Annotated in this window: 24 protein-coding genes, 4 tRNA genes and 17 rRNA genes (2 of these 45 only partly in view); 39 read left to right on the top strand and 6 right to left on the bottom strand. The window is 43.5% G+C overall.

Annotation, left to right across the window (positions count from 1 at the left end; genetic code table 11):
• From HWV01_RS22215 to rrf (HWV01_RS22145), 15 genes are all read left to right on the top strand, one after another.
• A 23S ribosomal RNA gene (locus HWV01_RS22215) occupies positions 1-2,422 on the top strand; it begins 472 nt to the left of the window's first position.
• Between the two features lie 137 nt (positions 2,423-2,559).
• A 5S ribosomal RNA gene (gene rrf / locus HWV01_RS22210) occupies positions 2,560-2,675 on the top strand.
• A 921-nt stretch (positions 2,676-3,596) separates the two neighbouring features.
• Positions 3,597-5,141, top strand: a 16S ribosomal RNA gene (locus HWV01_RS22205).
• Between the two features lie 291 nt (positions 5,142-5,432).
• Positions 5,433-8,326, top strand: a 23S ribosomal RNA gene (locus HWV01_RS22200).
• Between the two features lie 126 nt (positions 8,327-8,452).
• Positions 8,453-8,568: ribosomal RNA gene (gene rrf / locus HWV01_RS22195) — 5S ribosomal RNA — on the top strand.
• A gap of 920 nt (positions 8,569-9,488) precedes the next feature.
• Positions 9,489-11,033, top strand: a 16S ribosomal RNA gene (locus tag HWV01_RS22190).
• A 291-nt stretch (positions 11,034-11,324) separates the two neighbouring features.
• A 23S ribosomal RNA gene (locus HWV01_RS22185) occupies positions 11,325-14,218 on the top strand.
• A gap of 152 nt (positions 14,219-14,370) precedes the next feature.
• Positions 14,371-14,486 (top strand): 5S ribosomal RNA (gene rrf, locus HWV01_RS22180).
• Positions 14,487-15,408: 922 nt separating this feature from the next.
• Positions 15,409-16,953 (top strand): 16S ribosomal RNA (locus HWV01_RS22175).
• A 119-nt stretch (positions 16,954-17,072) separates the two neighbouring features.
• Positions 17,073-17,148, top strand: a tRNA-Glu gene (locus tag HWV01_RS22170).
• A gap of 220 nt (positions 17,149-17,368) precedes the next feature.
• Positions 17,369-20,262: ribosomal RNA gene (locus HWV01_RS22165) — 23S ribosomal RNA — on the top strand.
• Between the two features lie 137 nt (positions 20,263-20,399).
• A 5S ribosomal RNA gene (rrf, locus tag HWV01_RS22160) occupies positions 20,400-20,515 on the top strand.
• A gap of 921 nt (positions 20,516-21,436) precedes the next feature.
• Positions 21,437-22,981 (top strand): 16S ribosomal RNA (locus HWV01_RS22155).
• Positions 22,982-23,272: 291 nt separating this feature from the next.
• Positions 23,273-26,166 (top strand): 23S ribosomal RNA (locus HWV01_RS22150).
• Between the two features lie 153 nt (positions 26,167-26,319).
• Positions 26,320-26,435: ribosomal RNA gene (rrf, locus tag HWV01_RS22145) — 5S ribosomal RNA — on the top strand.
• The 16S, 23S and 5S rRNA genes sit together here with 1 tRNA gene alongside, the layout of an rRNA operon.
• A 206-nt stretch (positions 26,436-26,641) precedes the next feature.
• Here the strand turns inward: rrf (HWV01_RS22145) and pgi are convergent.
• The gene (pgi, locus tag HWV01_RS22140; RefSeq protein ID WP_211673515.1) at positions 26,642-28,279 is read right to left on the bottom strand and encodes a glucose-6-phosphate isomerase; all 1,638 of its coding nucleotides are present in this window, start codon (positions 28,277-28,279) and stop codon (positions 26,642-26,644) included.
• Between the two features lie 287 nt (positions 28,280-28,566).
• On the opposite strand from pgi, the gene HWV01_RS22135 reads away from it, so the two are divergent.
• The 5 genes from HWV01_RS22135 (at position 28,567) to leuA (ending at position 35,420) form a co-directional block, all read left to right on the top strand.
• Positions 28,567-30,975: a heavy metal translocating P-type ATPase gene (locus tag HWV01_RS22135; protein WP_211673514.1), complete on the top strand. Its 2,409-nt coding sequence runs from the start codon at positions 28,567-28,569 to the stop codon at positions 30,973-30,975.
• Positions 30,976-31,039: 64 nt separating this feature from the next.
• The gene (cueR, locus tag HWV01_RS22130; RefSeq protein ID WP_249185405.1) at positions 31,040-31,435 is read left to right on the top strand and encodes a Cu(I)-responsive transcriptional regulator; all 396 of its coding nucleotides are present in this window, start codon (positions 31,040-31,042) and stop codon (positions 31,433-31,435) included.
• Between the two features lie 77 nt (positions 31,436-31,512).
• The gene (locus HWV01_RS22125; RefSeq protein ID WP_211673513.1) at positions 31,513-32,157 is read left to right on the top strand and encodes a UPF0149 family protein; all 645 of its coding nucleotides are present in this window, start codon (positions 31,513-31,515) and stop codon (positions 32,155-32,157) included.
• A 211-nt stretch (positions 32,158-32,368) separates the two neighbouring features.
• Entirely contained in the window at positions 32,369-33,409 is a 1,041-nt protein-coding gene (locus HWV01_RS22120; RefSeq protein WP_211673512.1) for a GTP-binding protein, read from the top strand.
• 340 nt (positions 33,410-33,749) lie between these two features.
• A complete protein-coding gene (gene leuA / locus HWV01_RS22115; protein ID WP_211673511.1) occupies positions 33,750-35,420 on the top strand; it encodes a 2-isopropylmalate synthase in 1,671 nt (556 codons plus the stop codon).
• Between the two features lie 43 nt (positions 35,421-35,463).
• Here the strand turns inward: leuA and HWV01_RS22110 are convergent, their stop codons facing one another.
• The 3 genes from HWV01_RS22110 to HWV01_RS22100 all read right to left on the bottom strand — a co-directional run bounded on the left by HWV01_RS22110 (position 35,464) and on the right by HWV01_RS22100 (position 36,970).
• The gene (locus tag HWV01_RS22110; RefSeq protein ID WP_211673510.1) at positions 35,464-35,841 is read right to left on the bottom strand and encodes a hypothetical protein; all 378 of its coding nucleotides are present in this window, start codon (positions 35,839-35,841) and stop codon (positions 35,464-35,466) included.
• 181 nt (positions 35,842-36,022) lie between these two features.
• The gene (locus HWV01_RS22105) at positions 36,023-36,511 is read right to left on the bottom strand and encodes a hypothetical protein (protein ID WP_211673509.1); all 489 of its coding nucleotides are present in this window, start codon (positions 36,509-36,511) and stop codon (positions 36,023-36,025) included.
• A gap of 60 nt (positions 36,512-36,571) precedes the next feature.
• Positions 36,572-36,970: a hypothetical protein gene (locus tag HWV01_RS22100; RefSeq protein ID WP_211673508.1), complete on the bottom strand. Its 399-nt coding sequence runs from the start codon at positions 36,968-36,970 to the stop codon at positions 36,572-36,574.
• Positions 36,971-37,525: 555 nt separating this feature from the next.
• Here HWV01_RS22100 and HWV01_RS22095 point away from each other — a divergent pair.
• The 16 genes from HWV01_RS22095 (at position 37,526) to hemB (ending at position 51,988) form a co-directional block, all read left to right on the top strand.
• A 16S ribosomal RNA gene (locus HWV01_RS22095) occupies positions 37,526-39,070 on the top strand.
• 77 nt (positions 39,071-39,147) lie between these two features.
• Positions 39,148-39,224: transfer RNA gene (locus HWV01_RS22090), tRNA-Ile, on the top strand.
• A 24-nt stretch (positions 39,225-39,248) separates the two neighbouring features.
• Positions 39,249-39,324 (top strand) — tRNA-Ala (locus tag HWV01_RS22085).
• 220 nt (positions 39,325-39,544) lie between these two features.
• Positions 39,545-42,438, top strand: a 23S ribosomal RNA gene (locus tag HWV01_RS22080).
• A gap of 126 nt (positions 42,439-42,564) precedes the next feature.
• Positions 42,565-42,680 (top strand): 5S ribosomal RNA (gene rrf / locus HWV01_RS22075).
• A gap of 60 nt (positions 42,681-42,740) precedes the next feature.
• Positions 42,741-42,817: transfer RNA gene (locus HWV01_RS22070), tRNA-Asp, on the top strand.
• A 620-nt stretch (positions 42,818-43,437) separates the two neighbouring features.
• Complete coding sequence (gene ubiE / locus HWV01_RS22065; RefSeq protein ID WP_211673507.1) at positions 43,438-44,193, top strand: bifunctional demethylmenaquinone methyltransferase/2-methoxy-6-polyprenyl-1,4-benzoquinol methylase UbiE; 756 nt, start codon at positions 43,438-43,440, stop codon at positions 44,191-44,193.
• Between the two features lie 9 nt (positions 44,194-44,202).
• Positions 44,203-44,814 carry an SCP2 domain-containing protein gene (locus tag HWV01_RS22060; protein ID WP_211673506.1) on the top strand — a complete coding sequence of 204 codons (612 nt, stop codon included), beginning with the start codon at positions 44,203-44,205 and terminating at the stop codon, positions 44,812-44,814.
• Entirely contained in the window at positions 44,815-46,455 is a 1,641-nt protein-coding gene (gene ubiB / locus HWV01_RS22055) for a ubiquinone biosynthesis regulatory protein kinase UbiB (protein WP_211673505.1), read from the top strand.
• Between the two features lie 131 nt (positions 46,456-46,586).
• The gene (gene tatA, locus HWV01_RS22050; RefSeq protein WP_045108530.1) at positions 46,587-46,823 is read left to right on the top strand and encodes a twin-arginine translocase TatA/TatE family subunit; all 237 of its coding nucleotides are present in this window, start codon (positions 46,587-46,589) and stop codon (positions 46,821-46,823) included.
• 3 nt (positions 46,824-46,826) lie between these two features.
• Entirely contained in the window at positions 46,827-47,204 is a 378-nt protein-coding gene (tatB, locus tag HWV01_RS22045; protein WP_211673504.1) for a Sec-independent protein translocase protein TatB, read from the top strand.
• The gene (gene tatC / locus HWV01_RS22040) at positions 47,205-47,960 is read left to right on the top strand and encodes a twin-arginine translocase subunit TatC (protein ID WP_211673503.1); all 756 of its coding nucleotides are present in this window, start codon (positions 47,205-47,207) and stop codon (positions 47,958-47,960) included. It begins immediately after the preceding gene.
• Positions 47,938-48,741 (top strand): TatD family hydrolase, encoded by an 804-nt coding sequence (locus HWV01_RS22035; RefSeq protein WP_211673502.1) that lies wholly within the window; start codon positions 47,938-47,940, stop codon positions 48,739-48,741. Before tatC ends, HWV01_RS22035 begins: the two co-directional genes overlap by 23 nt.
• 118 nt (positions 48,742-48,859) lie before the next feature.
• The gene (locus tag HWV01_RS22030; RefSeq protein ID WP_211673501.1) at positions 48,860-50,308 is read left to right on the top strand and encodes a coniferyl aldehyde dehydrogenase; all 1,449 of its coding nucleotides are present in this window, start codon (positions 48,860-48,862) and stop codon (positions 50,306-50,308) included.
• Between the two features lies 1 nt (position 50,309).
• A complete protein-coding gene (locus HWV01_RS22025; RefSeq protein WP_211673500.1) occupies positions 50,310-50,900 on the top strand; it encodes a TetR/AcrR family transcriptional regulator in 591 nt (196 codons plus the stop codon).
• A gap of 71 nt (positions 50,901-50,971) precedes the next feature.
• The gene (gene hemB, locus HWV01_RS22020; protein WP_211673499.1) at positions 50,972-51,988 is read left to right on the top strand and encodes a porphobilinogen synthase; all 1,017 of its coding nucleotides are present in this window, start codon (positions 50,972-50,974) and stop codon (positions 51,986-51,988) included.
• Positions 51,989-52,048: 60 nt separating this feature from the next.
• On the opposite strand, the gene gppA is transcribed toward hemB, so the two are convergent.
• Both gppA and rhlB read right to left on the bottom strand, forming a co-directional pair.
• Positions 52,049-53,551, bottom strand: a complete 1,503-nt coding sequence (gene gppA / locus HWV01_RS22015; protein ID WP_211673498.1) for a guanosine-5'-triphosphate,3'-diphosphate diphosphatase — start codon at positions 53,549-53,551, stop codon at positions 52,049-52,051.
• A gap of 33 nt (positions 53,552-53,584) precedes the next feature.
• Entirely contained in the window at positions 53,585-54,880 is a 1,296-nt protein-coding gene (gene rhlB, locus HWV01_RS22010) for an ATP-dependent RNA helicase RhlB (protein WP_211673497.1), read from the bottom strand.
• Positions 54,881-54,989: 109 nt separating this feature from the next.
• Here rhlB and trxA point away from each other — a divergent pair, with 109 nt between their 5' ends.
• The 3 genes from trxA to ubiD form a co-directional block, all read left to right on the top strand.
• Complete coding sequence (gene trxA / locus HWV01_RS22005) at positions 54,990-55,316, top strand: thioredoxin TrxA (protein WP_045108539.1); 327 nt, start codon at positions 54,990-54,992, stop codon at positions 55,314-55,316.
• A gap of 274 nt (positions 55,317-55,590) precedes the next feature.
• Positions 55,591-56,856, top strand: a complete 1,266-nt coding sequence (gene rho, locus HWV01_RS22000) for a transcription termination factor Rho (RefSeq protein ID WP_211673496.1) — start codon at positions 55,591-55,593, stop codon at positions 56,854-56,856.
• 108 nt (positions 56,857-56,964) lie between these two features.
• Positions 56,965-57,671 carry the 5' end (the start) of a 4-hydroxy-3-polyprenylbenzoate decarboxylase gene (gene ubiD, locus HWV01_RS21995; RefSeq protein ID WP_211673495.1) on the top strand. Its footprint extends 760 nt past the window's final position, so only the first 707 of its 1,467 coding nucleotides appear in the window; it begins with the start codon at positions 56,965-56,967; the stop codon falls past the right edge of the window.

Raw genomic sequence — 57,671 nt, 5'->3', positions numbered from 1 at the left:
CCCCTGTGAGGGGAGTGAAATAGAACCTGAAACCGTATACGTACAAGCAGTGGGAGCAGACTTGTTCTGTGACTGCGTACCTTTTGTATAATGGGTCAACGACTTAATTTCAGTAGCAAGGTTAAGCGAATAGCGGAGCCGTAGGGAAACCGAGTGTTAACTGCGCGAATAGTTGCTGGGATTAGACCCGAAACCCGGTGATCTAGCCATGGGCAGGTTGAAGGTTGAGTAACATCAACTGGAGGACCGAACCGACTAATGTTGAAAAATTAGCGGATGACTTGTGGCTGGGGGTGAAAGGCCAATCAAACCGGGAGATAGCTGGTTCTCCTCGAAAGCTATTTAGGTAGCGCCTCGCGTCTAACTATTGGGGGTAGAGCACTGTTAAGGCTAGGGGGTCATCCCGACTTACCAACCCTTTGCAAACTCCGAATACCAATAAGTTCAATCGCGGGAGACACACGGCGGGTGCTAACGTCCGTCGTGGAAAGGGAAACAACCCAGACCGTCAGCTAAGGTCCCAAAGTGTATGTTAAGTGGGAAACGATGTGGAAAGGCTCAGACAGCCAGGAAGTTGGCTTAGAAGCAGCCATCTTTTAAAGAAAGCGTAATAGCTCACTGGTCGAGTCGGTCTGCGCGGAAGATTTAACGGGGCTAAACATACCACCGAAGCTACGGATGCAAAGACTTGTTCTTTGCATGGTAGAGGAGCGTTCTGTAAGCCGTCGAAGGTGAGTTGAGAAGCTTGCTGGAGGTATCAGAAGTGCGAATGTTGACATGAGTAACGATAATGGGGGTGAAAAACCTCCACGCCGAAAGACCAAGGGTTCCTGTCCAACGTTAATCGGGGCAGGGTGAGTCGACCCCTAAGGCGAGGCCGAAAGGCGTAGTCGATGGGAAACAGGTTAATATTCCTGTACTCACTTATATTGCGATGGGGTGACGGAGAAGGTTAGGCTAGCATGGCGATGGTTGTCCATGTTTAAGGTTGTAGGCTGTGTGCTTAGGTAAATCCGGGCGCACATTAAGGCTGAGAACTGATGACGAGTCTCTACGGAGATGAAGTAGTTGATACCCGGCTTCCAGGAAAAACCTCTAAGCTTCAGATATAAGAGAATCGTACCCCAAACCGACACAGGTGGTTAGGTAGAGAATACTAAGGCGCTTGAGAGAACTCGGGTGAAGGAACTAGGCAAAATGGTACCGTAACTTCGGGAGAAGGTACGCCAATGATGGTGAAGGACTTGCTCCGTAAGCTATTGTTGGTCGCAGAGAAATGGTGGCTGCAACTGTTTATTAAAAACACAGCACTGTGCAAAATCGAAAGATGACGTATACGGTGTGACGCCTGCCCGGTGCCGGAAGGTTAATTGATTGGGTTAGACTTAGGTCGAAGCTCATGATCGAAGCCCCGGTAAACGGCGGCCGTAACTATAACGGTCCTAAGGTAGCGAAATTCCTTGTCGGGTAAGTTCCGACCTGCACGAATGGCGTAATGATGGCCACGCTGTCTCCACCCGAGACTCAGTGAAATTGAAATCGCTGTTAAGATGCAGTGTACCCGCGGCTAGACGGAAAGACCCCGTGAACCTTTACTATAGCTTGGCACTGAACATTGAACCTACATGTGTAGGATAGGTGGGAGACGTTGAAGCATTGTCGCTAGATGATGTGGAGTCAACCTTGAAATACCACCCTTGTACGTTTGATGTTCTAACGTAGGCCCCTTATCGGGGTTGCGGACAGTGTCTGGTGGGTAGTTTGACTGGGGCGGTCTCCTCCCAAAGAGTAACGGAGGAGCACGAAGGTTGGCTAAACATGGTTGGACATCATGTGGTTAGTGCAAAGGCATAAGCCAGCTTAACTGCGAGACAGACACGTCGAGCAGGTACGAAAGTAGGTCTTAGTGATCCGGTGGTTCTGAATGGAAGGGCCATCGCTCAACGGATAAAAGGTACTCCGGGGATAACAGGCTGATACCGCCCAAGAGTTCATATCGACGGCGGTGTTTGGCACCTCGATGTCGGCTCATCACATCCTGGGGCTGAAGTTGGTCCCAAGGGTATGGCTGTTCGCCATTTAAAGTGGTACGCGAGCTGGGTTTAGAACGTCGTGAGACAGTTCGGTCCCTATCTGCCGTGGGCGTTTGAGAATTGAGAGGAGCTGCTCCTAGTACGAGAGGACCGGAGTGGACGAACCACTGGTGTTCGGGTTGTTATGCCAATAGCATTGCCCGGTAGCTAAGTTCGGAACTGATAACCGCTGAAAGCATCTAAGCGGGAAGCAGGCCTCGAGATGAGTTCTCACTGGAGCTTTAAGCTCCCTGAAGGGCCGTTGGAGACTACAACGTTGATAGGCAAGGTGTGTAAGTGCTGTGAGGCATTGAGCTAACTTGTACTAATTACCCGTGAGGCTTAACCATACAAATTAAAGTATGATTAATTGAAATATGACTTAAGAATAAACAGAACACTTTATGTTTTAAAGACTTCTTTATTTATAGCTTTTCAGATTTAAAAATGAAACGTAAGTTTCTATATAGAAAGCAAACCAGATTTGCTTGGTGACCATAGTGTTGCGGTACCACCTGATCCCATTCCGAACTCAGTAGTGAAACGTAATAACGCCGATGGTAGTGTGGGGCTTCCCCATGTGAGAGTAGGGCATCGCCAAGCGCCAAATTAGAGAGAGCCGATATCAGTAATGATATCGGCTTTTTTGTGTCTGTAATTTACAGCTGTGATGTGATTATTGCGCGTTTGAATTAAAAATACCGAGCTTAACCTGCTGCGTCGGTTGCTATAAACGTATTCCAACTAATAAAAAACCAGCCGATGGCTGGTTTTTGTGTATTTAAAGTCGGATTAATTAAAGTCAGCGATAATGTACAGGTGCTAGCTTGCAAAAATACGCAGTTCTCTTTCGCTGAACTGAATATCGGGTCTTATTATCGCGGAATATACACGTGTAATAATTTATTTATGCTAAAGCCGTTTTATTTTGGCTGTAAAATGGCGTAATTGGACGCTAAGGACTAGACTTAATATCCTTACTCGATAGTATTACCCTTAAAGTAAATCTGTAACGCAAGTTCAGGCCAATCATATTATGCTGTAATTATCACCGTTCGTATGAATCGTGATCGTTAATGCACGTGTTATTGCTGGTTTTTCCTGCATTAAATATTAAATCAATATAAGTGCATAAAATGGATTGCTAATGTGATCTAAATCCCTATAATGCATCCCACTGACACGGCAACAGCCGCTCAGTAAGGTGTTTAAAAAGAACTTAGGTTACTTTTTAAACGTCCTGAATAAAGCATAAATATGTGCTTGACTTCGAATCTGGTTTGCGTAGAATACGCAGCCTGACTAAGACGCAAAGCGTTGATGTCACTGCTCTTTAACAATTTATTCAAGCAATCTGTGTGAGCACTTGCAGAGATATAATGACCAAAAATTATATCAATGTAATTGTGAACATTAAATTAAATCGAAAGATTTGGTTTTATAAACAACAAACTTCGGTTTGTTGTTGAAGTACAGAATTCATTGAGCCGACTTAATCGCTTAGGCGATTAGTCAAAAAACTTTTAATTGAAGAGTTTGATCATGGCTCAGATTGAACGCTGGCGGTAGGCTTAACACATGCAAGTCGAGCGGAAACGAAGAATAGCTTGCTATTCTGGCGTCGAGCGGCGGACGGGTGAGTAATGCTTGGGAATCTGCCTAGTCGAGGGGGACAACAGTTGGAAACGACTGCTAATACCGCATACGACCTACGGGTGAAAGGGGGCCTCTTCTTGAAAGCTCTCGCGACTAGATGAGCCCAAGTGGGATTAGCTTGTTGGTGAGGTAAGAGCTCACCAAGGCGACGATCCCTAGCTGGTCTGAGAGGATGATCAGCCACACTGGAACTGAGACACGGTCCAGACTCCTACGGGAGGCAGCAGTGGGGAATATTGCACAATGGGGGAAACCCTGATGCAGCCATACCGCGTGTATGAAGAAGGCCTTAGGGTTGTAAAGTACTTTCAGCGAGGAGGAAAGGTAGTAGATTAATACTCTGCTACTGTGACGTTACTCGCAGAAGAAGCACCGGCTAACTCCGTGCCAGCAGCCGCGGTAATACGGAGGGTGCAAGCGTTAATCGGAATTACTGGGCGTAAAGCGCATGCAGGCGGTTTGTTAAGCGAGATGTGAAAGCCCCGGGCTCAACCTGGGAACTGCATTTCGAACTGGCAAACTAGAGTTCTTGAGAGGGTGGTAGAATTTCAGGTGTAGCGGTGAAATGCGTAGAGATCTGAAGGAATACCAGTGGCGAAGGCGGCCACCTGGCAAGTAACTGACGCTCAGATGCGAAAGCGTGGGTAGCAAACGGGATTAGATACCCCGGTAGTCCACGCCGTAAACGATGTCTACTCGGAGTTTGGTTCCTTGAGAACTGGGCTCTTAAGCTAACGCATTAAGTAGACCGCCTGGGGAGTACGGCCGCAAGGTTAAAACTCAAATGAATTGACGGGGGCCCGCACAAGCGGTGGAGCATGTGGTTTAATTCGATGCAACGCGAAGAACCTTACCTACTCTTGACATCCATAGAACTTTTCAGAGATGAATTGGTGCCTTCGGGAACTATGAGACAGGTGCTGCATGGCTGTCGTCAGCTCGTGTTGTGAAATGTTGGGTTAAGTCCCGCAACGAGCGCAACCCTTATCCTTATTTGCCAGCACGTAATGGTGGGAACTCTAAGGAGACTGCCGGTGATAAACCGGAGGAAGGTGGGGACGACGTCAAGTCATCATGGCCCTTACGAGTAGGGCTACACACGTGCTACAATGGCGCATACAAAGGGCTGCAAACCAGCAATGGTAAGCGAATCCCATAAAGTGCGTCGTAGTCCGGATTGGGGTCTGCAACTCGACCCCATGAAGTCGGAATCGCTAGTAATCGTGAATCAGAATGTCACGGTGAATACGTTCCCGGGCCTTGTACACACCGCCCGTCACACCATGGGAGTGGGCTGCACCAGAAGTCATTAGCTTAACCTTCGGGAGGGCGATGACCACGGTGTGGTTCATGACTGGGGTGAAGTCGTAACAAGGTAGCCCTAGGGGAACCTGGGGCTGGATCACCTCCTTACGTAAAGTTGTTAATTTTTGTAAGTGCCCACACAAATTGCTTGAATAGAAAGTTGAATAGTATGTCTTACTAATAGTAAGACGCTAGTAAGCAAAGATAAGCAATCGCTTGTTTATCTTTGCTTTTTAGCAAATTGCTCTTTAAAAATTTGGAAAGCTGAATAAATAAAGAAGTTCTTAAAACACGTTATTGCTTCGGCAATAACAATATAGTGTTCTTGAGTATTCTTGAGGCGAAAAAAACTAGATAATACCTAGTTATTTCAATTGTACGGTCGACTTTAGATTGTATGGTTAAGTGACTAAGCGTATACGGTGGATGCCTAGGCAGTCAGAGGCGATGAAGGACGTGTTAATCTGCGTTAAGCTGTGGGGAGTTGATAAAAAGCGTTAATCCACAGATTTCCGAATGGGGGAACCCACTCTACTTTGTAGAGTATCGTAACGTGAATACATAGCGTTACGAAGCGAACCGGGAGAACTGAAACATCTAAGTACCCCGAGGAAAAGAAATCAATAGAGATACCCTTAGTAGCGGCGAGCGAACGGGGTCTAGCCCTTAAGCAGTTTGGAAGTTAGTGGAAGATTCTGGAAAGTTTCACGATACAGGGTGATAGTCCCGTACATGAAAACGACCTTACTGTGAAATCGAGTAGGACGGCACACGTGATATGCTGTTTGAATATGGGAGGACCATCTTCCAAGGCTAAATACTACTGACTGACCGATAGTGAACCAGTACCGTGAGGGAAAGGCGAAAAGAACCCCTGTGAGGGGAGTGAAATAGAACCTGAAACCGTATACGTACAAGCAGTGGGAGCAGACTTGTTCTGTGACTGCGTACCTTTTGTATAATGGGTCAACGACTTAATTTCAGTAGCAAGGTTAAGCGAATAGCGGAGCCGTAGGGAAACCGAGTGTTAACTGCGCGAATAGTTGCTGGGATTAGACCCGAAACCCGGTGATCTAGCCATGGGCAGGTTGAAGGTTGAGTAACATCAACTGGAGGACCGAACCGACTAATGTTGAAAAATTAGCGGATGACTTGTGGCTGGGGGTGAAAGGCCAATCAAACCGGGAGATAGCTGGTTCTCCTCGAAAGCTATTTAGGTAGCGCCTCGCGTCTAACTATTGGGGGTAGAGCACTGTTAAGGCTAGGGGGTCATCCCGACTTACCAACCCTTTGCAAACTCCGAATACCAATAAGTTCAATCGCGGGAGACACACGGCGGGTGCTAACGTCCGTCGTGGAAAGGGAAACAACCCAGACCGTCAGCTAAGGTCCCAAAGTGTATGTTAAGTGGGAAACGATGTGGAAAGGCTCAGACAGCCAGGAAGTTGGCTTAGAAGCAGCCATCTTTTAAAGAAAGCGTAATAGCTCACTGGTCGAGTCGGTCTGCGCGGAAGATTTAACGGGGCTAAACATACCACCGAAGCTACGGATGCAAAGACTTGTTCTTTGCATGGTAGAGGAGCGTTCTGTAAGCCGTCGAAGGTGAGTTGAGAAGCTTGCTGGAGGTATCAGAAGTGCGAATGTTGACATGAGTAACGATAATGGGGGTGAAAAACCTCCACGCCGAAAGACCAAGGGTTCCTGTCCAACGTTAATCGGGGCAGGGTGAGTCGACCCCTAAGGCGAGGCCGAAAGGCGTAGTCGATGGGAAACAGGTTAATATTCCTGTACTCACTTATATTGCGATGGGGTGACGGAGAAGGTTAGGCTAGCATGGCGATGGTTGTCCATGTTTAAGGTTGTAGGCTGTGTGCTTAGGTAAATCCGGGCGCACATTAAGGCTGAGAACTGATGACGAGTCTCTACGGAGATGAAGTAGTTGATACCCGGCTTCCAGGAAAAACCTCTAAGCTTCAGATATAAGAGAATCGTACCCCAAACCGACACAGGTGGTTAGGTAGAGAATACTAAGGCGCTTGAGAGAACTCGGGTGAAGGAACTAGGCAAAATGGTACCGTAACTTCGGGAGAAGGTACGCCAATGATGGTGAAGGACTTGCTCCGTAAGCTATTGTTGGTCGCAGAGAAATGGTGGCTGCAACTGTTTATTAAAAACACAGCACTGTGCAAAATCGAAAGATGACGTATACGGTGTGACGCCTGCCCGGTGCCGGAAGGTTAATTGATTGGGTTAGACTTAGGTCGAAGCTCATGATCGAAGCCCCGGTAAACGGCGGCCGTAACTATAACGGTCCTAAGGTAGCGAAATTCCTTGTCGGGTAAGTTCCGACCTGCACGAATGGCGTAATGATGGCCACGCTGTCTCCACCCGAGACTCAGTGAAATTGAAATCGCTGTTAAGATGCAGTGTACCCGCGGCTAGACGGAAAGACCCCGTGAACCTTTACTATAGCTTGGCACTGAACATTGAACCTACATGTGTAGGATAGGTGGGAGACGTTGAAGCATTGTCGCTAGATGATGTGGAGTCAACCTTGAAATACCACCCTTGTACGTTTGATGTTCTAACGTAGGCCCCTTATCGGGGTTGCGGACAGTGTCTGGTGGGTAGTTTGACTGGGGCGGTCTCCTCCCAAAGAGTAACGGAGGAGCACGAAGGTTGGCTAAACATGGTTGGACATCATGTGGTTAGTGCAAAGGCATAAGCCAGCTTAACTGCGAGACAGACACGTCGAGCAGGTACGAAAGTAGGTCTTAGTGATCCGGTGGTTCTGAATGGAAGGGCCATCGCTCAACGGATAAAAGGTACTCCGGGGATAACAGGCTGATACCGCCCAAGAGTTCATATCGACGGCGGTGTTTGGCACCTCGATGTCGGCTCATCACATCCTGGGGCTGAAGTTGGTCCCAAGGGTATGGCTGTTCGCCATTTAAAGTGGTACGCGAGCTGGGTTTAGAACGTCGTGAGACAGTTCGGTCCCTATCTGCCGTGGGCGTTTGAGAATTGAGAGGAGCTGCTCCTAGTACGAGAGGACCGGAGTGGACGAACCACTGGTGTTCGGGTTGTTATGCCAATAGCATTGCCCGGTAGCTAAGTTCGGAACTGATAACCGCTGAAAGCATCTAAGCGGGAAGCAGGCCTCGAGATGAGTTCTCACTGGAGCTTTAAGCTCCCTGAAGGGCCGTTGGAGACTACAACGTTGATAGGCAAGGTGTGTAAGTGCTGTGAGGCATTGAGCTAACTTGTACTAATTACCCGTGAGGCTTAACCATACAAATTAAAGTATGATTAATTGAAATATCGACTTAAGAATAGACAGAACACTTTATGTTTTAAAGACTTCTTTATTTATAGCTTTTCAGATTTTAAAGATACAACTTGAAAGCAAACCAAATTTGCTTGGTGACCATAGTGTTGCGGTACCACCTGATCCCATTCCGAACTCAGTAGTGAAACGTAATAACGCCGATGGTAGTGTGGGGCTTCCCCATGTGAGAGTAGGGCATCGCCAAGCGCCAAATTAGAATTAGCCGATATCAGCAATGATATCGGCTTTTTTGTGTCTGTAATTTACAGCTGTGATGTGATTATTGCGCGTTTGAATTAAAAATACCGAGCTTAACCTGCTGCGTCGGTTGCTATAAATGTACTTCAGACAATAAAAAACCAGCCGTCGGCTGGTTTTTGTGTAACTGGCGTTCGATTAGTCAAAAGGAACGGCTCTTCGTAGTCATTCGCTTGTGAACACGCACCGTTATTTTTAGCTTGAGTGATGTTGGGCCTTATATTCACTGAATATAATCAGCAAAAAATTTATTTATGCTAAAGCCGTTTTATTTTGGTTGTAAAATGGCGTAATTGGACGCTCACGACTAGACTTAATATCCTTGCTCGATAGTTTTACCCTTAAAGTAAATCTGTAACGCAAGTTCAGGCCAATCATATTATGCTGTAATTATCACCGTTCGTATGAATCGTGATCGTTAATGCACGTGTTATTGCTGGTTTTTCCTGCATTAAATATTAAATCAATATAAGTGCATAAAATGGATTGCTAATGTGATCTAAATCCCTATAATGCATCCCACTGACACGGCAACAGCCGCTCAGTAAGGTGTTTAAAAAGAACTTAGGTTACTTTTTAAACGTCCTGAATAAAGCATAAATATGTGCTTGACTTCGAATCTGGTTTGCGTAGAATACGCAGCCTGACTAAGACGCAAAGCGTTGATGTCACTGCTCTTTAACAATTTATTCAAGCAATCTGTGTGAGCACTTGCAGAGATATAATGACCAAAAATTATATCAATGTAATTGTGAACATTAAATTAAATCGAAAGATTTGGTTTTATAAACAACAAACTTCGGTTTGTTGTTGAAGTACAGAATTCATTGAGCCGACTTAATCGCTTAGGCGATTAGTCAAAAAACTTTTAATTGAAGAGTTTGATCATGGCTCAGATTGAACGCTGGCGGTAGGCTTAACACATGCAAGTCGAGCGGAAACGAAGAATAGCTTGCTATTCTGGCGTCGAGCGGCGGACGGGTGAGTAATGCTTGGGAATCTGCCTAGTCGAGGGGGACAACAGTTGGAAACGACTGCTAATACCGCATACGACCTACGGGTGAAAGGGGGCCTCTTCTTGAAAGCTCTCGCGACTAGATGAGCCCAAGTGGGATTAGCTTGTTGGTGAGGTAAGAGCTCACCAAGGCGACGATCCCTAGCTGGTCTGAGAGGATGATCAGCCACACTGGAACTGAGACACGGTCCAGACTCCTACGGGAGGCAGCAGTGGGGAATATTGCACAATGGGGGAAACCCTGATGCAGCCATACCGCGTGTATGAAGAAGGCCTTAGGGTTGTAAAGTACTTTCAGCGAGGAGGAAAGGTAGTAGATTAATACTCTGCTACTGTGACGTTACTCGCAGAAGAAGCACCGGCTAACTCCGTGCCAGCAGCCGCGGTAATACGGAGGGTGCAAGCGTTAATCGGAATTACTGGGCGTAAAGCGCATGCAGGCGGTTTGTTAAGCGAGATGTGAAAGCCCCGGGCTCAACCTGGGAACTGCATTTCGAACTGGCAAACTAGAGTTCTTGAGAGGGTGGTAGAATTTCAGGTGTAGCGGTGAAATGCGTAGAGATCTGAAGGAATACCAGTGGCGAAGGCGGCCACCTGGCAAGTAACTGACGCTCAGATGCGAAAGCGTGGGTAGCAAACGGGATTAGATACCCCGGTAGTCCACGCCGTAAACGATGTCTACTCGGAGTTTGGTTCCTTGAGAACTGGGCTCTTAAGCTAACGCATTAAGTAGACCGCCTGGGGAGTACGGCCGCAAGGTTAAAACTCAAATGAATTGACGGGGGCCCGCACAAGCGGTGGAGCATGTGGTTTAATTCGATGCAACGCGAAGAACCTTACCTACTCTTGACATCCATAGAACTTTTCAGAGATGAATTGGTGCCTTCGGGAACTATGAGACAGGTGCTGCATGGCTGTCGTCAGCTCGTGTTGTGAAATGTTGGGTTAAGTCCCGCAACGAGCGCAACCCTTATCCTTATTTGCCAGCACGTAATGGTGGGAACTCTAAGGAGACTGCCGGTGATAAACCGGAGGAAGGTGGGGACGACGTCAAGTCATCATGGCCCTTACGAGTAGGGCTACACACGTGCTACAATGGCGCATACAAAGGGCTGCAAACCAGCAATGGTAAGCGAATCCCATAAAGTGCGTCGTAGTCCGGATTGGGGTCTGCAACTCGACCCCATGAAGTCGGAATCGCTAGTAATCGTGAATCAGAATGTCACGGTGAATACGTTCCCGGGCCTTGTACACACCGCCCGTCACACCATGGGAGTGGGCTGCACCAGAAGTCATTAGCTTAACCTTCGGGAGGGCGATGACCACGGTGTGGTTCATGACTGGGGTGAAGTCGTAACAAGGTAGCCCTAGGGGAACCTGGGGCTGGATCACCTCCTTACGTAAAGTTGTTAATTTTTGTAAGTGCCCACACAAATTGCTTGAATAGAAAGTTGAATAGTATGTCTTACTAATAGTAAGACGCTAGTAAGCAAAGATAAGCAATCGCTTGTTTATCTTTGCTTTTTAGCAAATTGCTCTTTAAAAATTTGGAAAGCTGAATAAATAAAGAAGTTCTTAAAACACGTTATTACTTCGGTAATAACAATATAGTGTTCTTGAGTATTCTTGAGGCGAAAAAAACTAGATAATACCTAGTTATTTCAATTGTACGGTCGACTTTAGATTGTATGGTTAAGTGACTAAGCGTATACGGTGGATGCCTAGGCAGTCAGAGGCGATGAAGGACGTGTTAATCTGCGTTAAGCTGTGGGGAGTTGATAAAAAGCGTTAATCCACAGATTTCCGAATGGGGGAACCCACTCTACTTTGTAGAGTATCGTAACGTGAATACATAGCGTTACGAAGCGAACCGGGAGAACTGAAACATCTAAGTACCCCGAGGAAAAGAAATCAATAGAGATACCCTTAGTAGCGGCGAGCGAACGGGGTCTAGCCCTTAAGCAGTTTGGAAGTTAGTGGAAGATTCTGGAAAGTTTCACGATACAGGGTGATAGTCCCGTACATGAAAACGACCTTACTGTGAAATCGAGTAGGACGGCACACGTGATATGCTGTTTGAATATGGGAGGACCATCTTCCAAGGCTAAATACTACTGACTGACCGATAGTGAACCAGTACCGTGAGGGAAAGGCGAAAAGAACCCCTGTGAGGGGAGTGAAATAGAACCTGAAACCGTATACGTACAAGCAGTGGGAGCAGACTTGTTCTGTGACTGCGTACCTTTTGTATAATGGGTCAACGACTTAATTTCAGTAGCAAGGTTAAGCGAATAGCGGAGCCGTAGGGAAACCGAGTGTTAACTGCGCGAATAGTTGCTGGGATTAGACCCGAAACCCGGTGATCTAGCCATGGGCAGGTTGAAGGTTGAGTAACATCAACTGGAGGACCGAACCGACTAATGTTGAAAAATTAGCGGATGACTTGTGGCTGGGGGTGAAAGGCCAATCAAACCGGGAGATAGCTGGTTCTCCTCGAAAGCTATTTAGGTAGCGCCTCGCGTCTAACTATTGGGGGTAGAGCACTGTTAAGGCTAGGGGGTCATCCCGACTTACCAACCCTTTGCAAACTCCGAATACCAATAAGTTCAATCGCGGGAGACACACGGCGGGTGCTAACGTCCGTCGTGGAAAGGGAAACAACCCAGACCGTCAGCTAAGGTCCCAAAGTGTATGTTAAGTGGGAAACGATGTGGAAAGGCTCAGACAGCCAGGAAGTTGGCTTAGAAGCAGCCATCTTTTAAAGAAAGCGTAATAGCTCACTGGTCGAGTCGGTCTGCGCGGAAGATTTAACGGGGCTAAACATACCACCGAAGCTACGGATGCAAAGACTTGTTCTTTGCATGGTAGAGGAGCGTTCTGTAAGCCGTCGAAGGTGAGTTGAGAAGCTTGCTGGAGGTATCAGAAGTGCGAATGTTGACATGAGTAACGATAATGGGGGTGAAAAACCTCCACGCCGAAAGACCAAGGGTTCCTGTCCAACGTTAATCGGGGCAGGGTGAGTCGACCCCTAAGGCGAGGCCGAAAGGCGTAGTCGATGGGAAACAGGTTAATATTCCTGTACTCACTTATATTGCGATGGGGTGACGGAGAAGGTTAGGCTAGCATGGCGATGGTTGTCCATGTTTAAGGTTGTAGGCTGTGTGCTTAGGTAAATCCGGGCGCACATTAAGGCTGAGAACTGATGACGAGTCTCTACGGAGATGAAGTAGTTGATACCCGGCTTCCAGGAAAAACCTCTAAGCTTCAGATATAAGAGAATCGTACCCCAAACCGACACAGGTGGTTAGGTAGAGAATACTAAGGCGCTTGAGAGAACTCGGGTGAAGGAACTAGGCAAAATGGTACCGTAACTTCGGGAGAAGGTACGCCAATGATGGTGAAGGACTTGCTCCGTAAGCTATTGTTGGTCGCAGAGAAATGGTGGCTGCAACTGTTTATTAAAAACACAGCACTGTGCAAAATCGAAAGATGACGTATACGGTGTGACGCCTGCCCGGTGCCGGAAGGTTAATTGATTGGGTTAGACTTAGGTCGAAGCTCATGATCGAAGCCCCGGTAAACGGCGGCCGTAACTATAACGGTCCTAAGGTAGCGAAATTCCTTGTCGGGTAAGTTCCGACCTGCACGAATGGCGTAATGATGGCCACGCTGTCTCCACCCGAGACTCAGTGAAATTGAAATCGCTGTTAAGATGCAGTGTACCCGCGGCTAGACGGAAAGACCCCGTGAACCTTTACTATAGCTTGGCACTGAACATTGAACCTACATGTGTAGGATAGGTGGGAGACGTTGAAGCATTGTCGCTAGATGATGTGGAGTCAACCTTGAAATACCACCCTTGTACGTTTGATGTTCTAACGTAGGCCCCTTATCGGGGTTGCGGACAGTGTCTGGTGGGTAGTTTGACTGGGGCGGTCTCCTCCCAAAGAGTAACGGAGGAGCACGAAGGTTGGCTAAACATGGTTGGACATCATGTGGTTAGTGCAAAGGCATAAGCCAGCTTAACTGCGAGACAGACACGTCGAGCAGGTACGAAAGTAGGTCTTAGTGATCCGGTGGTTCTGAATGGAAGGGCCATCGCTCAACGGATAAAAGGTACTCCGGGGATAACAGGCTGATACCGCCCAAGAGTTCATATCGACGGCGGTGTTTGGCACCTCGATGTCGGCTCATCACATCCTGGGGCTGAAGTTGGTCCCAAGGGTATGGCTGTTCGCCATTTAAAGTGGTACGCGAGCTGGGTTTAGAACGTCGTGAGACAGTTCGGTCCCTATCTGCCGTGGGCGTTTGAGAATTGAGAGGAGCTGCTCCTAGTACGAGAGGACCGGAGTGGACGAACCACTGGTGTTCGGGTTGTTATGCCAATAGCATTGCCCGGTAGCTAAGTTCGGAACTGATAACCGCTGAAAGCATCTAAGCGGGAAGCAGGCCTCGAGATGAGTTCTCACTGGAGCTTTAAGCTCCCTGAAGGGCCGTTGGAGACTACAACGTTGATAGGCAAGGTGTGTAAGTGCTGTGAGGCATTGAGCTAACTTGTACTAATTACCCGTGAGGCTTAACCATACAAATTAAAGTATGATTAATTGAAATATCGACTTAAGAATAGACAGAACACTACTATTTATCGAAAGATAGGTTTTAAAGACTTCTTTATTTATAGCTTTTCAGATTTAAAATGAAACGTGAGTTTCTATATAGAAAGCAAACCAAATTTGCTTGGTGACCATAGTGTTGCGGTACCACCTGATCCCATTCCGAACTCAGTAGTGAAACGTAATAACGCCGATGGTAGTGTGGGGCTTCCCCATGTGAGAGTAGGGCATCGCCAAGCGCCAAATTAGAGAGAGCCGATATCAGTAATGATATCGGCTTTTTTGTGTCTGTCATTTACAGCTGTGATGTGATTATTGCGGGTTTGAATTAAAAATACCGAGCTTAACCTGCTGCGTCGGTTGCTATAAATGTACTTCAGACAATAAAAAACCAGCCATCGGCTGGTTTTTGTGTAACTGGCGTTCGATTAGTCAAAAGGAACGGCTCTTCGTAGTCATTCGCTTGTGAACACGCACCGTTATTTTTAGCTGAGTGAATGTTGGGCCTTATATTCACTGAATATAATCAGCAAAAAAGTTATTTTATGCTCAACGCAGATTATTTTGGCTAATATAGTCGCGCTCTGTTCCGGGACAGAGCTAGATTAATAGATTTGATTAGTATTTTTTATCCATGAGACGAATTGGTATTAGTAAGGCAGTAGGGAATTGAATGCTGTAATAGTAGTCGTTCGTATGAATCGTGATCGTTAATGCGTGTGTTATTGCTGGTTTTTCCTGCATTAAATATTAAATCAATATAAGTGCATAAAATGGATTGCTTATGTGATCTAAATCCCTATAATGCATCCCACTGACACGGCAACAGCCGCTCAGTAAGGTGTTTAAAAATAACTTAGGTTACTTTTTAAACGTCCTGAATAAAGCATGAATATGTGCTTGACTTCGAATCTGGTTTGCGTAGAATACGCAGCCTGACTAAGACGCAAAGCGTTGATGTCAATGCTCTTTAACAATTTATTCAAGCAATCTGTGTGAGCACTTGCAGAGATATAATGACCAAAAATTATATCAATGTAATTGTGAACATTAAATTAAATCGAAAGATTTGGTTTTATAAACAACAAGCTTAGGTTTGTTGTTGAAGTACAGAATTCATTGAGCCGACTTAATCGCTTAGGCGATTAGTCAAAAAACTTTTAATTGAAGAGTTTGATCATGGCTCAGATTGAACGCTGGCGGTAGGCTTAACACATGCAAGTCGAGCGGAAACGAAGAATAGCTTGCTATTCTGGCGTCGAGCGGCGGACGGGTGAGTAATGCTTGGGAATCTGCCTAGTCGAGGGGGACAACAGTTGGAAACGACTGCTAATACCGCATACGACCTACGGGTGAAAGGGGGCCTCTTCTTGAAAGCTCTCGCGACTAGATGAGCCCAAGTGGGATTAGCTTGTTGGTGAGGTAAGAGCTCACCAAGGCGACGATCCCTAGCTGGTCTGAGAGGATGATCAGCCACACTGGAACTGAGACACGGTCCAGACTCCTACGGGAGGCAGCAGTGGGGAATATTGCACAATGGGGGAAACCCTGATGCAGCCATACCGCGTGTATGAAGAAGGCCTTAGGGTTGTAAAGTACTTTCAGCGAGGAGGAAAGGTAGTAAATTAATACTTTGCTACTGTGACGTTACTCGCAGAAGAAGCACCGGCTAACTCCGTGCCAGCAGCCGCGGTAATACGGAGGGTGCAAGCGTTAATCGGAATTACTGGGCGTAAAGCGCATGCAGGCGGTTTGTTAAGCGAGATGTGAAAGCCCCGGGCTCAACCTGGGAACTGCATTTCGAACTGGCAAACTAGAGTTCTTGAGAGGGTGGTAGAATTTCAGGTGTAGCGGTGAAATGCGTAGAGATCTGAAGGAATACCAGTGGCGAAGGCGGCCACCTGGCAAGTAACTGACGCTCAGATGCGAAAGCGTGGGTAGCAAACGGGATTAGATACCCCGGTAGTCCACGCCGTAAACGATGTCTACTCGGAGTTTGGTTCCTTGAGAACTGGGCTCTTAAGCTAACGCATTAAGTAGACCGCCTGGGGAGTACGGCCGCAAGGTTAAAACTCAAATGAATTGACGGGGGCCCGCACAAGCGGTGGAGCATGTGGTTTAATTCGATGCAACGCGAAGAACCTTACCTACTCTTGACATCCATAGAACTTTTCAGAGATGAATTGGTGCCTTCGGGAACTATGAGACAGGTGCTGCATGGCTGTCGTCAGCTCGTGTTGTGAAATGTTGGGTTAAGTCCCGCAACGAGCGCAACCCTTATCCTTATTTGCCAGCACGTAATGGTGGGAACTCTAAGGAGACTGCCGGTGATAAACCGGAGGAAGGTGGGGACGACGTCAAGTCATCATGGCCCTTACGAGTAGGGCTACACACGTGCTACAATGGCGCATACAAAGGGCTGCAAACCAGCAATGGTAAGCGAATCCCATAAAGTGCGTCGTAGTCCGGATTGGGGTCTGCAACTCGACCCCATGAAGTCGGAATCGCTAGTAATCGTGAATCAGAATGTCACGGTGAATACGTTCCCGGGCCTTGTACACACCGCCCGTCACACCATGGGAGTGGGCTGCACCAGAAGTCATTAGCTTAACCTTCGGGAGGGCGATGACCACGGTGTGGTTCATGACTGGGGTGAAGTCGTAACAAGGTAGCCCTAGGGGAACCTGGGGCTGGATCACCTCCTTACGTAAAGTTGTTAGTTTTTGTAAGTGCCCACACAAATTGCTTGAATAGAAACGTTAAAGACAGTCTTATGAAAATAAGACAACGTTTGGGATGAAATCCAAACGTAGAAAGTAAATAGTGTCCCGTTCGTCTAGAGGCCTAGGACACCGCCCTTTCACGGCGGTAACACGAGTTCAAATCTCGTACGGGATACCACTTTTCTTTCTGATTAAAAATCAAAGCTAAGCAGTTAATGCTTATCTTTGCTTTTTAGCAAATTGCTCTTTAAAAATTTGGAAAGCTGAATAAATAAAGAAGTTCTTAAAACACGTTATTACTTCGGTAATAACAATATAGTGTTCTTGAGTATTCTTGAGGCGAAAAAAACTAGATAATACCTAGTTATTTCAATTGTACGGTCGACTTTAGATTGTATGGTTAAGTGACTAAGCGTATACGGTGGATGCCTAGGCAGTCAGAGGCGATGAAGGACGTGTTAATCTGCGTTAAGCTGTGGGGAGTTGATAAAAAGCGTTAATCCACAGATTTCCGAATGGGGGAACCCACTCTACTTTGTAGAGTATCGTAACGTGAATACATAGCGTTACGAAGCGAACCGGGAGAACTGAAACATCTAAGTACCCCGAGGAAAAGAAATCAATAGAGATACCCTTAGTAGCGGCGAGCGAACGGGGTCTAGCCCTTAAGCAGTTTGGAAGTTAGTGGAAGATTCTGGAAAGTTTCACGATACAGGGTGATAGTCCCGTACATGAAAACGACCTTACTGTGAAATCGAGTAGGACGGCACACGTGATATGCTGTTTGAATATGGGAGGACCATCTTCCAAGGCTAAATACTACTGACTGACCGATAGTGAACCAGTACCGTGAGGGAAAGGCGAAAAGAACCCCTGTGAGGGGAGTGAAATAGAACCTGAAACCGTATACGTACAAGCAGTGGGAGCAGACTTGTTCTGTGACTGCGTACCTTTTGTATAATGGGTCAACGACTTAATTTCAGTAGCAAGGTTAAGCGAATAGCGGAGCCGTAGGGAAACCGAGTGTTAACTGCGCGAATAGTTGCTGGGATTAGACCCGAAACCCGGTGATCTAGCCATGGGCAGGTTGAAGGTTGAGTAACATCAACTGGAGGACCGAACCGACTAATGTTGAAAAATTAGCGGATGACTTGTGGCTGGGGGTGAAAGGCCAATCAAACCGGGAGATAGCTGGTTCTCCTCGAAAGCTATTTAGGTAGCGCCTCGCGTCTAACTATTGGGGGTAGAGCACTGTTAAGGCTAGGGGGTCATCCCGACTTACCAACCCTTTGCAAACTCCGAATACCAATAAGTTCAATCGCGGGAGACACACGGCGGGTGCTAACGTCCGTCGTGGAAAGGGAAACAACCCAGACCGTCAGCTAAGGTCCCAAAGTGTATGTTAAGTGGGAAACGATGTGGAAAGGCTCAGACAGCCAGGAAGTTGGCTTAGAAGCAGCCATCTTTTAAAGAAAGCGTAATAGCTCACTGGTCGAGTCGGTCTGCGCGGAAGATTTAACGGGGCTAAACATACCACCGAAGCTACGGATGCAAAGACTTGTTCTTTGCATGGTAGAGGAGCGTTCTGTAAGCCGTCGAAGGTGAGTTGAGAAGCTTGCTGGAGGTATCAGAAGTGCGAATGTTGACATGAGTAACGATAATGGGGGTGAAAAACCTCCACGCCGAAAGACCAAGGGTTCCTGTCCAACGTTAATCGGGGCAGGGTGAGTCGACCCCTAAGGCGAGGCCGAAAGGCGTAGTCGATGGGAAACAGGTTAATATTCCTGTACTCACTTATATTGCGATGGGGTGACGGAGAAGGTTAGGCTAGCATGGCGATGGTTGTCCATGTTTAAGGTTGTAGGCTGTGTGCTTAGGTAAATCCGGGCGCACATTAAGGCTGAGAACTGATGACGAGTCTCTACGGAGATGAAGTAGTTGATACCCGGCTTCCAGGAAAAACCTCTAAGCTTCAGATATAAGAGAATCGTACCCCAAACCGACACAGGTGGTTAGGTAGAGAATACTAAGGCGCTTGAGAGAACTCGGGTGAAGGAACTAGGCAAAATGGTACCGTAACTTCGGGAGAAGGTACGCCAATGATGGTGAAGGACTTGCTCCGTAAGCTATTGTTGGTCGCAGAGAAATGGTGGCTGCAACTGTTTATTAAAAACACAGCACTGTGCAAAATCGAAAGATGACGTATACGGTGTGACGCCTGCCCGGTGCCGGAAGGTTAATTGATTGGGTTAGACTTAGGTCGAAGCTCATGATCGAAGCCCCGGTAAACGGCGGCCGTAACTATAACGGTCCTAAGGTAGCGAAATTCCTTGTCGGGTAAGTTCCGACCTGCACGAATGGCGTAATGATGGCCACGCTGTCTCCACCCGAGACTCAGTGAAATTGAAATCGCTGTTAAGATGCAGTGTACCCGCGGCTAGACGGAAAGACCCCGTGAACCTTTACTATAGCTTGGCACTGAACATTGAACCTACATGTGTAGGATAGGTGGGAGACGTTGAAGCATTGTCGCTAGATGATGTGGAGTCAACCTTGAAATACCACCCTTGTACGTTTGATGTTCTAACGTAGGCCCCTTATCGGGGTTGCGGACAGTGTCTGGTGGGTAGTTTGACTGGGGCGGTCTCCTCCCAAAGAGTAACGGAGGAGCACGAAGGTTGGCTAAACATGGTTGGACATCATGTGGTTAGTGCAAAGGCATAAGCCAGCTTAACTGCGAGACAGACACGTCGAGCAGGTACGAAAGTAGGTCTTAGTGATCCGGTGGTTCTGAATGGAAGGGCCATCGCTCAACGGATAAAAGGTACTCCGGGGATAACAGGCTGATACCGCCCAAGAGTTCATATCGACGGCGGTGTTTGGCACCTCGATGTCGGCTCATCACATCCTGGGGCTGAAGTTGGTCCCAAGGGTATGGCTGTTCGCCATTTAAAGTGGTACGCGAGCTGGGTTTAGAACGTCGTGAGACAGTTCGGTCCCTATCTGCCGTGGGCGTTTGAGAATTGAGAGGAGCTGCTCCTAGTACGAGAGGACCGGAGTGGACGAACCACTGGTGTTCGGGTTGTTATGCCAATAGCATTGCCCGGTAGCTAAGTTCGGAACTGATAACCGCTGAAAGCATCTAAGCGGGAAGCAGGCCTCGAGATGAGTTCTCACTGGAGCTTTAAGCTCCCTGAAGGGCCGTTGGAGACTACAACGTTGATAGGCAAGGTGTGTAAGTGCTGTGAGGCATTGAGCTAACTTGTACTAATTACCCGTGAGGCTTAACCATACAAATTAAAGTATGATTAATTGAAATATGACTTAAGAATAAACAGAACACTTTATGTTTTAAAGACTTCTTTATTTATAGCTTTTCAGATTTAAAAATGAAACGTAAGTTTCTATATAGAAAGCAAACCAGATTTGCTTGGTGACCATAGTGTTGCGGTACCACCTGATCCCATTCCGAACTCAGTAGTGAAACGTAATAACGCCGATGGTAGTGTGGGGCTTCCCCATGTGAGAGTAGGGCATCGCCAAGCGCCAAATTAGAGAGAGCCGATATCAGTAATGATATCGGCTTTTTTGTGTCTGTAATTTACAGCTGTGATGTGATTATTGCGCGTTTGAATTAAAAATACCGAGCTTAACCTGCTGCGTCGGTTGCTATAAACGTATTCCAACTAATAAAAAACCAGCCGATGGCTGGTTTTTGTGTATTTAAAGTCGGATTAATTAAAGTCAGCGATAATGTACAGGTGCTAGCTTGCAAAAATACGCAGTTCTCTTTCGCTGAACTGAATATCGGGTCTTATTATCGCGGAATATACACGTGTAATAATTTATTTATGCTAAAGCCGTTTTATTTTGGCTGTAAAATGGCGTAATTGGACGCTAAGGACTAGACTTAATATCCTTACTCGATAGTATTACCCTTAAAGTAAATCTGTAACGCAAGTTCAGGCCAATCATATTATGCTGTAATTATCACCGTTCGTATGAATCGTGATCGTTAATGCACGTGTTATTGCTGGTTTTTCCTGCATTAAATATTAAATCAATATAAGTGCATAAAATGGATTGCTAATGTGATCTAAATCCCTATAATGCATCCCACTGACACGGCAACAGCCGCTCAGTAAGGTGTTTAAAAAGAACTTAGGTTACTTTTTAAACGTCCTGAATAAAGCATAAATATGTGCTTGACTTCGAATCTGGTTTGCGTAGAATACGCAGCCTGACTAAGACGCAAAGCGTTGATGTCACTGCTCTTTAACAATTTATTCAAGCAATCTGTGTGAGCACTTGCAGAGATATAATGACCAAAAATTATATCAATGTAATTGTGAACATTAAATTAAATCGAAAGATTTGGTTTTATAAACAACAAGCTTCGGTTTGTTGTTGAAGTACAGAATTCATTGAGCCGACTTAATCGCTTAGGCGATTAGTCAAAAAACTTTTAATTGAAGAGTTTGATCATGGCTCAGATTGAACGCTGGCGGTAGGCTTAACACATGCAAGTCGAGCGGAAACGAAGAATAGCTTGCTATTCTGGCGTCGAGCGGCGGACGGGTGAGTAATGCTTGGGAATCTGCCTAGTCGAGGGGGACAACAGTTGGAAACGACTGCTAATACCGCATACGACCTACGGGTGAAAGGGGGCCTCTTCTTGAAAGCTCTCGCGACTAGATGAGCCCAAGTGGGATTAGCTTGTTGGTGAGGTAAGAGCTCACCAAGGCGACGATCCCTAGCTGGTCTGAGAGGATGATCAGCCACACTGGAACTGAGACACGGTCCAGACTCCTACGGGAGGCAGCAGTGGGGAATATTGCACAATGGGGGAAACCCTGATGCAGCCATACCGCGTGTATGAAGAAGGCCTTAGGGTTGTAAAGTACTTTCAGCGAGGAGGAAAGGTAGTAGATTAATACTCTGCTACTGTGACGTTACTCGCAGAAGAAGCACCGGCTAACTCCGTGCCAGCAGCCGCGGTAATACGGAGGGTGCAAGCGTTAATCGGAATTACTGGGCGTAAAGCGCATGCAGGCGGTTTGTTAAGCGAGATGTGAAAGCCCCGGGCTCAACCTGGGAACTGCATTTCGAACTGGCAAACTAGAGTTCTTGAGAGGGTGGTAGAATTTCAGGTGTAGCGGTGAAATGCGTAGAGATCTGAAGGAATACCAGTGGCGAAGGCGGCCACCTGGCAAGTAACTGACGCTCAGATGCGAAAGCGTGGGTAGCAAACGGGATTAGATACCCCGGTAGTCCACGCCGTAAACGATGTCTACTCGGAGTTTGGTTCCTTGAGAACTGGGCTCTTAAGCTAACGCATTAAGTAGACCGCCTGGGGAGTACGGCCGCAAGGTTAAAACTCAAATGAATTGACGGGGGCCCGCACAAGCGGTGGAGCATGTGGTTTAATTCGATGCAACGCGAAGAACCTTACCTACTCTTGACATCCATAGAACTTTTCAGAGATGAATTGGTGCCTTCGGGAACTATGAGACAGGTGCTGCATGGCTGTCGTCAGCTCGTGTTGTGAAATGTTGGGTTAAGTCCCGCAACGAGCGCAACCCTTATCCTTATTTGCCAGCACGTAATGGTGGGAACTCTAAGGAGACTGCCGGTGATAAACCGGAGGAAGGTGGGGACGACGTCAAGTCATCATGGCCCTTACGAGTAGGGCTACACACGTGCTACAATGGCGCATACAAAGGGCTGCAAACCAGCAATGGTAAGCGAATCCCATAAAGTGCGTCGTAGTCCGGATTGGGGTCTGCAACTCGACCCCATGAAGTCGGAATCGCTAGTAATCGTGAATCAGAATGTCACGGTGAATACGTTCCCGGGCCTTGTACACACCGCCCGTCACACCATGGGAGTGGGCTGCACCAGAAGTCATTAGCTTAACCTTCGGGAGGGCGATGACCACGGTGTGGTTCATGACTGGGGTGAAGTCGTAACAAGGTAGCCCTAGGGGAACCTGGGGCTGGATCACCTCCTTACGTAAAGTTGTTAATTTTTGTAAGTGCCCACACAAATTGCTTGAATAGAAAGTTGAATAGTATGTCTTACTAATAGTAAGACGCTAGTAAGCAAAGATAAGCAATCGCTTGTTTATCTTTGCTTTTTAGCAAATTGCTCTTTAAAAATTTGGAAAGCTGAATAAATAAAGAAGTTCTTAAAACACGTTATTGCTTCGGCAATAACAATATAGTGTTCTTGAGTATTCTTGAGGCGAAAAAAACTAGATAATACCTAGTTATTTCAATTGTACGGTCGACTTTAGATTGTATGGTTAAGTGACTAAGCGTATACGGTGGATGCCTAGGCAGTCAGAGGCGATGAAGGACGTGTTAATCTGCGTTAAGCTGTGGGGAGTTGATAAAAAGCGTTAATCCACAGATTTCCGAATGGGGGAACCCACTCTACTTTGTAGAGTATCGTAACGTGAATACATAGCGTTACGAAGCGAACCGGGAGAACTGAAACATCTAAGTACCCCGAGGAAAAGAAATCAATAGAGATACCCTTAGTAGCGGCGAGCGAACGGGGTCTAGCCCTTAAGCAGTTTGGAAGTTAGTGGAAGATTCTGGAAAGTTTCACGATACAGGGTGATAGTCCCGTACATGAAAACGACCTTACTGTGAAATCGAGTAGGACGGCACACGTGATATGCTGTTTGAATATGGGAGGACCATCTTCCAAGGCTAAATACTACTGACTGACCGATAGTGAACCAGTACCGTGAGGGAAAGGCGAAAAGAACCCCTGTGAGGGGAGTGAAATAGAACCTGAAACCGTATACGTACAAGCAGTGGGAGCAGACTTGTTCTGTGACTGCGTACCTTTTGTATAATGGGTCAACGACTTAATTTCAGTAGCAAGGTTAAGCGAATAGCGGAGCCGTAGGGAAACCGAGTGTTAACTGCGCGAATAGTTGCTGGGATTAGACCCGAAACCCGGTGATCTAGCCATGGGCAGGTTGAAGGTTGAGTAACATCAACTGGAGGACCGAACCGACTAATGTTGAAAAATTAGCGGATGACTTGTGGCTGGGGGTGAAAGGCCAATCAAACCGGGAGATAGCTGGTTCTCCTCGAAAGCTATTTAGGTAGCGCCTCGCGTCTAACTATTGGGGGTAGAGCACTGTTAAGGCTAGGGGGTCATCCCGACTTACCAACCCTTTGCAAACTCCGAATACCAATAAGTTCAATCGCGGGAGACACACGGCGGGTGCTAACGTCCGTCGTGGAAAGGGAAACAACCCAGACCGTCAGCTAAGGTCCCAAAGTGTATGTTAAGTGGGAAACGATGTGGAAAGGCTCAGACAGCCAGGAAGTTGGCTTAGAAGCAGCCATCTTTTAAAGAAAGCGTAATAGCTCACTGGTCGAGTCGGTCTGCGCGGAAGATTTAACGGGGCTAAACATACCACCGAAGCTACGGATGCAAAGACTTGTTCTTTGCATGGTAGAGGAGCGTTCTGTAAGCCGTCGAAGGTGAGTTGAGAAGCTTGCTGGAGGTATCAGAAGTGCGAATGTTGACATGAGTAACGATAATGGGGGTGAAAAACCTCCACGCCGAAAGACCAAGGGTTCCTGTCCAACGTTAATCGGGGCAGGGTGAGTCGACCCCTAAGGCGAGGCCGAAAGGCGTAGTCGATGGGAAACAGGTTAATATTCCTGTACTCACTTATATTGCGATGGGGTGACGGAGAAGGTTAGGCTAGCATGGCGATGGTTGTCCATGTTTAAGGTTGTAGGCTGTATGCTTAGGTAAATCCGGGCGTACATTAAGGCTGAGAACTGATGACGAGTCTCTACGGAGATGAAGTAGTTGATACCCGGCTTCCAGGAAAAACCTCTAAGCTTCAGATATAAGAGAATCGTACCCCAAACCGACACAGGTGGTTAGGTAGAGAATACTAAGGCGCTTGAGAGAACTCGGGTGAAGGAACTAGGCAAAATGGTACCGTAACTTCGGGAGAAGGTACGCCAATGATGGTGAAGGACTTGCTCCGTAAGCTATTGTTGGTCGCAGAGAAATGGTGGCTGCAACTGTTTATTAAAAACACAGCACTGTGCAAAATCGAAAGATGACGTATACGGTGTGACGCCTGCCCGGTGCCGGAAGGTTAATTGATTGGGTTAGACTTAGGTCGAAGCTCATGATCGAAGCCCCGGTAAACGGCGGCCGTAACTATAACGGTCCTAAGGTAGCGAAATTCCTTGTCGGGTAAGTTCCGACCTGCACGAATGGCGTAATGATGGCCACGCTGTCTCCACCCGAGACTCAGTGAAATTGAAATCGCTGTTAAGATGCAGTGTACCCGCGGCTAGACGGAAAGACCCCGTGAACCTTTACTATAGCTTGGCACTGAACATTGAACCTACATGTGTAGGATAGGTGGGAGACGTTGAAGCATTGTCGCTAGATGATGTGGAGTCAACCTTGAAATACCACCCTTGTACGTTTGATGTTCTAACGTAGGCCCCTTATCGGGGTTGCGGACAGTGTCTGGTGGGTAGTTTGACTGGGGCGGTCTCCTCCCAAAGAGTAACGGAGGAGCACGAAGGTTGGCTAAACATGGTTGGACATCATGTGGTTAGTGCAAAGGCATAAGCCAGCTTAACTGCGAGACAGACACGTCGAGCAGGTACGAAAGTAGGTCTTAGTGATCCGGTGGTTCTGAATGGAAGGGCCATCGCTCAACGGATAAAAGGTACTCCGGGGATAACAGGCTGATACCGCCCAAGAGTTCATATCGACGGCGGTGTTTGGCACCTCGATGTCGGCTCATCACATCCTGGGGCTGAAGTTGGTCCCAAGGGTATGGCTGTTCGCCATTTAAAGTGGTACGCGAGCTGGGTTTAGAACGTCGTGAGACAGTTCGGTCCCTATCTGCCGTGGGCGTTTGAGAATTGAGAGGAGCTGCTCCTAGTACGAGAGGACCGGAGTGGACGAACCACTGGTGTTCGGGTTGTTATGCCAATAGCATTGCCCGGTAGCTAAGTTCGGAACTGATAACCGCTGAAAGCATCTAAGCGGGAAGCAGGCCTCGAGATGAGTTCTCACTGGAGCTTTAAGCTCCCTGAAGGGCCGTTGGAGACTACAACGTTGATAGGCAAGGTGTGTAAGTGCTGTGAGGCATTGAGCTAACTTGTACTAATTACCCGTGAGGCTTAACCATACAAATTAAAGTATGATTAATTGAAATATCGACTTAAGAATAGACAGAACACTACTATTTATCGAAAGATAGGTTTTAAAGACTTCTTTATTTATAGCTTTTCAGATTTAAAAATGAAACGTAAGTTTCTATATAGAAAGCAAACCAAATTTGCTTGGTGACCATAGTGTTGCGGTACCACCTGATCCCATTCCGAACTCAGTAGTGAAACGTAATAACGCCGATGGTAGTGTGGGGCTTCCCCATGTGAGAGTAGGGCATCGCCAAGCGCCAAATTAGAATTAGCCGATATCAGCAATGATATCGGCTTTTTTGTGTCTGTAATTTAAAGATAAGGATATTGCTTATGTTAAATTACAAACTTTACGCTGGCTTGAATTAAGCCCAGAGATAGACAATAAAAAACCAGCCGTGGGCTGGTTTTTGTGCATTTTTATTAGGCTAAGTAGAGCGTAATATCTTTATCGTTAATGGATTAGCGCCATGCCTTGAATGTATTGATTAAACCATTTGTAGAACTATCATGACTATCAATTAATTGATCATCATTTAATTCTGGTAAAATTTGATTGGCTAATTGCTTACCTAGTTCAACACCCCATTGATCAAAACTAAAAATATTCCATATAATACCTTGTGTGAAGATCTTATGTTCATACATGGCTAACAACGAACCAAGTGTTTTAGGTGTCAGTTGTTTGAATAAAATAGAGTTGGTTGGGTTATTGCCTGTAAACGTTTTAAACTCAGCTAGTGTGGCAATGTCTGCTTCTGACATACCTGAATTTGTTAATTCATCAATCACTGTTTGTTTTGATTTACCGAACGCCAACGCTTCTGTCTGTGCAAAGAAGTTCGACATTAGTTTTACATGATGATCTGAGATCTTATTATGTGATTGTGCTGGCGCAATAAAATCACATGGGATAAGTTTTGTGCCTTGGTGGATTAATTGATAGAAAGCATGTTGACCGTTTGTCCCTGGTTCACCCCAGATAATAGGACCTGTTTGGTAATCAACGGCTTTGCCATCACGATCAACACTCTTACCATTTGATTCCATATTACCTTGCTGGAAATAAGCAGCAAAACGATGCATATACTGATCGTAAGGTAAAATAGCTTCGCTTTCAGCACCGAAAAAGTTGTTATACCAAACCCCAATTAATGCCAAAATAACTGGGATATTATCTTCCAACGGTGTTTCAATAAAATGCTTATCCATTTCATGTGCACCGCTGAGTAACTCTTCGAAATTATCGAAGCCAATACTCAGTGCAATCGATAAACCAATTGCTGACCAAAGTGAATAGCGACCGCCAACCCAATCCCAAAACTCGAACATATTTTTGGTATCGATACCAAACGCTTGAACAGCGACTGCATTTGTTGATAATGCTGCAAAGTGAGATGCAACATGCTCTTCACTTTCAGCATTCGCCAAGAACCATGATCGTGCACTGTGTGCATTCGTCATCGTTTCTTGTGTCGTAAATGTTTTTGATGCAATTAAAAATAATGTTGTTTCAGGATTTAAGCCTTTTAATGTTTCTGCTATATGGGTACCGTCAACATTTGAAACAAAGTGCATGTTTAGATGATTTTTATATGGTTTTAATGCTTCTGTAACCATATAAGGACCTAAGTCAGAACCACCAATACCGATATTGACGATATCTGTAATTGATTTACCTGTATATCCTTTCCAATTTCCACTAATGATGTCCTGACAAAATGCTTTCATTTGAATTAGGACCGCATTTATAGCTGGCATTATATCTTCGCCATCAACCATTACCGGTGTATTACTGCGATTTCTAAGTGCGGTGTGTAATACTGCTCTTTTTTCAGTTTGGTTGATTTGTTCACCTGACACCATCGCATTAATAGCTGCGGGTAAATCCATCTCATGCGCAAGTGCAGTTAATTTTTTCAGTGTGCATTGGGTGATTATATTTTTAGAGAAGTCGCATAAAATATCATTATTGAATTGCTTTGAGAATTGTTCGAATCTATTCGCGTCATTCGAAAACAAAGTACTGATATTTGTTTTTTGCATGTCTAAATAGTGTGCTTGTAAGGCATGCCAAGCATTCGTTTCTGTTGGATTCATGATTTTATTTTTCACTTTTACTAAATGGAATTTGGTAATTAATCTACATATAAGACAGATGAAGATGTTTTAAGGCGCTTCATTCAGCTGTACTCTAATTATATAAGTAATTTTCTTACATGATGATTGTTTTTCATAAAAATATTGTTGTTAATGCTAGGGATATCGCGTTTTTACGAGATGTTACAAAACTCTTGAATAATAAATCGCGAAATTAACGCCTTGACCTTACACTAAGGGTAAAGGTTATATTCTATTTATATTATCACTAATCGGGTTTTTTCGTTATGTCTAAAACAGTTTCAATTGCTATCGATGGTATGTCATGTGCGGGCTGTGCATCAAAATTAGAGGCCGCGCTAAATGCTGAAAACGGTATTCAAGCTAGCGTTAATTTTGCGCTTAAGAGTGCACAGATAAATATAACTGATACCGCAACAAGTCATACTGTTAAAGCGATTTTAGATGATAAAAAATATTACTATCATACCGAATCATTATCACTTTCTGTCGGAGGTTGGTCTTGTGCTAATTGCGCGGCAAAAACCGTATCTAAATTATTAGTAAACAAGCACATTTTAAGCGTTGATGCTAACTTTGCGAGCGAGAAAATAACCGTAACGTATTTTTCTGGAGCTGTCCTTCCTGCGGATATTATTAACTTGATCATTCACCTCGGCTATAAAGCTACTGTTAATCGCGGGAGTATGGTGTCACAAACAGAAAATTTATTGGCCAGAGAAGTCGAATTCAAAAGAAAAAATAAGCAGCAGCTGCTATTTGTGATCATCTCTGTTTTATTAACCTTGCCTTTAGTTGCTGGCATGCTAACTATGTTTGTTAGTGATATTAACTTCCTTATCCCCGTATGGCTGCAATTATTATTAGCCACACCAATCCAATTTATTATTGGTCGTCGTTATTATTTAGGTGCATATAATTCATTAAAAAATGGTAGTGCAAATATGGATGTACTTGTTGCTACAGGTACCAGTGCTGCTTATTTCTATAGTTTATATTTATTTTTAACGATAGGTGAAAGTGCACAAGGTGCGCTGTATTTTGAAGCCAGTGCGGTTGTTATTACTTTAATAAGTCTTGGTAAATTCTTAGAAGAGAATGCGAAACAAAATACGTCTTCGGCTATTAATGCTCTGATGATGTTGAGGCCGGAAGTGGCTAACGTAAAACGTGGGGATGAATGGCTAAAACTCCCTATTGAAGAAGTCGTCATTGGGGATGAAGTTAGGGTTCTTGCGGGCGAAAAAATACCAGTAGACGGCGTTATTATCGATGGTCAAAGCGAACTAGATGAATCTATGATCACTGGAGAAAGCCTACCGGTAGTAAAACAGCCTGGACAAACGCTTATTGGTGGCTCTATTAATGGCACTGGCGTTTTACTGTTAAAGGTCAATGCGGTTGGTAACGATTCCAGCTTAAATAAAATTATCTCTCTTGTCGAAACTGCCCAAATGGGTAAAGCTCCTTTTCAGCAATTAGTTGATAAGATAAGTAATATTTTTGTTCCGGTTGTATTAACCATAGCTACGCTGACATTTTTAGTCTGGTATTTTGGCTTTGATGACTTTGAAAATGGTTTAATTTCTGCTGTAGCGGTATTAGTTATTGCCTGTCCTTGTGCTTTGGGTCTTGCAACGCCAGCAGCATTAGTTACTGGGACCGGATCTGCTGCACGACAAGGTATTTTAATTAAAGATATAGATACCTTGCAAAAAGCACATAAAATTACCGATGTAATGTTAGATAAAACTGGCACGTTAACACAGGGTAAGCCCAAGGTTACCGCTGTACATTGCTTTGATTATGATGAAGAGGTTTTAATTAGCAGTGCTGCGGCTGTTCAACAGTTCAGTGAACATCCGTTAGCAAAATCGATTATCAGTTATGCACAAGACAAGCGACTTAAATTATTACCCGCCTCTCAAGTTGAAACTATCATCGGCTATGGTATCAAGGGGAATGTTGAAGAAGACAAAGTTTTGATTGGTAATCGCGAATTAATGCTCGCAGAGGGCGTTAGCACTAAAGCTGGTGATTCGTTACTTGTTGAATTAAGTGAACATACCGGCTCAGAAATGTGGATTGCAATAGATGGTCATCTTGTTGGTTTAGTTCTTATAGCTGATACCTTACGTGTTGAAAGTAGGGCTGCGATTGCATTGTTACAACAAGCTGGAATTAATACGATAATGCTGAGTGGTGATAATGCGATGGCGGTAGAAAAAATTGCTGCAGCACTAAAAATAGATCACTATTATGCGCAGGTAAAACCTGAAAACAAATCAAGTTACATCCAAGACCTACAACTATTTGGAAAAACAGTTGCCATGGTTGGTGATGGGATTAATGATGCGCCTGCATTAGCTCAAGCGGATATTAGCATTGCGATGGGATCTGGTTCGGACGTCGCGCTGGAAACTGCAAATATTACCTTATTAAGAAATGATCCTCGTTTGGTTTCTGCAGCAATGGATATTTCGAAAATAACTTGGCGTAAGATCCAACAAAATTTATTTTGGGCATTTATTTTTAACCTTATTGGTATTCCGTTGGCTGCAGTTGGCTATTTAAGTCCTGAGATCGCAGGCGCGGCAATGGCATTTAGCAGTATTGCAGTATTGTCGAATTCACTACTGATTAAGCGTTGGCAGCCTAAGTTTGTTCACCAATAAATATATTGAAGCATTATCGATTAGACAAGCTTGATTGCCTTGAAACAATAAAGTAGCAGGTTATATGATGAAAAATATTAGTTCAGTAGCAAAAGAAGTTGGTTTATCAACAAAAACGATCCGTTATTACGAAAGTATTGCTTTAACCTCTGAACCTATTCGGGGGGATAATGGTTACCGTTATTATGATAAACGCATTATTGATGAGTTAAATTTTGTGAAGCGGGCGCGAGATGCAGGGTTTAATCTTGAAGAATGCAAAGAATTAGTGCACCTCTATAAAAGTGAAGAGCGTACAGCGGCTCAGGTAAAGGCATTAACGTTAGAAAAAATTACCGATATCGAAGCACGTATTGCAATATTACAAGGCATGCACAGTACGCTATTATCATTAGCATCTTCTTGTAAGGGCGATAACTCTTCAGAGTGCGCTATTTTAGATCAGCTTTCTATTGAATAAATATCACTGTTGCCTACTTTCCAGTAAACTAAGCAGTAAATAACACGACAAAATATTTGTGAAATAAAAGGTTTTATATGACTGGTTCAGCATTATCACGCGAAGATGAAATATTATTATCAGATTGGCTATCTGGTGACGAAACACCAAAAGAAACATTATCATTAATTGCGATGAAAGGTTTTTTCTTTGGTTTAGTTGCTGCACCTGAACCAATAGAAACTGAAGATTGGATGGATATGATCTTTGGCGGTGCTGCACCACAAAATATTACGGATGATAAATTATTCGCGATTATCTCTGTTTATAATGAGATCAGTGAACAGGTCTATGAAACGGGAGCTAAATTACCAGCCGAGTGTATCGAGACTGCTGATTTTGCGGACAACTTTAACTCCGGTGAAGCATTAAATGATTGGTCGATTGGTTTTGCGATTGGTGCTGCTTTTTATTATGAAAGTTTAGTAAGCTCACTGGCTGACGATAGTGAAATGCATCAAGCATTACAAATGGCGTATTTGTGCTTAAGTTATTTCTCCTGTGCTGGTACTGCGCAACAAATTGCACAATTACAACAAAGTGAATGGGAAACATTTACGCATACCGTATTAGAGATGATGCCTGATTTCATTGTCGCTTATGCTCAAGTGATTGAACAAGCGGCATTGGCAAGTGGTAATTATGATGATGACGATTGGAATGATGACGAACTGATTGATTAATCACTTGGTTATTATTTAATAACCGTGAGTAGTCAGCTGTTATTCACGGTTATATTTGTCTCGTAATATTAAGCTTATCGCTTTTGTCCTTTTACTGGCTGCTTTTCTTAATTACTATTTTCATATACCTGCCTATTTTATAAAAATGCCTTATCTATTATGATGTTTCAGTGTCACTTTTTGATCGCCGTAATCATGCATAGGAAGTCTAATGTCGAAACAAGTAAATAAAATACCGACCAATATTATTACTGGTTTTCTTGGTGTCGGTAAAACAACCGCTATCCAACAGTTACTTAAGCAAAAACCGGAAGGTGAAGTGTGGGGAATATTGGTTAACGAGTTTGGTCAAATAGGTATTGATGGTACTTTATTATCTGCATTTACTGAAACGTTAGACAATCAAGAACAGCGTATTATTGTCAAAGAAATTCCAGGCGGTTGTCTTTGCTGCGTCGCCGGGCTACCCATGAAAATGGGATTGAATATGTTAATCAGTAAAGCAAAGCCTGATCGTATCTTGATTGAGCCAACAGGACTTGGGCATTTACAACAAGTGATTAAAGATCTATCGGGTGAATTTTACTGTGATGTTTTAGCGCTCAACGCAACTATCTGCTTGGTTGACCCTATCCATCTTAATGATCGTAAATACGTTGAAAATAATCACTTTCAAGATCAAATCAGCTTGGCTGATGTACTTGTGGCGAATAAAACGGAGCAACTAAATAGTGAAGATAAGCGCTGTTTCATGGACTTTTCTGCACAACTATTACCAGCTAAAAAATCAGTCGTGTGGACGCATCATGGTGAATTTTCAATTGATACTCTCGCGCTGCCACTTGATTATAAACGCCGGTCTCAACATTTATCCGCGCATCTAAAACATAGCCATACACATCATCATCATGAAAAAGAGTCGTTAGCGCTCGATACCGATCTGCGTTTTGAACGCAATCATGGTGAAGGACAGGGTTTATTTAGTTATGGCTGGACTTTCAATCAGCAACAGGTATTTAATTTAATGGCACTAGCGACATTATTAGAGCCTTTGGAAGTTGTGCGTTTGAAAGCTGTAATTAAGACCGAACAAGGCTGTTTTTCGATAAACAGTGTTAATGGCGAATGTGACTTTATGCCCATCAGTGAGTTGGAAACGAGTAAGATCGAAATCATTAGCATGATTGAGCTACCTTGGCAAAAGCTCGAAGAGGCATTATGCGATTCTCTCACTCTCTCGAGCAGAAAATAATTGAAGCCAAATTTTTAAATTGCACTTTTAAAACCAAATGTAGTGATATATAGCTTGGTTTGTTTATATTTTAGCTATGAATTGCTGATATTCAGGTGATTAGTACAAACAAAACAATCATTATCTGCGTGTTTTTACGTATACTTTAATTATAAACTTTCTGTCAATAAACGTTTGGTGCCGATGATGGTTGATAAAAAAATTAAATCTTTATTACTTATACGACTTGGATACAGTAACTAAGCCTTGAGTGTGGTGCTTAGTTGCTGTTTTTACCCAGCGCGATGATCGCTAATTCATCATTGATGATGTGACTGTAAATACGTAAAAGGACTTTAATATGACTACATTTAACCACAGTAAGTACCAAGCTTTCCCAATCCTAAATATGCCTAATCGACAATGGCCGAATAAGAGTATTATTCAGGCTCCGCAATGGTGTAGTGTTGATTTACGCGATGGCAATCAAGCGCTTGTTGAGCCGATGACTGTTGCGCAAAAGCGCCGTTATTACCAACTTTTATTGACTATGGGTTTTAAACAAATCGAAGTTGGTTTTCCTGCTGCATCGAAAATGGATTTTGATTTTGTCCGCTGGTTAATTGAAGAAAATAAGATCCCAGATGATGTGACTATTCAAGTTTTAACCCAAGCGCGTGAAAGTCTTATCGAAAAAACATTCGCAGCACTAAAAGGTGTGAAACAGGCGATTATCCACGTCTATAATTCAACGTCGACAGTACAAAGAGAGCTTGTCTTTCAAAAAGATCGTCAAGGTATAATTGATATCGCGGTGCAAGGGGCTACATGGGTTAAACAGCATGCTGATGCTAATCCTGGGCCTTGCTGGCAGTTTGAATATTCACCGGAAAGTTTTTCGGGTACAGAATTGGATTTTGCCGTTGATATTTGTGATGCGGTCAATGCGGTTTGGCAGCCAACACCGGCAAATCCGGTCATTATTAATTTGCCTGCAACGGTCGAAATGTCGACGCCGAACGTGTTTGCAGATCAAGTCGAATGGTTCTGTGAACATGTGCAGGGTCGAGAAGCCATTACCGTCAGTGTACATACTCACAACGATCGTGGTTGTGCTGTTGCGGCAGCTGAACTCGCTGTGATGGCGGGAGCAGATCGTGTGGAAGGTACCTTATTAGGTAATGGTGAACGTACTGGCAATATGGATATTATTACGATGGCTATGAACCTTTATAGCCAAGGTATCGATCCTAAACTTAATCTTGGCGATATTGATAATGTTATTACCACTATAACGGAATGTACCAAGCTACCTGTTCATCCTCGTCATCCTTATGTTGGTGAATTAGTGTATACCGCTTTTTCTGGAAGTCATCAGGATGCGATTAAAAAATGCCTAGACCGTAGAAAACCTGAAGATACTTGGAATGTGGCTTATTTACCTATTGACCCAACTGATTTAAATCGAACGTTAAAGCACGTTATTCGTGTAAATAGCCAGTCGGGTAAAGGAGGCATTGCTTATTTACTTGAACAAGAATATGGCGTGCAGTTACCTCGTTGGCTACAGGTTGAATTCTCTAGTGTGGTACAACAAAAATCGGAAGCAACCGCTAGTGAGTTGATGATCCCGCAAATATGGCAGCTATTTAAATCAACTTATGGAAGTAGTGATGACTTTTATAAGTTAATGGAATATAACGTTAGTCATGGCAATATAGATAAAATACAGGCTCAACTTGAAAATGCTGGCGAATTAAAAGCGATCACAGGTGAGGGGAATGGAGCCTTAACAGCCTTTATACAAGCGCTAAAACAACATTTTAATATTGAATTTGATGTAGTTAATTTTAGTGAGCATGCATTAAGTAAAGGTGCAGATGCCGATGCAATTGCTTATTTACAACTGAAAACTGCAACACAATCCGTTATTGGGGTTGCGGTTAACCGCGATATTTTAACGGCATCACTAACGGCATTATTAAATGCAGTGAATCAAATAGAAGTGATTAAAAACCTTGTTGCCGCATAATAGAGAATTGGTGTTTAGTGTTACTGAACACCCATTCTCTATATTAGTTTTGTTCACAGATATCTGTAGCCCAAGGGCCTAAGGTTTTTCCGCCTTGGCCCTTATATACAAATTTCACGCCTACATGATCTTTGTGCGCTAATCGATAAATGGTACTATTTTTATTTTCACATAACGCATAATGCGTTTGTTTTTCTATTTTATCTTGTTGCCAGATAAGATTGTTGGCTGGCAGTTGGTAAATGACTGTCAGAATTGAGTTGTAGCGATCAAATTTCAGATGCTGATAATTATCCGCCATTGTTTGATAACGTACGATAGCAATATTATCTAGTTTGGTGGGCTGGTATTTGTAGTTAGGTGCCGATTGACATCCATATAGACCAGTACTCAGCACAATATATGCAAGTAACTTCTTCATAAAACAGCACTTCCTTGTGTTATTTCGATTGTCGTTAATAAGTAATAATATTAACACTCGCTTAACATAATTGGCTATTGTTTTAAGTCATTAACTATTACACTTTAGTGCTGCATAATGTAAGTGGCTGATAAGATTAGTAAGTTGAAAGGTTTAGGCACACTAGTTATGATTTTTTGTGCTATTTCTTTAGTCTGAGAATAAAATTAATTGCTTTACCAAGTTGCTGATAGCGTTGTAAATCTGTTTTGTCATACTTGGTTGATAGATAGGTAATGTTGTTTCTATTCTTTAAATAGCGAGAAACTTGTAAACGATTGAAATTACCTATTTTGTATAGCATATCAAGTAATGTACTGGCATGTTCATCATCAAAGGCTAGTTTGAGCGGGTATTCAGTTTCTTTATAATCGACTTGCTCTAGTGATACTTTTTTGATTAACTGCTTTTCTTCTAAATATTCTAGCCATTGTTCTACCAACAAAGGTTTACAACCTGCGAGTAGGTTGAAAAAACCACCACTATCACTTTTACATTGGGTTAGTAGTAAGCAGGCAAAATTATCATCAGTAGCGCTAAAGGTGACTTCGCCTGATTCTGTCCACAGTAACGATGTAACTTGAATCGTTGCTTGTTCTTGATTAAAACCTTCGCATTTAAAAATAAACATAATTGATTTAAATAATGGAAAAATTAATTATACGCAATTTACCCATAAAATAATATTAGCTTAAACATGCTCTGTTAATTTATGGACCTGATCTAAGCATACTTGAAATAAATGCTGAGCTGGAACACTGGTTTTATCTATTGTTGTGAGCTCGTCTATTAATAAAGGTAATAATGAAGGCGTTGTAGATTGATATAAGCGGGTTGGTAAACCAATTGTTACTCGAGCTGAAAACGATAATATATCAATCTGACTTGTTGCTAATGATTCAACTGAATATAAGCAGTCATGCGGTAACCATATAGATTGTGATTGATTGAGTGTGATAAGTGTTTTACCTAAACGAATGTTGATATCACCGCTGCGTATTACAAGGAGTTGAGCTTTGTATTGTCGTTGGCGTTTGGTTTTCTCGGCGACTAATAGGTTTAAGCGGGTATATTCAATAGGTAAAGACATGATAGTTTCATTATGAGGTAAAATGTAGGGATAAAATAATCGATATATGGAGTGATGGCTATTATAAGCATAGAGTGAATGTTATTTATCGAGCAGTTTGGTCGTTGACGTGATCTATTTGGCTGTTATGTGAGCAGCTCTTTGTCTGGTTACATGTTTTGTTAATAAAGACTTGCCATGTAAAGTTAGATCTCTATAATGCGACCTCACTGACACGGCAACAGCCGCTCAGTAAGGTGTTTAAAAAGAACTTAGGTTACTTTTTGAACGTCCTGAATAAAGCATAAATATGTGCTTGACTTCGAATTTGGTTTGCGTAGAATACGCAGCCTGACTAAGACGCAAAGCGTTGATGTCAATGCTCTTTAACAATTTATTCAAGCAATCTGTGTGAGCACTTGCAGAGATATAATGACCAAAAATTATATCAATGTAATTGTGAACATTAAATTAAATCGAAAGATTTGGTTTTATAAACAACAAACTTCGGTTTGTTGTTGAAGTACAGAATTCATTGAGCCGACTTAATCGCTTAGGCGATTAGTCAAAAACTTTTAATTGAAGAGTTTGATCATGGCTCAGATTGAACGCTGGCGGTAGGCTTAACACATGCAAGTCGAGCGGAAACGAAGAATAGCTTGCTATTCTGGCGTCGAGCGGCGGACGGGTGAGTAATGCTTGGGAATCTGCCTAGTCGAGGGGGACAACAGTTGGAAACGACTGCTAATACCGCATACGACCTACGGGTGAAAGGGGGCCTCTTCTTGAAAGCTCTCGCGACTAGATGAGCCCAAGTGGGATTAGCTTGTTGGTGAGGTAAGAGCTCACCAAGGCGACGATCCCTAGCTGGTCTGAGAGGATGATCAGCCACACTGGAACTGAGACACGGTCCAGACTCCTACGGGAGGCAGCAGTGGGGAATATTGCACAATGGGGGAAACCCTGATGCAGCCATACCGCGTGTATGAAGAAGGCCTTAGGGTTGTAAAGTACTTTCAGCGAGGAGGAAAGGTAGTAAATTAATACTTTACTACTGTGACGTTACTCGCAGAAGAAGCACCGGCTAACTCCGTGCCAGCAGCCGCGGTAATACGGAGGGTGCAAGCGTTAATCGGAATTACTGGGCGTAAAGCGCATGCAGGCGGTTTGTTAAGCGAGATGTGAAAGCCCCGGGCTCAACCTGGGAACTGCATTTCGAACTGGCAAACTAGAGTTCTTGAGAGGGTGGTAGAATTTCAGGTGTAGCGGTGAAATGCGTAGAGATCTGAAGGAATACCAGTGGCGAAGGCGGCCACCTGGCAAGTAACTGACGCTCAGATGCGAAAGCGTGGGTAGCAAACGGGATTAGATACCCCGGTAGTCCACGCCGTAAACGATGTCTACTCGGAGTTTGGTTCCTTGAGAACTGGGCTCTTAAGCTAACGCATTAAGTAGACCGCCTGGGGAGTACGGCCGCAAGGTTAAAACTCAAATGAATTGACGGGGGCCCGCACAAGCGGTGGAGCATGTGGTTTAATTCGATGCAACGCGAAGAACCTTACCTACTCTTGACATCCATAGAACTTTTCAGAGATGAATTGGTGCCTTCGGGAACTATGAGACAGGTGCTGCATGGCTGTCGTCAGCTCGTGTTGTGAAATGTTGGGTTAAGTCCCGCAACGAGCGCAACCCTTATCCTTATTTGCCAGCACGTAATGGTGGGAACTCTAAGGAGACTGCCGGTGATAAACCGGAGGAAGGTGGGGACGACGTCAAGTCATCATGGCCCTTACGAGTAGGGCTACACACGTGCTACAATGGCGCATACAAAGGGCTGCAAACCAGCAATGGTAAGCGAATCCCATAAAGTGCGTCGTAGTCCGGATTGGGGTCTGCAACTCGACCCCATGAAGTCGGAATCGCTAGTAATCGTGAATCAGAATGTCACGGTGAATACGTTCCCGGGCCTTGTACACACCGCCCGTCACACCATGGGAGTGGGCTGCACCAGAAGTCATTAGCTTAACCTTCGGGAGGGCGATGACCACGGTGTGGTTCATGACTGGGGTGAAGTCGTAACAAGGTAGCCCTAGGGGAACCTGGGGCTGGATCACCTCCTTACGTAAAGTTGTTAATTTTTGTAAGTGCCCACACAAATTGCTTGAATAGAAAGTTGAAAAGCATGTAAGAAATGCGATAGGACTGTAGCTCAGTTGGTTAGAGCGCGCCCCTGATAAGGGTGAGGTCGGTAGTTCAAATCTACTCAGTCCTACCAATCTTCTTACGAACTCTATGATGTGGGGCTATAGCTCAGCTGGGAGAGCGCCTGCCTTGCACGCAGGAGGTCTGCGGTTCGATCCCGCATAGCTCCACCACATCATAGTTGTTAAAATACAAAGCTAAGCAAGCTTAATGCTTATCTTTGCTTTTTAGCAAATTGCTCTTTAAAAATTTGGAAAGCTGAATAAATAAAGAAGTTCTTAAAACACGTTATTACTTCGGTAATAACAATATAGTGTTCTTGAGTATTCTTGAGGCGAAAAAAACTAGATAATACCTAGTTATTTCAATTGTACGGTCGACTTTAGATTGTATGGTTAAGTGACTAAGCGTATACGGTGGATGCCTAGGCAGTCAGAGGCGATGAAGGACGTGTTAATCTGCGTTAAGCTGTGGGGAGTTGATAAAAAGCGTTAATCCACAGATTTCCGAATGGGGGAACCCACTCTACTTTGTAGAGTATCGTAACGTGAATACATAGCGTTACGAAGCGAACCGGGAGAACTGAAACATCTAAGTACCCCGAGGAAAAGAAATCAATAGAGATACCCTTAGTAGCGGCGAGCGAACGGGGTCTAGCCCTTAAGCAGTTTGGAAGTTAGTGGAAGATTCTGGAAAGTTTCACGATACAGGGTGATAGTCCCGTACATGAAAACGACCTTACTGTGAAATCGAGTAGGACGGCACACGTGATATGCTGTTTGAATATGGGAGGACCATCTTCCAAGGCTAAATACTACTGACTGACCGATAGTGAACCAGTACCGTGAGGGAAAGGCGAAAAGAACCCCTGTGAGGGGAGTGAAATAGAACCTGAAACCGTATACGTACAAGCAGTGGGAGCAGACTTGTTCTGTGACTGCGTACCTTTTGTATAATGGGTCAACGACTTAATTTCAGTAGCAAGGTTAAGCGAATAGCGGAGCCGTAGGGAAACCGAGTGTTAACTGCGCGAATAGTTGCTGGGATTAGACCCGAAACCCGGTGATCTAGCCATGGGCAGGTTGAAGGTTGAGTAACATCAACTGGAGGACCGAACCGACTAATGTTGAAAAATTAGCGGATGACTTGTGGCTGGGGGTGAAAGGCCAATCAAACCGGGAGATAGCTGGTTCTCCTCGAAAGCTATTTAGGTAGCGCCTCGCGTCTAACTATTGGGGGTAGAGCACTGTTAAGGCTAGGGGGTCATCCCGACTTACCAACCCTTTGCAAACTCCGAATACCAATAAGTTCAATCGCGGGAGACACACGGCGGGTGCTAACGTCCGTCGTGGAAAGGGAAACAACCCAGACCGTCAGCTAAGGTCCCAAAGTGTATGTTAAGTGGGAAACGATGTGGAAAGGCTCAGACAGCCAGGAAGTTGGCTTAGAAGCAGCCATCTTTTAAAGAAAGCGTAATAGCTCACTGGTCGAGTCGGTCTGCGCGGAAGATTTAACGGGGCTAAACATACCACCGAAGCTACGGATGCAAAGACTTGTTCTTTGCATGGTAGAGGAGCGTTCTGTAAGCCGTCGAAGGTGAGTTGAGAAGCTTGCTGGAGGTATCAGAAGTGCGAATGTTGACATGAGTAACGATAATGGGGGTGAAAAACCTCCACGCCGAAAGACCAAGGGTTCCTGTCCAACGTTAATCGGGGCAGGGTGAGTCGACCCCTAAGGCGAGGCCGAAAGGCGTAGTCGATGGGAAACAGGTTAATATTCCTGTACTCACTTATATTGCGATGGGGTGACGGAGAAGGTTAGGCTAGCATGGCGATGGTTGTCCATGTTTAAGGTTGTAGGCTGTATGCTTAGGTAAATCCGGGCGTACATTAAGGCTGAGAACTGATGACGAGTCTCTACGGAGATGAAGTAGTTGATACCCGGCTTCCAGGAAAAACCTCTAAGCTTCAGATATAAGAGAATCGTACCCCAAACCGACACAGGTGGTTAGGTAGAGAATACTAAGGCGCTTGAGAGAACTCGGGTGAAGGAACTAGGCAAAATGGTACCGTAACTTCGGGAGAAGGTACGCCAATGATGGTGAAGGACTTGCTCCGTAAGCTATTGTTGGTCGCAGAGAAATGGTGGCTGCAACTGTTTATTAAAAACACAGCACTGTGCAAAATCGAAAGATGACGTATACGGTGTGACGCCTGCCCGGTGCCGGAAGGTTAATTGATTGGGTTAGACTTAGGTCGAAGCTCATGATCGAAGCCCCGGTAAACGGCGGCCGTAACTATAACGGTCCTAAGGTAGCGAAATTCCTTGTCGGGTAAGTTCCGACCTGCACGAATGGCGTAATGATGGCCACGCTGTCTCCACCCGAGACTCAGTGAAATTGAAATCGCTGTTAAGATGCAGTGTACCCGCGGCTAGACGGAAAGACCCCGTGAACCTTTACTATAGCTTGGCACTGAACATTGAACCTACATGTGTAGGATAGGTGGGAGACGTTGAAGCATTGTCGCTAGATGATGTGGAGTCAACCTTGAAATACCACCCTTGTACGTTTGATGTTCTAACGTAGGCCCCTTATCGGGGTTGCGGACAGTGTCTGGTGGGTAGTTTGACTGGGGCGGTCTCCTCCCAAAGAGTAACGGAGGAGCACGAAGGTTGGCTAAACATGGTTGGACATCATGTGGTTAGTGCAAAGGCATAAGCCAGCTTAACTGCGAGACAGACACGTCGAGCAGGTACGAAAGTAGGTCTTAGTGATCCGGTGGTTCTGAATGGAAGGGCCATCGCTCAACGGATAAAAGGTACTCCGGGGATAACAGGCTGATACCGCCCAAGAGTTCATATCGACGGCGGTGTTTGGCACCTCGATGTCGGCTCATCACATCCTGGGGCTGAAGTTGGTCCCAAGGGTATGGCTGTTCGCCATTTAAAGTGGTACGCGAGCTGGGTTTAGAACGTCGTGAGACAGTTCGGTCCCTATCTGCCGTGGGCGTTTGAGAATTGAGAGGAGCTGCTCCTAGTACGAGAGGACCGGAGTGGACGAACCACTGGTGTTCGGGTTGTTATGCCAATAGCATTGCCCGGTAGCTAAGTTCGGAACTGATAACCGCTGAAAGCATCTAAGCGGGAAGCAGGCCTCGAGATGAGTTCTCACTGGAGCTTTAAGCTCCCTGAAGGGCCGTTGGAGACTACAACGTTGATAGGCAAGGTGTGTAAGTGCTGTGAGGCATTGAGCTAACTTGTACTAATTACCCGTGAGGCTTAACCATACAAATTAAAGTATGATTAATTGAAATATCGACTTAAGAATAGACAGAACACTTTATGTTTTAAAGACTTCTTTATTTATAGCTTTTCAGATTTTAAAGATACAACTTGAAAGCAAACCAAATTTGCTTGGTGACCATAGTGTTGCGGTACCACCTGATCCCATTCCGAACTCAGTAGTGAAACGTAATAACGCCGATGGTAGTGTGGGGCTTCCCCATGTGAGAGTAGGGCATCGCCAAGCGCCAAACAACGTCGAGAGACTATAAATTAAGACTGATGGAAACATTAGCACAGATTGTGCGGAGTGGTAGTTCAGTTGGTTAGAATACCGGCCTGTCACGCCGGGGGTCGCGGGTTCGAGTCCCGTCCACTCCGCCAACAAACAACGAAAGCCTGAATCGAAAGATTCAGGCTTTTTTTGTGCCTGAAATTCAGTGATAAGTATCGAGCAGATTGTGCGGAGCGCTCGTTCGTATGAGTCGTATTCAGTTGATTAGACTCTTTATAAAAAGATAAGCGGCCTATCACGCCGGAGTGCGGGTTGTGGTTTATAGAAAACCGTCCGCTTTCTCTTTGCCAACAAACAACGAAAGCCTGAATCGAAAACTTTTTGTTAGAAATAGAGGCTTTTTTTGTGCCTGAAATTCAGGATACAAAAATACAGATTGTTCGGAGGCTTCGTTACGATGAATCGTATTCAGTTGGTTAGACTGTCTACCCAAACAAGTGGCCTGTCACGCTGCCAAAGACTTCGAGTCCCGTCCACACCGCTAACAAACAATGAAACCCTGAAATTCAGAGATAAAGTACCGAGCAGATTGTCGTTAGACTCTTGATAAAAAGATAAGCGATCTATTACACTGAGTTCTGGATTTTCTTATGATAACTTATCCTATGTGGTATTTTTTTACCTTTTATAGATTAAATGCTTTGTTTCGTTTCAGTTGTCTCTGAGTTGCAGTAAACTATCCGCTTAAACTGATATTAAGGACAGCTCGATGACAGATAAATCAAATAACACCACTCATTTTGGCTATAAAACTGTAGAGTCAGACCAAAAGGTCGATATGGTTGCGAGTGTGTTTCATTCAGTAGCGGCTAAATATGATGTAATGAATGACCTCATGTCTATGGGGATTCATCGTCTGTGGAAACGTTTTACGATTGATTGCAGTGGTGTAAGACCTGGCCATAAAGTTTTAGATCTTGCCGGTGGTACAGGTGATTTAACTGCTAAGTTTTCGCGTATTGTTGGAGACACTGGCGCAGTAACGCTTGCTGATATTAATGATTCAATGCTAAAAGTTGGTCGTGCTAAATTACGTGACCGTGGTATTGTTGGTAACGTGACTTACGTGCAAGCAAATGCTGAAGAACTGCCTTTTCCTGATAATCATTTCGACCTGATCACGATAGCATTTGGTTTACGTAACGTGACTGATAAAGATAAAGCGCTAGCATCGATGTTTCGTGTATTAAAACCAGGTGGTCGTTTATTAGTTCTTGAATTCTCAAAACCAGATTCTGAAGCATTAAATAAAATTTATGATTTCTATTCATTTAATATTTTACCTAAGATGGGTGAATTAATTGCTGATGATGGCGATAGTTACCAATATCTAGCAGAATCAATTCGTATGCATCCAAATCAAGAAACATTAAAAGGTATGATGGAAACTGCTGGTTTTGAAAGCGTTGAATATCACAACTTGACTGGTGGTATTGTTGCTCTGCATCGCGGTTACAAATTCTAAGGAATACTCATGCCAATCGAAATGCTAGTTACTGCGGGAATTGAAACATTATTGAATCAATTATTAAAAGCAGATACAAATGCAGTAGATAAGATCGCGTCGCTAAAAGGTAAAGTGCTACAGGTAAATATTGCAGAACTACCAAAGCCACTTTATTTTATTTTTTCATCTCAGGTTGATGTGTTAGCCAAGTATGATGGAAATGCAGACTGCTGTATGGATATAAAGTTATCGAGTCTTTCTCGATTACAAGATAGTTCACAATTCACTGCTCTGATTAAAGAGGGTGAATTAGATATGAGCGGTGATCCTATGGTAGCAAGCAAGTTTAGCATTATCTTAAAAGAATTAGATATTGATTGGGAAGAGCATTTATCTCGTTACACAGGAGATGTTGCTGCACATAAGCTACTACAAGGTGCAAAATCGAGCCAAGCTTGGCTGCAAAACAACATGATGATCGCACGGAATAATGTAGCTGAATATTTAATTGAAGAAATACGTTTAGCTCCAGGCGCTTTAGAAATTGTTAATTTTTGTGATGAAGTAAATGAGTTAGAACAGCAATGTAAGCAGATTGAAATGCGTTTGGCATTATTGTCACGTAAGGAAGATGTATAAATGACATTGGTTGAGCTAAAGCGTTTTTATCATATCCAAAAAGTTGTTTTGGAATATGGCATTGATGAATTGTTACCTGCACAATTGCAGCCGTTATCAGCACGATTATTCAGAAAATCTATTTTTTGGATCAAAAATAAACATGCAGAAAAGTCACCTGCAGAACGTATCAAATTAGCATTACAGCAACTTGGCCCTGTTTTTATCAAATTTGGTCAGATGTTATCAACGCGTCGTGATTTATTACCACAAGAGTTTGCTGAGCAATTGGCTATGTTGCAAGATCAGGTGCCACCATTTGATAGTCAATTAGCAATGCAGCAGATCGAATCTGCGCTTGGTCAGCCTATTGATGACGTATTTGATGACTTTGATCCGATGCCTTTAGCGTCTGCATCTATTGCACAAGTGCATACAGCTAAGTTAAAGAGCAACGGCGAAGAAGTTGTTATTAAAATTATTCGACCTAATATCGAACCGATTATTCGTGCCGATACTCAGTTGATGAAACGCCTGTCGAAAGTATTACTGAAGTTAGTCCCCGAGGCCAGACGTTTAAGACCACTCGAAGTGGTTCTTGATTATGAAAAAACGATTCTTGATGAATTGAATTTAGAGCGTGAAGCGGCGAATGCAATCCAATTACGTCGTAATTTTCTTGATTCTAAAGAGTTGTATGTACCAGAGATATACCCAGATTACAGTCATAAAAATATGATTGTAATGGAGCGTATTTACGGTATTCCTGTATCCGATATTGCTGCGTTAGAGGCACAGGGCACCAATATGAAACTTTTGGCTGAGCGAGGTGTTGAAACCTTCTTTACCCAAGTTTTTCGCGATAGTTTTTTCCATGCTGATATGCATCCTGGTAATGTGTTTGTTTCTTATGAAACGCCTGAAGATCCTCGCTGGATTGGTATTGATTGTGGGATTGTTGGTACCTTAAATCGTGACGACAAGCGTTACTTAGCGGAGAATCTGTTAGCCTTTTTCCATCGTGATTATCGTAAAGTCGCAGAGTTACACGTTGATTCTGGTTGGGTGCCATCCTATGTTGATGTTAATGATTTTGAATTTGCGATCCGTACGGTGTGTGATCCTATTTTTGAAAAACCATTAGCTGAAATTTCTTTTGGTCATGTACTGGTTAATCTATTTGCCACTGCACGTAAGTTTGATATGACAGTACAACCGCAATTAGTATTATTGCAAAAGACATTATTGTACATTGAGGGATTAGGTCGTCAGCTCTATCCTCAGCTAGACTTATGGGATACGGCTAAGCCATTTCTTGAAAATTGGGTCAAAGAACAGATGGGGCCACAAGCGGTCTTTTCTGCAGTAAAACAACGTGCGCCGTTTTGGGCTGAAAAGTTACCAGAACTGCCTGAACTGGTGTTTGATACACTCACGAAAGCGACTAAGCAGCAAGCTAAATTAGATACATTGTTTACCCAAGCAGAGCGGTTTACTCAGCAGCAAGCGTATGCAAACAAAGGTCGTTATTTATTGAGCTGTGGTGGTGTACTTATGATTTGTGCGGCGATCGTGTACAATCCTGATACCACTTCGCTAGCCACTACGTTAGCCAGTATCGGCTCTGGACTATTAATAGTCGGCTGGTTTAAGCTTAAGTAGTTGGTCCAACAAAGTGAGTTAAGCGAAAAAAATTTATCGTAGATCAGAGTGTAGTAAATGTGTAGCTTATATACTGTATACTGATCGACGTTAATAATGACGTATTCAATTATATAAAATAAGGTTTTATCATGGGCGGAATTAGTGTTACTCAGTTAATTATCATTGCTGTAATTATTCTTTTATTGTTTGGTACGAAGAAGTTACGTAATGTTGGTGGTGATCTAGGTGCGGCAGTTAAAGGCTTCAAAAAAGCCATGAGTGACGAGCCTAAAGATACGAAAGAAGACAATAAAGTATTAGAAGAAACTACTGCAGCAAAAACAGACGTAACCAAAGAAACAAAAAAAGATAAAGAACAGGCATAATTTATGTTTGATATCGGATTTTGGGAAATTGTGGTTATTTCAGTGCTGGGCCTATTAGTATTAGGGCCAGAGCGTTTACCTGTCGCTATCAGAACTGTGAGCTCTTGGGTGAAAACCATCAAGGGTGCCGCCAATTCTGTAAAAGAGGAATTGTCACATGAATTGAAAATTCAAGAAATGCATGACAATTTGAAAAAAGCGGAGCAGCAAGGGATGAATAATATCAGTCCTGATTTGCAAAGCTCTATCGACTCTTTACGTGATGCTGCAGCGTCGGTTACGCGTCCTTATGCGGATGATAAACCGACGTCAACATCTACGCCGAGTGTTGACCAAGCACCTAAAGTAGCAGAGCAGGTAATTGAACAGGATAAAAAATAAATGGCAGCAGATCCAAATACTCAGCCTTTGATTGCCCATTTAATCGAACTGAGAGATAGGTTATTGCGTGCGAGTGCCGCAATTATCTTAGTTTTTATTTCATTAGTGTATTTTGCTAATGATATTTATCAGTTGATATCAGCGCCACTGATTGCGCAATTACCCGCTGGTACAAGTATGATTGCAACAGATGTCGCAACACCATTTTTTACTCCAATAAAGTTAACACTGGTTGCTTCTTCATTTATTGCTATCCCTTGGGTTTTGTATCAAGTTTGGGCTTTTATCGCGCCAGGTTTATATAAGCACGAGAAGAAGTTGATCGCGCCATTGGTAATAAGTAGTGCTTTACTCTTTTATCTTGGTATTGCTTTTTCTTATTTCGTTGTGTTTCCTTTAGCATTCGAGTTCTTTGCGGCGGCTTCGCCGGAAGGGGTAACATTTGCGCCTGATATTAGTAGCTATCTTGATTTTGTGTTGAAGATATTTTTTGCGTTTGGTCTCGCATTTGAGATCCCCATTGCCACATTAGTATTATGTTGGACTGGCGCAACCACGCCTGAAAATTTACGTCAAAAACGACCTTATATTGTCGTTGCTGCATTTATCATGGGGATGTTATTAACACCGCCAGATATTATTTCACAAACATTATTAGCGATACCTATGTTGCTATTGTTTGAGTTAGGTTTATTATTTTCTCGTTTTTACGTTAAACAGGACGAGACAAAAGATGAAGAAGCAGGAACTGATTGATATAGGCGTTAATTTAACAAACGCTGCTTTTCACAAAGATTTACCTGATGTTATTGAACGCGCCTCTGCCCAAGGGGTGCGTCGTTTAATTGTAACTGGCACGGATATCGCCGAAAGCCAGCTAGCTTATCAACTTACTCAAGATTACCCACTGCAACTTTATTCAACAGCAGGCATTCACCCGCACGATGCTCGACATGCTACAGATGATAGCTGGCAGCAAATTAAAGCCCTTGCTCAATATGACAGTGTCGTCGCTATTGGTGAATGTGGTTTGGACTTCAACCGTGATTTTTCTCCTCGCCCGATGCAAGAAGCCACGTTTGCAAAGCAGTTAGAGCTTGCTGCCGAATTGAATATGCCAGTTTTCATGCATGAACGCGATGCTAACGAACGTTTTATCGCAATCTTGAAAGACTATCGTTCAGCGTTACCCGCAGCTGTACTGCACTGTTTTACTGGTTCTGCGAGTGATTTGGCTGCGTGCCTAGAATTAGATTTACATATTGGTGTTACTGGCTGGATCTGTGATGAACGTCGTGGGTCGGAATTATACCAGTTGGTGCGAGATATCCCAGCTGATCGGTTAATGTTAGAAACGGATGCGCCGTATTTATTACCGCGAAATCTAAAACCAAAGCCTAAATCACGTCGTAATGAACCTTGCTATTTACCGCATGTTGCACAAACGATTGCTACCGCGCGTAATGAGGATGTTGAGCTATTATTGCGTCGCAGTTTACAGGTGACTGAACAGTTCTTTAGGTTACCTAAGCTGTGACCACTATCACTTTATATTGCTTAGTTAATACTTCCTGTATCGAAGACTAGACAAAACCGACTAATCAGTCTATTTTGATTGACTAACTAGTCGGTTTTTATATTGAGGCATGAAAATTATGAGTGTAGCGACAATCAGAACGAATGATAGCGATAGTATCGATGATATTGTAGAAATGGAACAGATCTTTGCAACGCAAAAAGAAGCTTATTTAACCCAACCTGAATGGGATATGGCTGAGCGTAAGAAACGCTTAATATTATTTAAAGCCGCTTTCTTGGCAAACAAAGAAGCATTAGTGACGGCTGTTTCAGAAGATTATGGTCACCGTTCTCGTCACGATACTTTGTATGCTGATATTTTACCTACGACGGCACAATTTAATTATACTTTGGCGCGTTTAGCTAAGTGGATGAAGCCGACGCGACGTAGCCCTGGTTTGTTGTTAGCTCCAGCAAGTGTGACGGTCCATTATCAACCTGTTGGTGTCGTTGGTATTGTCGTACCTTGGAACTTCCCGATTAATCTTGCCGTTATGCCTCTGATTACCAGTATTGCAGCTGGTAATCGTGCGATGCTTAAAATGTCGGAATTCACTCCGAAAACTAATCAAGTACTAAAGCAGATCATTACTTCGGTATTTGATAGTAAAGATGTTTGTATTGTTGAAGGTGAAATGGCCTTGTCTGCAGCGTTCACTAAGCTGCCTTTTGATCACTTATTATTTACAGGTTCGACTGTTGTAGGTAAGCATATAATGCGTGCTGCTGCGGATAACCTAACGCCAGTGACGCTTGAACTTGGTGGTAAATCACCTGTGGTGGTTGCCCCTGATATTGATATTAAAATGGCGGTTAATCGTATTTTGTTAGGAAAAAGCCTGAATGCTGGCCAGATCTGCATTGCACCTGATTATATTCTTTGCCCGCGTGCAAAAATTATGGAGTTTGTTAAAGAATATCGTAATGAGTTTAATCGTCGTTACCCTACTGCAATGCAAAATGATGATTATACTAATATTGTTGATGCTCGACAGTATGCTCGTCTTAAATCATGGCTAGAAGATGCACAGCAAAAGGGGGCTAAGGTTGAAACAATGCAAGATGGTTGCAGTCTTGATGATCAAAGACACCGTATGTTACCGCATTTATTGTTAGATGTGAGTGACGATATGCAGCTAATGCAGGATGAAATATTTGGTCCATTGTTACCTATTTTACCTTATGATTCGATTGATGATGCGATCCGATATATTAAAGCGCGTCCACACCCATTAGCGTTATATATCATGAGTTTTGATAGTGATACTCAGAAAAAAATTATACGTGAGACGATTTCCGGTGGTGTCGCGATCAATGATACAATCATGCACTTTGCTGCTGACGATGCCCCATTTGGTGGTGTTGGCCCATCAGGTATGGGACAGTACCATGGTATCGAAGGGTTCCGTACTTTTTCAAAATCAAAAACAATATTGAAACAAGGTAAATTCCATTCTACGCGCTTTATTTATGCACCGTATGGGAGTTTGATACAAAAAATCATTTTGAAATTTTTCTTGAGATAATATGACTAAATCTAAAAAAACACTGATCTTGGATGCCGCGTTAGCGTTGTTCACGGTCAATGGTTTTCATGGTACGACGACGGCGGCGATTGCACGTGAAGCAAAAGTTGCAACGGGTACCTTGTTTCATCACTTTGCCACGAAAGAAGCATTAATCGAAGCCTTGTATCTTGAGGTTAAAAAAGAATTTGCTCAGGCTTTATTGCAGCCGAATGATCATAATGCTGAATCTCGATTAACTGATATCTGGGTTAACGGCGTTCACTGGTTGGTTAATCATCCACAAAAAATGGCGTTTATCCTACTGTGTAGTCATTCTTTATATTTTGATAAAAAGATCCAATTGGTTATTTGGGAAGAGGTATTAGGCTTCTTTACTCAATTACTTAATACGGGTATTCGTAACGGTATGATTAAAGACTTACCGATACCGTACCTATTAACGACATGTGAGAGTTTCTTACTATCAACCGCAACTTATGTGTATGCGCTACCTGTGATAGATCAAAAGGCTGCTATTAATTCGTCAATTAATGTAATTGTTGATGCTATTTCAGTTCAAGGTGCTGATATTCATTTACTCACACGGTAAGATGACCACATAACCCAGTGCAAATGGTACTTGGTTACTTAATTTGCATTCCTACCTCTCAAGGAGATATCGTGAGTAAAACTATTCTAGGTGGCTTCCCAAATCGTCGCCCTCGTCGTAATCGTAAAAATGATTTTTCTCGTCGTTTAGTTGCAGAACATCAATTAACAGTTAATGATCTTATCTATCCGATGTTTGTACTTGAAGGTACAGGTCGTCGTGAATCGATCGCATCAATGCCGGGCGTTGAGCGCTTATCGATTGATTTGTTACTCGAAGAGGCGGCAGAGCTGGTTGCGTTAGGCATTCCGATGATTGCTATCTTCCCGGTTACCCCATTAGAACAAAAAAGCTTACTTGCAGAAGAAGCGTATAACGCTGATGGCTTAGCACAGAAAGCTGTGCGTGCATTAAAATCATCATTTCCAGACCTCGGTGTGATGACTGATGTGGCATTGGATCCGTTCACCACACATGGCCAAGACGGTATCATTGATGACTCGGGTTATATTCTTAACGATATTACCACTGAGATCTTAGTAAAACAGGCGCTTTCTCATGCTGCTGCGGGTGCCGATATTGTTGCCCCTTCAGATATGATGGATGGCCGTATAGGCGCTATCCGTGAAGCGTTAGAAAAGGCGGGTCATGTAAATACGCAAATCATGGCTTACTCTGCAAAATATGCATCGAATTATTATGGACCTTTCCGTGATGCGGTGGGTTCTGCGAGTAATCTAAAAGGTGGCAGTAAGGTTACTTACCAAATGGATCCGGCAAACTCTGATGAAGCGTTACATGAAGTAGCGATGGACATCGAGGAAGGTGCTGATATGGTGATGGTGAAGCCTGGTATGCCTTATCTGGATATCGTACGTCGTGTTAAAGATGAATTTGGCGTACCAACATTTGCTTATCAAGTGAGTGGCGAGTATGCAATGCACATGGCTGCGATTCAAAATGGTTGGTTGAAAGAACAAGAATGTGTTCTAGAATCATTATTATGCTTTAAACGTGCTGGTGCTGACGGCGTTCTGACATATTTTGCAAAACGTGTAGCGATATGGCTTAAAGAAAATAACGCGTAATTATTTTACGGCAATAAAAAACCGAGTCTTATACTCGGTTTTTTACTTTCTAAATATCTATTACTTTTCTTGAACTTCTAACACTAAATTATGCTTAGCTTGTAATTCTAACTCAGATGCTAATGCGGCTGCGCGTAATGGATGCTGCGTTAACCATTGTGCTGGCAAGGTAATCGTTAATGTATTTTCTTCAACGAGAGTGAGTGAAAACTCTGGGATTGTACCATCAGTACGTCGTAAGGCTAGCGTGTATGACACTCTTAAAATACGACAAAGTAGCAACGCACTTGCGTAACTGATTGCTGATTGTTGTGCTAACAAAGATAAATTTAATTCATCACGTTGGTTAATCAATAACGCCGAAAGTAATTGCTTCTGGGCTTTAGTAAAACCAAGCATATCTGTGTTATCGATAATATAGGCCGCGTGTTGTGGTGCTTTCTTATAATCAATCGATAAGCCAATCTCATGTAAAGAACTGACATAAGCAAGTAAAGGTCCTGCTTGGGTATCGTCTTCTGAAATTGTCACTTTTAGTTGGTCAAATGCTTTTAATGCTGTACTTTTAACCCGTTCAGCTTGCCCCAAATCCAGTTGATGTTTTACCATCAAGCTATTTACTGTTTGTTGACGTACATTGTGACTTGCACGCAGTCCGGTCATTTCGTAAATAACTGCTTCTCTTAACGCGCCGCCAGCTAAAAACATATTATTGATTTCTAGACTTTCAAATAGCGCGGTAAGAATAGCTAAGCCGCTTGTGAATACTGGTTTTCTATCTGTTGTTAAGCCATTGATATTAAGGTTTTCAATATCACCGCAGGCAATCGCTTGCTGCTGAATACTATGTAATTTCGCTAGTGTTATCTGTTCGTTCTCACCTTGCGCGACCATAATTTCTTGTAACGCTTGGATTGTACCTGAAGCACCTATACACGTATTCCACCCAATGGTTAAATACTTTTCTAGCTGAGGGTTCAAAACCGCTTTTGCTGCATCAATTGCTTGCGTAAAGTTGTGCTGATTGAGTTTACCATCAGAAAAATAGTTATTTAACCAAGTAACACAACCCATCTTAAAGCTATAAAGTAGCTTTGCTTGTGCTTGTTCACCAATAATGAGTTCAGTACTTGCGCCACCGATATCGACCACTAAACGATTGCCTTGACCACTGCTGGTATAGGCAACGCCTTTGTAGATAAGTGCCGCTTCTTGTTCACCGGAAATAATGTTTACCGGATGTGCCAATATTTTTTCTGCTGTAGCAAGAAATACAGCTACATTTTTTGCTAAACGTAATGTCGCTGTACCAACAATCCGAATATTCTCGGCTGGAATGTCTTGTAGCTGTTCAGCAAACAAACTTAAACAATCCCAACCGCGCAGAAGTGCTGCTTGGTTGAGGTTACTTTCTGCATCAAGACCAGCTGCAAGTCTTACTTTTCGTTTAACTTTAGCAACAGTTTGTAGACTATTGTTAACTTCGCGAACGACCAGCATATGAAAGCTGTTTGAACCGAGATCAATAACGGCATATAAATTTGACGAACTTTTTTTACTCACACTAATCACTTTATCTATAAACAAACTATTTAATTAATGGGTTTTGTTATGCGTATTATGCTGACGTTGGCCAGTACGACGCGTTTTGTTACGATCATTCATTGATCTTGAATTACCCGGACGAGCACGTTTAGTGTGGATCGGTCGTGGTAAGTCAGTTAATAATGCGGCTTTATCGTAATGACAAACAGGGATCGTATGTTCAATGTATTCTTCAATCGCGGGTAAATTATAAATATATTTTTCACAAGCGAAACTAATTGAATGACCTTCTGCACCAGCACGACCGGTACGGCCAATACGGTGTACGTAATCACCACAATTATCGGGTAAATCGTAGTTAAATACATGACTTACAGCTGGAATGTGGAGACCACGAGCAGCAACGTCAGTCGCGACAAGAATGTCTAATTTACCTTGAGTGAATTGTTCTAGAATACTATTACGTTTTTTCTGAGGAATATCACCCGTTAATAAACCTACGCGATGTTTATCTGCTGCCAAGTGGCCCCAGATCTCTTCACATTTATGCTTAGTATTGGCAAATACAATGGCACGTTCTGGCCATTCTTCTTCAATTAACGTTTGTAATAAAGCCATCTTGTCATCATTTGACGGGTGAAATAGCTCTTGAGTAATACTGCTGCCTGTTACTTTTTCTGCTTCTACAGTAACTTCTTCTGGTTCGTTCATGTGCTGATAAGCTAATTCACGAATATCCCAAGTAAAGGTCGCAGAAAACAGTAAGTTTAGACGCTGTTTTGGCTCTGGCATTTTGCGCATTAGATAGCGAATATCTTTAATGAAGCCTTGATCTAGCATACGATCTGCTTCATCTAATACTAATGCTTCAACACCCGATAAATCCATTGCTCTTTGTTTTTCAAAATCAATGATACGACCAACAGTACCAATGATGATATCTACGCCTTTTTCAAGGTTTTCACGTTGAATATCGTAGCTCTCACCACCATAAACCAAGCCCATTTTAAGGCCTGTTGCTTTGGCTATTGGTAACGCATCTTTATGAATTTGAATTGCAAGTTCGCGTGTTGGCGCTAAAATAATAGCGCGAGGCTTATTTTTTGGACGATCTTCGACTGGTTTGGTTTTCAATAAATGATGAAAAATAGCGGCCAAAAATGCGATAGTTTTGCCTGTACCAGTCTGTGCTTGACCAGCTACATCTTTACCTTGGATGGCAAATGGCAAACTAAGTGCTTGAATTGGTGTACAATATTCGAAGCCTGAAGCTTCTAACCCAGAAAGTACGTCGGCATTAAGGCCAAACTGGGAGAACTTATGTTCTGTAAGATGTTTTTTGCTCATTTATTTAGCATATCAGGTTAAGCTTGCATTAAGAACTTAAATCTATTGAAATAGGGCAATGAGTGCCACATATATGTAGTAACAAAATTATTTTTTATTGGAGTAATAAATGAGCGACAAAATTATTCAGCTAACCGATGCTGCTTTCGATATGGATGTGTTAAATTCAGAATTACCTGTACTCGTTGATTTCTGGGCTGAGTGGTGTGGACCTTGCAAAATGATCGCACCGATTTTAAGCGAAGTTGCTGAAGAGTACGCAGGTAAAGTAACCATCGGTAAATTAAATATCGATCAAAATTCAGGTACGCCACCTAAATTTGGTATCCGTGGTATTCCTACTTTATTGTTATTTAAAAACGGTGCTGTTGCGGCAACTAAAGTTGGCGCATTATCAAAAGCGCAACTTCAAAGTTTTCTAGACGAAAACTTGTAGTATGTAAAATACTGACGAGATTTTGTTTTTTAATCTCGTCAGTATGCTATTATTCAGTGGACGAATAAAATTATAAATGCTAATTTCATCGTTCGTTTATTGTTCTACGTGCCGAATCAGGCATCATAATCAATGATCCAATCATTGATTTAATAACTCAAATTATCGATTCATTACTTAGTTAATGGCTCACACACTCGATCATTGATTCAAATACTTTATCCTTGGTTGACATTCCGTTACGCAAAGGTTGCATAAGCTCGAACTCATCATTATGAATTTAACCGAATTAAAAAACACACCAGTTTCTGAACTTGTAAAACTGGGCGAATCTATGGGTCTAGAAAATCTGGCTCGCTTAAGAAAACAAGACATCATCTTTTCTATCTTAAAAGCTCACGCAAAAAGCGGTGAAGACATTTTTGGTGATGGTGTTTTAGAGATCTTGCAGGATGGCTTTGGTTTCTTGCGTTCAGCAGATAGCTCTTATCTTGCCGGACCTGATGATATTTATGTATCACCAAGTCAGATACGTCGCTTTAACTTGCGAACGGGTGATACCGTTGGCGGTAAAATTAGACCGCCAAAAGATGGCGAACGCTACTTTGCGCTGTTAAAGATTGACCAAGTTAACTTCGACCGTCCAGAAATCTCTCGTAATAAAATCCTCTTTGAAAACCTAACTCCAATCCACCCGAATGAACGTCTTCGTTTAGAGCGTGGTAATGGCAGTACTGAAGATATTACTGCACGTATTCTTGATTTAAGTGCGCCGATCGGTAAAGGTCAACGTGGTTTAATTGTGGCACCGCCGAAAGCTGGTAAAACAATGTTATTACAAAATATTGCCTCTTCAATTGCGTTAAATCACCCAGATGCGATATTGATGGTTCTACTTATCGATGAACGTCCGGAAGAAGTAACAGAGATGCAGCGTTTGGTACGTGGTGAAGTAATCGCTTCAACATTTGATGAACCTGCTAACCGCCACGTACAAGTAGCGGAAATGATGATTGAAAAAGCCAAACGTCTTGTAGAACACAAGAAAGACGTGATCATCTTACTTGATTCTGTGACGCGTCTAGCACGTGCTTACAATACGGTAACGCCATCATCAGGTAAGATCTTATCTGGTGGTGTTGATGCTAATGCCTTACACCGTCCAAAACGTTTCTTCGGCGCAGCCCGTAACGTTGAAGAAGGTGGTTCTTTAACGATCATCGCAACAGCATTGATTGATACTGGTTCAAAAATGGACGAAGTAATTTACGAAGAATTTAAAGGTACAGGTAACCAAGAGCTACACCTTAATCGTAAGATTGCAGAACGTCGTGTTTATCCTGCGATTGACTTCACTCGTTCAGGTACCCGTCGAGAAGAACTATTAGCAGATAAAGCTGAGCTACAGAAAATGTGGATCCTACGTAAGATTATTCATCCAATGGGTGAGATCGATGCGATGGAATTCCTGATTGATAAGCTGGCGATGACGAAAACCAATGATCAATTCTTCGAAGCAATGAAGAAGCAAAAATCATAATCGTTTAAGTTAACTGTCTGTGATTAATATTTAAAATAAACGCCATACATTTTGTTTTTATAACAAGTGTGTGGCGTTTTTTTTTCAAAAAATAGCGTGGAATTGTTTATGAAATATAAAGATCTGAGAGACTTTATTGCCTTACTTGAAAGCAAAGGCGAATTAAAACGTATTCATCAAGAAATTGACCCGTATTTAGAAATGACGGAAATTTGCGATCGCACATTAAAAGCAGGCGGTCCGGCATTATTATTTGAAAATCCGAAAGGTCATACTATGCCAGTGTTGGGTAACCTATTTGGTACCCCTGATCGTGTCGCTATGGGCATGGGACGTGAAAGCGTCAGTGAACTGCGTGAAGTTGGTGAATGGTTATCTTATTTAAAAGAGCCTGAGCCACCGAAAGGTTTTAAAGAGTTAATGGAAAAAGTACCGATATTTAAACAGGTACTTAATATGCCCACGAAAAGGCTGCGTAAAGCACCCTGTCAAGAAATAGTGTTAACAGGCGATGATGTTGATTTAAGTCAGATCCCTATTCAGCATTGCTGGCCTGGAGACGTTGCCCCATTAATTACTTGGGGTTTAACGATCACCCAAGGACCTTATAAAAAACGTCAAAATTTAGGTATTTATCGTCAGCAAGTACTGAGTAAAAACAAATTAATTATGCGTTGGTTATCGCATCGTGGTGGTGCACTGGATTTTAAAGAATTCCAAGAACTAAACCCTGGTGAAAACTACCCTGTATCTGTGGCGCTAGGTGCTGATCCTGCAACAATTTTAGGTGCCGTAACGCCGGTACCTGATACGTT

Source organism: Moritella sp. 5, assembly GCF_018219455.1.
Lineage (GTDB): Bacteria > Pseudomonadota > Gammaproteobacteria > Enterobacterales > Moritellaceae > Moritella.
This window is presented reverse-complemented; position numbering and strand designations above follow the sequence as displayed.

Bases quoted from the DNA above. Each gene is read 5' to 3' on its own strand.
- tatC (WP_211673503.1), top strand. From the start codon at position 47,205: ATGGCAGCAGATCCAAATACTCAGCCTTTGATTGCCCATTTAATCGAA.
- HWV01_RS22125 (WP_211673513.1), top strand. From the start codon at position 31,513: ATGACTGGTTCAGCATTATCACGCGAAGATGAAATATTATTATCAGAT.
- rho (WP_211673496.1), top strand. From the start codon at position 55,591: ATGAATTTAACCGAATTAAAAAACACACCAGTTTCTGAACTTGTAAAA.
- HWV01_RS22110 (WP_211673510.1), bottom strand. From the start codon at position 35,841: ATGAAGAAGTTACTTGCATATATTGTGCTGAGTACTGGTCTATATGGA.
- HWV01_RS22135 (WP_211673514.1), top strand. From the start codon at position 28,567: ATGTCTAAAACAGTTTCAATTGCTATCGATGGTATGTCATGTGCGGGC.
- rhlB (WP_211673497.1), bottom strand. From the start codon at position 54,880: ATGAGCAAAAAACATCTTACAGAACATAAGTTCTCCCAGTTTGGCCTT.
- leuA (WP_211673511.1), top strand. From the start codon at position 33,750: ATGACTACATTTAACCACAGTAAGTACCAAGCTTTCCCAATCCTAAAT.
- tatA (WP_045108530.1), top strand. From the start codon at position 46,587: ATGGGCGGAATTAGTGTTACTCAGTTAATTATCATTGCTGTAATTATT.
- HWV01_RS22100 (WP_211673508.1), bottom strand. From the start codon at position 36,970: ATGTCTTTACCTATTGAATATACCCGCTTAAACCTATTAGTCGCCGAG.
- tatB (WP_211673504.1), top strand. From the start codon at position 46,827: ATGTTTGATATCGGATTTTGGGAAATTGTGGTTATTTCAGTGCTGGGC.
- ubiB (WP_211673505.1), top strand. From the start codon at position 44,815: ATGACATTGGTTGAGCTAAAGCGTTTTTATCATATCCAAAAAGTTGTT.
- trxA (WP_045108539.1), top strand. From the start codon at position 54,990: ATGAGCGACAAAATTATTCAGCTAACCGATGCTGCTTTCGATATGGAT.
- ubiE (WP_211673507.1), top strand. From the start codon at position 43,438: ATGACAGATAAATCAAATAACACCACTCATTTTGGCTATAAAACTGTA.
- cueR (WP_249185405.1), top strand. From the start codon at position 31,040: ATGATGAAAAATATTAGTTCAGTAGCAAAAGAAGTTGGTTTATCAACA.
- HWV01_RS22025 (WP_211673500.1), top strand. From the start codon at position 50,310: ATGACTAAATCTAAAAAAACACTGATCTTGGATGCCGCGTTAGCGTTG.
- HWV01_RS22035 (WP_211673502.1), top strand. From the start codon at position 47,938: ATGAAGAAGCAGGAACTGATTGATATAGGCGTTAATTTAACAAACGCT.
- HWV01_RS22060 (WP_211673506.1), top strand. From the start codon at position 44,203: ATGCCAATCGAAATGCTAGTTACTGCGGGAATTGAAACATTATTGAAT.
- HWV01_RS22105 (WP_211673509.1), bottom strand. From the start codon at position 36,511: ATGTTTATTTTTAAATGCGAAGGTTTTAATCAAGAACAAGCAACGATT.
- HWV01_RS22120 (WP_211673512.1), top strand. From the start codon at position 32,369: ATGTCGAAACAAGTAAATAAAATACCGACCAATATTATTACTGGTTTT.
- HWV01_RS22030 (WP_211673501.1), top strand. From the start codon at position 48,860: ATGAGTGTAGCGACAATCAGAACGAATGATAGCGATAGTATCGATGAT.
- pgi (WP_211673515.1), bottom strand. From the start codon at position 28,279: ATGAATCCAACAGAAACGAATGCTTGGCATGCCTTACAAGCACACTAT.